At 69.2% G+C, this 55,210-nt stretch carries 55 protein-coding genes (1 of these 55 cut by a window edge); 30 read left to right on the top strand and 25 right to left on the bottom strand.

Annotated features, from left to right (window positions below):
* On the bottom strand, nucleotides 1–1,221 hold a 1,221-nt coding region (locus Vgi01_RS16805), incomplete at its 3' end, for a hypothetical protein (RefSeq protein ID WP_204291620.1).
* 108 nt (nucleotides 1,222–1,329) lie between these two features.
* Nucleotides 1,330–2,058: an IclR family transcriptional regulator gene (locus tag Vgi01_RS16800; RefSeq protein WP_102657163.1), complete on the bottom strand. Its 729-nt coding sequence runs from the start codon at nucleotides 2,056–2,058 to the stop codon at nucleotides 1,330–1,332.
* Nucleotides 2,059–2,186: 128 nt separating this feature from the next.
* Here Vgi01_RS16800 and mdlC point away from each other — a divergent pair, with 128 nt between their 5' ends.
* The 3 genes from mdlC to Vgi01_RS16785 all read left to right on the top strand — a co-directional run bounded on the left by mdlC (nucleotide 2,187) and on the right by Vgi01_RS16785 (nucleotide 5,310).
* Entirely contained in the window at nucleotides 2,187–3,776 is a 1,590-nt protein-coding gene (gene mdlC / locus Vgi01_RS16795) for a benzoylformate decarboxylase (RefSeq protein WP_204291619.1), read from the top strand.
* Nucleotides 3,777–3,795: 19 nt separating this feature from the next.
* Complete coding sequence (locus Vgi01_RS16790) at nucleotides 3,796–4,887, top strand: Glu/Leu/Phe/Val family dehydrogenase (RefSeq protein WP_204291618.1); 1,092 nt, start codon at nucleotides 3,796–3,798, stop codon at nucleotides 4,885–4,887.
* 198 nt (nucleotides 4,888–5,085) lie between these two features.
* Nucleotides 5,086–5,310 (top strand): hypothetical protein, encoded by a 225-nt coding sequence (locus Vgi01_RS16785; RefSeq protein WP_204291617.1) that lies wholly within the window; start codon nucleotides 5,086–5,088, stop codon nucleotides 5,308–5,310.
* Nucleotides 5,311–5,471: 161 nt separating this feature from the next.
* Here the strand turns inward: Vgi01_RS16785 and Vgi01_RS16780 are convergent, their stop codons facing one another.
* From Vgi01_RS16780 to Vgi01_RS16765, 4 genes are all read right to left on the bottom strand, one after another.
* Entirely contained in the window at nucleotides 5,472–7,541 is a 2,070-nt protein-coding gene (locus Vgi01_RS16780) for a 3-hydroxyacyl-CoA dehydrogenase NAD-binding domain-containing protein (RefSeq protein WP_204291616.1), read from the bottom strand.
* The gene (locus Vgi01_RS16775) at nucleotides 7,538–8,731 is read right to left on the bottom strand and encodes a thiolase family protein (protein ID WP_102657168.1); all 1,194 of its coding nucleotides are present in this window, start codon (nucleotides 8,729–8,731) and stop codon (nucleotides 7,538–7,540) included. The genes Vgi01_RS16780 and Vgi01_RS16775 overlap by 4 nt, the downstream gene beginning before the upstream one ends.
* A 193-nt stretch (nucleotides 8,732–8,924) precedes the next feature.
* Nucleotides 8,925–10,241, bottom strand: a complete 1,317-nt coding sequence (locus tag Vgi01_RS16770; RefSeq protein ID WP_102657169.1) for a ribonuclease D — start codon at nucleotides 10,239–10,241, stop codon at nucleotides 8,925–8,927.
* A gap of 84 nt (nucleotides 10,242–10,325) precedes the next feature.
* Complete coding sequence (locus Vgi01_RS16765; RefSeq protein ID WP_102657170.1) at nucleotides 10,326–10,898, bottom strand: DUF3000 domain-containing protein; 573 nt, start codon at nucleotides 10,896–10,898, stop codon at nucleotides 10,326–10,328.
* Between the two features lie 224 nt (nucleotides 10,899–11,122).
* Between Vgi01_RS16765 and hemE the strand changes: the two genes are divergently transcribed.
* From hemE to hemQ, 3 genes are read left to right on the top strand one after another with little or no spacing between them, the layout of a single operon-like run.
* Nucleotides 11,123–12,220: a uroporphyrinogen decarboxylase gene (gene hemE, locus Vgi01_RS16760; RefSeq protein WP_204291615.1), complete on the top strand. Its 1,098-nt coding sequence runs from the start codon at nucleotides 11,123–11,125 to the stop codon at nucleotides 12,218–12,220.
* A gap of 5 nt (nucleotides 12,221–12,225) precedes the next feature.
* A complete protein-coding gene (gene hemG / locus Vgi01_RS16755; RefSeq protein WP_204291614.1) occupies nucleotides 12,226–13,635 on the top strand; it encodes a protoporphyrinogen oxidase in 1,410 nt (469 codons plus the stop codon).
* Nucleotides 13,632–14,333, top strand: a complete 702-nt coding sequence (gene hemQ / locus Vgi01_RS16750) for a hydrogen peroxide-dependent heme synthase (protein WP_013732330.1) — start codon at nucleotides 13,632–13,634, stop codon at nucleotides 14,331–14,333. The genes hemG and hemQ overlap by 4 nt, the downstream gene beginning before the upstream one ends.
* A gap of 148 nt (nucleotides 14,334–14,481) precedes the next feature.
* Here hemQ and Vgi01_RS16745 read toward each other — a convergent pair whose 3' ends face one another.
* The 3 genes from Vgi01_RS16745 to Vgi01_RS16735 form a co-directional block, all read right to left on the bottom strand.
* Nucleotides 14,482–15,573: a lytic polysaccharide monooxygenase auxiliary activity family 9 protein gene (locus Vgi01_RS16745; protein ID WP_204291635.1), complete on the bottom strand. Its 1,092-nt coding sequence runs from the start codon at nucleotides 15,571–15,573 to the stop codon at nucleotides 14,482–14,484.
* Between the two features lie 162 nt (nucleotides 15,574–15,735).
* Nucleotides 15,736–16,176, bottom strand: coding sequence for a GNAT family N-acetyltransferase (locus tag Vgi01_RS16740; RefSeq protein WP_204291613.1), 441 nt, complete (start codon nucleotides 16,174–16,176; stop codon nucleotides 15,736–15,738).
* 122 nt (nucleotides 16,177–16,298) lie between these two features.
* Nucleotides 16,299–16,559, bottom strand: a complete 261-nt coding sequence (locus Vgi01_RS16735; RefSeq protein WP_013732333.1) for a metallothionein — start codon at nucleotides 16,557–16,559, stop codon at nucleotides 16,299–16,301.
* Between the two features lie 214 nt (nucleotides 16,560–16,773).
* Between Vgi01_RS16735 and Vgi01_RS16730 the strand changes: the two genes are divergently transcribed.
* The 3 genes from Vgi01_RS16730 to Vgi01_RS16720 all read left to right on the top strand — a co-directional run bounded on the left by Vgi01_RS16730 (nucleotide 16,774) and on the right by Vgi01_RS16720 (nucleotide 18,560).
* Nucleotides 16,774–17,049, top strand: a complete 276-nt coding sequence (locus Vgi01_RS16730) for an isoamylase early set domain-containing protein (protein WP_204291612.1) — start codon at nucleotides 16,774–16,776, stop codon at nucleotides 17,047–17,049.
* 99 nt (nucleotides 17,050–17,148) lie between these two features.
* On the top strand, nucleotides 17,149–17,892 hold the full coding sequence (locus Vgi01_RS16725) for a lytic polysaccharide monooxygenase (protein ID WP_126712218.1): 744 nt from the start codon (nucleotides 17,149–17,151) through the stop codon (nucleotides 17,890–17,892).
* Between the two features lie 56 nt (nucleotides 17,893–17,948).
* Nucleotides 17,949–18,560, top strand: coding sequence for a DUF305 domain-containing protein (locus Vgi01_RS16720; protein WP_204291611.1), 612 nt, complete (start codon nucleotides 17,949–17,951; stop codon nucleotides 18,558–18,560).
* 5 nt (nucleotides 18,561–18,565) lie between these two features.
* Here Vgi01_RS16720 and msrB read toward each other — a convergent pair whose 3' ends face one another.
* Nucleotides 18,566–18,976, bottom strand: coding sequence for a peptide-methionine (R)-S-oxide reductase MsrB (gene msrB, locus Vgi01_RS16715; protein ID WP_013732337.1), 411 nt, complete (start codon nucleotides 18,974–18,976; stop codon nucleotides 18,566–18,568).
* A gap of 47 nt (nucleotides 18,977–19,023) precedes the next feature.
* Between msrB and ligD the strand changes: the two genes are divergently transcribed.
* A complete protein-coding gene (gene ligD / locus Vgi01_RS16710) occupies nucleotides 19,024–20,049 on the top strand; it encodes a non-homologous end-joining DNA ligase (protein ID WP_204291610.1) in 1,026 nt (341 codons plus the stop codon).
* Between the two features lie 155 nt (nucleotides 20,050–20,204).
* Here the strand turns inward: ligD and Vgi01_RS16705 are convergent, their stop codons facing one another.
* The gene (locus Vgi01_RS16705) at nucleotides 20,205–20,399 is read right to left on the bottom strand and encodes a DUF397 domain-containing protein (RefSeq protein ID WP_102658034.1); all 195 of its coding nucleotides are present in this window, start codon (nucleotides 20,397–20,399) and stop codon (nucleotides 20,205–20,207) included.
* A complete protein-coding gene (locus Vgi01_RS16700) occupies nucleotides 20,392–21,270 on the bottom strand; it encodes a helix-turn-helix domain-containing protein (protein ID WP_204291609.1) in 879 nt (292 codons plus the stop codon). The genes Vgi01_RS16705 and Vgi01_RS16700 overlap by 8 nt, the downstream gene beginning before the upstream one ends.
* A 373-nt stretch (nucleotides 21,271–21,643) precedes the next feature.
* Between Vgi01_RS16700 and Vgi01_RS16695 the strand changes: the two genes are divergently transcribed.
* Nucleotides 21,644–21,925, top strand: a complete 282-nt coding sequence (locus Vgi01_RS16695) for a hypothetical protein (protein ID WP_102658032.1) — start codon at nucleotides 21,644–21,646, stop codon at nucleotides 21,923–21,925.
* On the opposite strand, the gene Vgi01_RS16690 is transcribed toward Vgi01_RS16695, so the two are convergent.
* Together Vgi01_RS16690 and Vgi01_RS16685 are read right to left on the bottom strand one after the other, a co-directional pair.
* Entirely contained in the window at nucleotides 21,915–22,367 is a 453-nt protein-coding gene (locus Vgi01_RS16690; RefSeq protein WP_102658031.1) for a GNAT family N-acetyltransferase, read from the bottom strand. The two genes, Vgi01_RS16695 and Vgi01_RS16690, sit on opposite strands and share 11 nt — an antisense overlap.
* A 98-nt stretch (nucleotides 22,368–22,465) precedes the next feature.
* Nucleotides 22,466–23,110: a C39 family peptidase gene (locus tag Vgi01_RS16685; protein ID WP_204291608.1), complete on the bottom strand. Its 645-nt coding sequence runs from the start codon at nucleotides 23,108–23,110 to the stop codon at nucleotides 22,466–22,468.
* 344 nt (nucleotides 23,111–23,454) lie between these two features.
* Between Vgi01_RS16685 and Vgi01_RS16680 the strand changes: the two genes are divergently transcribed.
* Nucleotides 23,455–25,086, top strand: coding sequence for a TolB family protein (locus Vgi01_RS16680; RefSeq protein WP_204291607.1), 1,632 nt, complete (start codon nucleotides 23,455–23,457; stop codon nucleotides 25,084–25,086).
* A 40-nt stretch (nucleotides 25,087–25,126) separates the two neighbouring features.
* Here Vgi01_RS16680 and Vgi01_RS16675 read toward each other — a convergent pair whose 3' ends face one another.
* Nucleotides 25,127–25,618, bottom strand: a complete 492-nt coding sequence (locus Vgi01_RS16675) for a hypothetical protein (protein WP_204291606.1) — start codon at nucleotides 25,616–25,618, stop codon at nucleotides 25,127–25,129.
* Nucleotides 25,619–25,713: 95 nt separating this feature from the next.
* Entirely contained in the window at nucleotides 25,714–26,364 is a 651-nt protein-coding gene (locus Vgi01_RS16670) for a DUF899 family protein (protein WP_239089015.1), read from the bottom strand.
* Between Vgi01_RS16670 and Vgi01_RS16665 the strand changes: the two genes are divergently transcribed.
* From Vgi01_RS16665 to Vgi01_RS16605, 13 genes are all read left to right on the top strand, one after another.
* Entirely contained in the window at nucleotides 26,324–27,109 is a 786-nt protein-coding gene (locus Vgi01_RS16665; RefSeq protein ID WP_239089010.1) for a winged helix-turn-helix transcriptional regulator, read from the top strand. The genes Vgi01_RS16670 and Vgi01_RS16665 overlap by 41 nt on opposite strands.
* On the top strand, nucleotides 27,081–27,377 hold the full coding sequence (locus Vgi01_RS16660) for a hypothetical protein (RefSeq protein ID WP_204291603.1): 297 nt from the start codon (nucleotides 27,081–27,083) through the stop codon (nucleotides 27,375–27,377). The genes Vgi01_RS16665 and Vgi01_RS16660 overlap by 29 nt, the downstream gene beginning before the upstream one ends.
* Before the next feature lie 58 nt (nucleotides 27,378–27,435).
* Nucleotides 27,436–28,581, top strand: a complete 1,146-nt coding sequence (locus tag Vgi01_RS16655; RefSeq protein ID WP_204291602.1) for a Clp protease N-terminal domain-containing protein — start codon at nucleotides 27,436–27,438, stop codon at nucleotides 28,579–28,581.
* Between the two features lie 143 nt (nucleotides 28,582–28,724).
* Nucleotides 28,725–29,153, top strand: coding sequence for an SUKH-3 domain-containing protein (locus Vgi01_RS16650; protein WP_204291601.1), 429 nt, complete (start codon nucleotides 28,725–28,727; stop codon nucleotides 29,151–29,153).
* Between the two features lie 132 nt (nucleotides 29,154–29,285).
* Entirely contained in the window at nucleotides 29,286–29,807 is a 522-nt protein-coding gene (locus Vgi01_RS16645; protein WP_204291600.1) for a hypothetical protein, read from the top strand.
* 194 nt (nucleotides 29,808–30,001) lie between these two features.
* Nucleotides 30,002–30,487: an SUKH-4 family immunity protein gene (locus Vgi01_RS16640; RefSeq protein WP_204291599.1), complete on the top strand. Its 486-nt coding sequence runs from the start codon at nucleotides 30,002–30,004 to the stop codon at nucleotides 30,485–30,487.
* A 525-nt stretch (nucleotides 30,488–31,012) separates the two neighbouring features.
* Nucleotides 31,013–31,744: a hypothetical protein gene (locus Vgi01_RS16635; protein ID WP_146017535.1), complete on the top strand. Its 732-nt coding sequence runs from the start codon at nucleotides 31,013–31,015 to the stop codon at nucleotides 31,742–31,744.
* A 300-nt stretch (nucleotides 31,745–32,044) separates the two neighbouring features.
* The gene (locus Vgi01_RS16630) at nucleotides 32,045–32,536 is read left to right on the top strand and encodes a hypothetical protein (protein WP_204291598.1); all 492 of its coding nucleotides are present in this window, start codon (nucleotides 32,045–32,047) and stop codon (nucleotides 32,534–32,536) included.
* 116 nt (nucleotides 32,537–32,652) lie between these two features.
* Nucleotides 32,653–33,720, top strand: coding sequence for a hypothetical protein (locus Vgi01_RS16625; protein ID WP_204291597.1), 1,068 nt, complete (start codon nucleotides 32,653–32,655; stop codon nucleotides 33,718–33,720).
* A gap of 48 nt (nucleotides 33,721–33,768) precedes the next feature.
* Nucleotides 33,769–34,404, top strand: coding sequence for a hypothetical protein (locus Vgi01_RS16620; protein ID WP_146017533.1), 636 nt, complete (start codon nucleotides 33,769–33,771; stop codon nucleotides 34,402–34,404).
* A complete protein-coding gene (locus Vgi01_RS16615) occupies nucleotides 34,388–34,903 on the top strand; it encodes a hypothetical protein (protein ID WP_146017532.1) in 516 nt (171 codons plus the stop codon). Before Vgi01_RS16620 ends, Vgi01_RS16615 begins: the two co-directional genes overlap by 17 nt.
* Before the next feature lie 201 nt (nucleotides 34,904–35,104).
* A complete protein-coding gene (locus Vgi01_RS16610; protein WP_204291596.1) occupies nucleotides 35,105–35,572 on the top strand; it encodes a hypothetical protein in 468 nt (155 codons plus the stop codon).
* A 137-nt stretch (nucleotides 35,573–35,709) separates the two neighbouring features.
* A complete protein-coding gene (locus Vgi01_RS16605; protein WP_239089009.1) occupies nucleotides 35,710–36,846 on the top strand; it encodes an ISAs1 family transposase in 1,137 nt (378 codons plus the stop codon).
* A gap of 264 nt (nucleotides 36,847–37,110) precedes the next feature.
* On the opposite strand, the gene Vgi01_RS16600 is transcribed toward Vgi01_RS16605, so the two are convergent.
* Both Vgi01_RS16600 and Vgi01_RS16595 read right to left on the bottom strand, forming a co-directional pair.
* Nucleotides 37,111–38,673, bottom strand: a complete 1,563-nt coding sequence (locus tag Vgi01_RS16600) for an alpha/beta hydrolase (protein ID WP_373306972.1) — start codon at nucleotides 38,671–38,673, stop codon at nucleotides 37,111–37,113.
* Nucleotides 38,674–38,727: 54 nt separating this feature from the next.
* Nucleotides 38,728–39,840, bottom strand: coding sequence for an ATP-dependent DNA ligase (locus Vgi01_RS16595; RefSeq protein WP_204291633.1), 1,113 nt, complete (start codon nucleotides 39,838–39,840; stop codon nucleotides 38,728–38,730).
* Nucleotides 39,841–39,975: 135 nt separating this feature from the next.
* On the opposite strand from Vgi01_RS16595, the gene Vgi01_RS16590 reads away from it, so the two are divergent.
* Nucleotides 39,976–40,188 (top strand): hypothetical protein, encoded by a 213-nt coding sequence (locus Vgi01_RS16590; RefSeq protein ID WP_204291594.1) that lies wholly within the window; start codon nucleotides 39,976–39,978, stop codon nucleotides 40,186–40,188.
* Nucleotides 40,189–40,240: 52 nt separating this feature from the next.
* Here Vgi01_RS16590 and Vgi01_RS16585 read toward each other — a convergent pair whose 3' ends face one another.
* Nucleotides 40,241–41,158, bottom strand: a complete 918-nt coding sequence (locus Vgi01_RS16585) for a DNA-3-methyladenine glycosylase family protein (RefSeq protein WP_204291593.1) — start codon at nucleotides 41,156–41,158, stop codon at nucleotides 40,241–40,243.
* Between the two features lie 519 nt (nucleotides 41,159–41,677).
* Between Vgi01_RS16585 and Vgi01_RS16580 the strand changes: the two genes are divergently transcribed.
* The 4 genes from Vgi01_RS16580 to Vgi01_RS16565 all read left to right on the top strand — a co-directional run bounded on the left by Vgi01_RS16580 (nucleotide 41,678) and on the right by Vgi01_RS16565 (nucleotide 49,202).
* Entirely contained in the window at nucleotides 41,678–43,486 is a 1,809-nt protein-coding gene (locus tag Vgi01_RS16580; RefSeq protein WP_204291592.1) for a stealth family protein, read from the top strand.
* A gap of 280 nt (nucleotides 43,487–43,766) precedes the next feature.
* Nucleotides 43,767–45,218, top strand: a complete 1,452-nt coding sequence (locus tag Vgi01_RS16575) for a stealth family protein (protein WP_204291591.1) — start codon at nucleotides 43,767–43,769, stop codon at nucleotides 45,216–45,218.
* On the top strand, nucleotides 45,215–47,413 hold the full coding sequence (locus Vgi01_RS16570; protein WP_204291590.1) for a glycosyltransferase family 4 protein: 2,199 nt from the start codon (nucleotides 45,215–45,217) through the stop codon (nucleotides 47,411–47,413). Before Vgi01_RS16575 ends, Vgi01_RS16570 begins: the two co-directional genes overlap by 4 nt.
* 22 nt (nucleotides 47,414–47,435) lie before the next feature.
* Nucleotides 47,436–49,202: a stealth family protein gene (locus tag Vgi01_RS16565; RefSeq protein ID WP_204291589.1), complete on the top strand. Its 1,767-nt coding sequence runs from the start codon at nucleotides 47,436–47,438 to the stop codon at nucleotides 49,200–49,202.
* Between the two features lie 61 nt (nucleotides 49,203–49,263).
* On the opposite strand, the gene Vgi01_RS16560 is transcribed toward Vgi01_RS16565, so the two are convergent.
* From Vgi01_RS16560 to Vgi01_RS16535, 6 genes are all read right to left on the bottom strand, one after another.
* Nucleotides 49,264–49,950, bottom strand: coding sequence for a COG4315 family predicted lipoprotein (locus Vgi01_RS16560; RefSeq protein WP_102658012.1), 687 nt, complete (start codon nucleotides 49,948–49,950; stop codon nucleotides 49,264–49,266).
* 199 nt (nucleotides 49,951–50,149) lie between these two features.
* Complete coding sequence (locus Vgi01_RS16555; protein WP_102658011.1) at nucleotides 50,150–50,926, bottom strand: anti-sigma factor; 777 nt, start codon at nucleotides 50,924–50,926, stop codon at nucleotides 50,150–50,152.
* On the bottom strand, nucleotides 50,923–51,615 hold the full coding sequence (locus Vgi01_RS16550) for a sigma-70 family RNA polymerase sigma factor (RefSeq protein ID WP_204291588.1): 693 nt from the start codon (nucleotides 51,613–51,615) through the stop codon (nucleotides 50,923–50,925). The genes Vgi01_RS16555 and Vgi01_RS16550 overlap by 4 nt, the downstream gene beginning before the upstream one ends.
* A gap of 83 nt (nucleotides 51,616–51,698) precedes the next feature.
* Entirely contained in the window at nucleotides 51,699–52,556 is an 858-nt protein-coding gene (locus Vgi01_RS16545) for a spermidine synthase (protein WP_204291587.1), read from the bottom strand.
* Nucleotides 52,556–53,509, bottom strand: coding sequence for a hypothetical protein (locus Vgi01_RS16540; protein ID WP_204291586.1), 954 nt, complete (start codon nucleotides 53,507–53,509; stop codon nucleotides 52,556–52,558). Before Vgi01_RS16540 ends, Vgi01_RS16545 begins: the two co-directional genes overlap by 1 nt.
* A 7-nt stretch (nucleotides 53,510–53,516) precedes the next feature.
* Nucleotides 53,517–55,210: the 3' portion of an AAA family ATPase gene (locus Vgi01_RS16535; protein WP_204291585.1), read on the bottom strand. It continues 781 nt past the right edge of the window; the window shows 1,694 of its 2,475 coding nt (coding positions 782–2,475); the start codon falls outside the window, past its right edge; it ends in the stop codon at nucleotides 53,517–53,519.

Here is a 55,210-nt window from a genome sequence, read left to right as displayed (position 1 = left end):
AGTGGCGGCACGTAGGACATAGCCGAGTCCAACTGTGATCCAGATCGCGATGGTTACTGGTGTTGTCTGCTCTGGTCGCACCGAGGCGGGACGGCGCCGCAGGTACTCATACGGTATAGCGATGCCGAAGACTGCAGCGATAAGGCAAGTCATCACCCACGGCATGCCGAGGGTGGCGCCGATCCCTAAGGCAATTGCAATACGTGTGAGAGCCGCGGCGGCTGACCATCGTACGTTGTGTCGCATAATCTTCTGGCTGGCGCCCATCGGCAATCGCTTCCGCGCCTTCTTCGCGGGATGGGCGGCGTCGTCGGCCAGTCCGATTATGTCGTTCCATTGATAACGCGCGGTATAGATCAGGAACTCCAGTGCGAACCAGACAGCCAACGCGTTCCACAGTCCACTCCAATCGAGCCGGATAGGTCCAGCCCAGAGGAGGGGTCCGGCGATTGCCGGCACGATGAGCCACTTGATCCAGTCTGCAGTTCTCGGCCATATCAGGTAGGACCAGAGCTTGCGTTCGTAATCGAGAGGAGGCTCGGGCCTACGAAAGTCCACGGTTCGTGCCGCGTATCTCGCTATATGCTTGAAGAAAAGTGAATTCCCGCCGACCGCGGTGACCATCACCTCGACGGTGAACAGGAGTGCGAAAAGGCCGTACGCGACAAGCATGATCAGCTGCCACGGCCGTTCGAGCTTGAGTGCGACATACAGGGCGAGTCCGCCGAAGACGACCACGACGCAGAAGTAGATCAGCAGGGAGAGTAGTCGATGGCCGAGTCGTCCGCGCCGCAAGCTGGTTATCTGGGTTGTCACGCCGATGAGGCTGGCAGGGCGCAACTGTGGGATCGCTATCAGCCGATCTGCCGCATACTGCTGCAGCTCCGTCTCTATCGCCCGCATGTAGTACGAGCGTATCGTTGCAGAGATGCCGATCATCTGCATGTACGCCAGCACGGCGAGGGTCGGCAGCGGGGTTGCGGCGAGCAACGCATCGTCTGCCTTGATGCAGTCCGCTTTCCCCGTGAACTGGCAGGTCTGGCTAATGACCGCCACAACGGCAGTGGCAAGGGCTACCGCTACACCGATCATCGCCGCCATGGTTGCGACATGGGTGCGTTCATCATCGCGCGCCATCTCATAATCGCTGATCAACACGGCGAGTCGAGCTTGGTCAGCAGGGTTATCGGTGGTGCCAACCGTCACGCGGGCCATGGTCATCAATGTGGCATACCGCAGCGTGTGGCGACACCTGTCGAAACGGTAGTAGACCAGCAGTCGTTCGGACCATTCCTGGAACGCGAGTTGAACCGGACGGGAACTCGGTAGTCACCGCCAGCCCTGCGTGAGGCGGGTGTTGGCGTGGAGGAGGTGCTGGGCGAGGAGGTCGGCGCGCCGCTCGTCGACCCGGTGTGCGGGGGCGGAGATGGTGAGTGCGGCCACGGCGCCCCGGGTGGGGTGGACGACGGCCACGCCGACGGCGTACACACCGTCGACGCATTCTTCGATGTTCGACGCGTAGCCGCGGGAGCGTACGGCGTCGAGTTCCTTGATCAGTTGGTCGGTCGTGGTGATCGTGGCGGCGGTCAGCGCGGCCAGGGTCCGCGGATGCAGCGCCCGGATGTCCTTCGGGCGCATCTGGGCGAGCAGGGCCTTGCCGCCGGCGGTGGTGTAGGCGGGTAGTCGGTCGCCGGTGCGGACGCCGACCCGGACGGTCTGCGTGCTCTCGACGCCGTCGAGGAAGACGACACAGGCACCCTGCAAGCCGATCAGGTTGACCGTCTCGCGGGTGGTCGCGGCCAGGTGTTCCATGTGGGGGCGGACGGCGGCGACGACGTCCCAGGGGGCCTGTCGGGTGGCGACCTCGTGTGCCGCAGGGCCGAGCCGGTACCGGCGGGAGTCGTCCTGGCGGGCGAAGTCGAACTCCTTGAGCGTGGACAGCAGCCGGTGCGCGGTGGACGGGGCGACCTGCAGGTGCCGGCCGAGGTCCGCCACGCTCACCGACTCCTGGGCGCCGAGATACAGCAGGGCTCGTAGCGCGTTGCCCACCGACTCCATGACCTGCCTCCCACTGCTCGCCGCCGACCCGCGCAGTATTCCGCACAGAGGAACCCTTCTCCCAGACCCTTCTGCGTGACGGAAGATCAAGGTCTACTGGTCGGGGGTCGACGGAGAGGAACTGTGCGGTGGCGAGCGTGCGTGACGTGACCTTCGAGCTGCTGCGGGCGCACGGCCTGACCACCATCTTCGGCAACCCCGGCTCGAACGAGCTGCCGTTCCTGGCCGGTATGCCGGACGACTTCCGGTACCTCCTCGGCCTGCACGAGGGCGTGGTGCTGGCCATGGCCGACGGGTATGCCCAGGCCCGCCGAGGCCCGGCGCTTGTCAACCTGCACGCGGCAGCGGGCAGCGGCAACGCGATGGGCCAACTGACGAACTCGGTCTACTCGCACAGCCCGCTTGTGGTCACCGCCGGGCAGCAGGTCCGCTCGACGGTCGGCCAGGAGGTGATGCTCGCCAACGTGGACGCCGCCGCGCTGCCCCGGCCGCTGGTGAAGTGGAGCAGCGAGCCGGCCGCCGCCGAGGACGTGCCCCGAACCATCAGCCAGGCGATCCACACCGCCACGCTGGCACCTCAGGGACCGGTGTACGTGTCGGTGCCGTACGACGACTGGCAGGCCCAGTCCTCCGTCGACGCGCGGCACCTGCTGTCCCGTACCACCGTGACCGCCGCGGCGCTGACCACCCGGCAGCTCACCGAGCTTGCCGCGGTGCTGGACCGCGCCGACCGGCCGGTGCTGATCCTCGGACCCGACGTCGACGCGACCGCCGCGAACGACCATGCCGTGGCGCTCGCCGAAGCCCTCGCCGCCCCGGCCTGGATCGCCCCGTCGGCGTCGCGCTGCCCGTTCCCCACCCGCCACCCCGCCTTCCGCGGCGTGCTGCCGGCCGGGGTCAAGGCGATCAGTGACCTGCTGACCGGACACGACCTCGTCCTGGTCGTCGGCGCACCGGTGTTCCGCTACCACCAGTACGACCCGGGAAGGTATCTGCCCGAGGGCACCCGACTGGTGCACCTGACCGTGGACCCGGACGAAGCCGCCCGCGCGCCGATGGGCGACGCGATCGTCTGCGATCTCGCCGACACCCTCACCCGGCTGGCCGCCGCCGTCACCCCCGGGCGGCGGGCCGCCCTCGTACCGTTGCCGCCCATTGCGACGCCGCGACCAGCCTCGGCGGGCCGGCTGCATCCTGAGGAGGTGTTCGCCGTGCTGCGGGACACCGCTCCGGCCGACACCGTCTGGGTCACCGAATCCACCTCGACCAGCGGTGCCTTCTGGGCGCAGGCGGACCTGCGCCGGCCCGGCAGCTACTACTTCCCCGCCTCCGGCGGCCTCGGCTTCGGGCTGCCCGCGGCCGTCGGGGTGCAGGTGGCCGACCCCGACCGGCAGGTCGTCGCCCTGGTCGGGGACGGGTCGGCCAACTACGGCATCACCGCGCTGTGGACCGCCGCCCGCTACCGCATCCCGGTCATCTTCGTCATCCTGCGCAACGGGACGTACGGCGCCCTGCGCTGGTTCGCAGGGGTGCTGGAGGCCGGGGAAACCCCGGGCCTGGACATCCCCGGCATCGACTTCACCGCGCTGGCCGCCGGTTACGGCGTCACCGGCGTCGCGGTCTCCAGCCGTACGGCACTCGTCGAGGCGGTCACCGACGCCCTCGCTGCCGGGGAACCCCGGCTCATCCAGGTCGACACCGACCTCACCACCCCCTGAACCGCTGAAAGGCAAGCCCATGTCCGCACCCCAGCCGTCCGCCCCGGTGCTCGGCCGTTTCCCCGACTTCCCGCACGAGCAGGTGATCTTCTGCCAGGACCCGGAGACCGGGCTGCGGGCGATCATCGCCATCCACGACAGCACCCTCGGCCCGGCCGTCGGCGGCACCCGGATGCACCCGTACGCCACCGAGGCCGACGCGTTGACCGACGTGCTGCGCCTGTCGCGGGGGATGACGTACAAGAACGCGGTCGCCGGCCTGCCCTGCGGCGGCGGCAAGGCGGTCATCATCGGCGACCCCGACACGATCAAGTCCGAGGCGTTGCTGGAGACCTACGGACGTTTCGTGCAGAGCCTCGGTGGCCGCTACGTCACCGCCGGCGACGTCGGGATCAGCGCCGCCGACCTCGATGTGATCGGCCGGTCCACCGACCACGTCCTCGGCCGCACCACAAACGCCGGAGGGTACGGCGACAGCGGCCCGATGACCGCGTATGGTGCCTTCCACGCCCTGCGGGCCGCCGCTGCCGTCCGATGGGGGACCGCCGACCTGGCCGGCCGTACCGTCGGGGTCGAAGGGCTCGGCAAGGTCGGCCACGAACTCGTCCGCCTCCTCGTCGAGGCCGGTGCCACGGTCACCGCCGCCGACATCTCCGCACACGCCCGCGAACGGGTCCGACGGGAACAGCCCGCGGTGCTTCTCGCCGAGCGGGTCATCGACGCGCCTGTCGACATCTACGCCCCGTGCGCGCTCGGTGCCACCCTCACCAGCGACTCGGTCCCGACGATCCGCGCGGCAGTGGTCTGCGGCGCCGCCAACAACCAACTCGCCACCCCCGAGGTCGAGCAGCAGCTCGCCGAGCGCGACATCCTCTGGGTGCCCGACTTCGTCGCCAGCGCCGGTGGGGTCACCACCGGATCGGCCGAGTACCGGCGGATTCCCCTGGAGGAGGTGCCCGCCCAGGTTGCGAAGATCTTCGACACGGTGACCGAGGTGCTCGACCTGGCCCGCCGGCAGGGCATCCTGCCCGGCACGGCAGCCGAAGACATCGCCCACACCCGCATCCAGCAGGCACGAACCGGCCTCAAGCACGGCTACCTACCCCGCTGACCGACCCCCTTTTGATCGACTCCGTTACGGCGTGATGGCGGTATCCGGCCAGGCGGGTCACCGCCGTTACGGCGTAACGTCGAGGCCGTCAGCCGTGCCCGACGTCGAGGCCGTCAGCCTGTGTGCGCCGTCAGCCCGCGTGCGACGGCTGGCCCGTCAGGCCTCCCGCGGGTGGGGCAGTTGACCATGGGAGGTCCGATGATCCCGACGCTGATCGTGTTCGGCCTGCTGTTCGGGCGCTGGTGGCGTTCGGCGCTCATCCTCGCTGCGGTGGGATGGCCGGTTCTGCTTGTCGCGAGCGGTGTGGAGGACGTCGGGCCGGGTCTGCTCGCCGCCGCCGGGCTGGCCGTGCTCAACACCGCCGTCGGCGTCCTGATCCATCAGGGCGTCCTGCTGGTCATCCGGAGACGACGAGCCTCCTGACCGTCACCGAGCGGACCACGGATCGCCGCCCCACCCGGCACCCGCACGGACACCATGCGGCGGCATCTGACTCAGACACCGGGCCGCGGGTGGCCGCCAAATGAGATCGCGGCGGCCGCCCCAGGGGCGACCACCGCGATCCGGTGTTCTCGGGGTGTGGGTCAGCCGGCCAGGCTGGCCACTCCGCGCGGCAGGAACCGCTGGCCGGTCACCCGCTCGCTGGTGCCGGTCCGGTCCAGGTACGGCGTGACGCCGCCCAGGTGGAACGGCCAGCCGGCGCCGAGGATCATGCACAGGTCGATGTCCTGCGCCTGCGCCACGACACCCTCGTCGAGCATCAGCCGGATCTCCTGCGCCAGCGCGTCCAACGCGTTCTGCCGCACCTGCTCCTCGGTGAGCGGCTGGTCGCCGACCACCAGCAGCTTCGCCACCTCGGCGTTGATCTCGTCGTCGACGACGATCGGCTGGCCGGAGTCGGCGATCCGCTTGAGGTTCTCGCTGATGCCGAAGCGCTCCGGGAAGGCGGCGTGCAGGGTGCCGCCCACGTGGTACGCCACGGCCGGGCCGACCAGCTGGAGCAGGGCCAGCGGACGCATCGGCAGACCCAACGGGTCCACCGCGCGGTTCGCCACCTCCAGCGGGGTGCCCGCGTCCACGGCGGCGAAGATCGCCCCGAGGAAGCGGGTGAGCAGCCGGTTCACCACGAACGCCGGGGCGTCCGCGACCAGCACCGAGGACTTCTTCAGCTGCTTGCCGACCGCGAAGGCGGTGGCCAGCGTGGCGTCGTCGGTGCGCTCACCGCGGACGATCTCCAGCAGCGGCAGTACGGCAACCGGGTTGAAGAAGTGGAAGCCCACCACCCGCTCCGGGCGCTCCAGCTCCGCCGCCATCGCCGTGATGGACAGCGACGAGGTGTTCGTCGCCAGCACCGCCTCCGGCTTGACGATCTTCTCCAGCTCGGCCCAGACCTGCTTCTTGACGTTCAGGTCCTCGAAGACCGCCTCGATGACGAAGTCCGCCTCGGCGAACGCCGCCTTGTCCACCGAGCCACTGACCAGGCCGTACAGCTTGGCGGCCGTGCCCTTGTCCATCCGGCCCTTGCTGACCTGCTTCTCGATCTGGGTGTGCACGTAGCCCACCCCCTTGTCGACCCGGGCCTGGTCCAGGTCGGTCATCACGACCGGCACCTGCAGGCGGCGGGCGAACAGCAACGCCAGCTGGCTGGCCATCAGGCCGGCGCCGACGATGCCCACCTTGGTCACCGGGCGGGCCAGGCCCTTGTCCGGTGCCCCGGCCGGGCGCTTGGCCCGCCGCTGCACCAGGTCGAAGGCGTACAGGCCGCTGCGCAGCTCCTCGGAGAAGATCAGGTCGGCGAGGGCCTCGTCCTCGGCGGCGGTGCCGGCGGCGAAGTCGGCGTCCTTCGCCGTCTCCAGCAGGTCCAACGCCTTGTACGCGGACGGGACAGCGCCGTGCAGCCGCTGGTCGAGGGTCTGCCGGGCGAAGTAGAGCACCCCGGCCCACATGTCCTTGTCGACCTCGGGCCGGGTCACGGTGACCTCGCCCCGGACGACTCCGGCGGCCCACTCCAGGGACCGCTCCACGAAGTCGGCCGGCTCCAGCAGCACGTCGGCGATGCCCAGCTCAGCGGCCTGCTTTGGCTTGAGCATCTTGTTCTGCATGAGCGGGTTCTGGATGATCACCTGGGTGGCCGCCGGGATGCCGATCAGGTTCGGCAGCAGCTGGGTACCGCCCCAGCCCGGGATCAGACCCAGGGAGACCTCCGGCAGCGCCAGGGCGGCGGCACCGGCCGACAGGGTCCGGTAGTGGCAGTGCAGGGCCAGTTCCAGTCCGCCGCCCATCGCCGCGCCGTTGACGAAGGCGAAGGTCGGGATCTGGCTGTCCTTGAGCCGGGCGAAGACCCGGTGGCCCAGCTGCCCGATGGCCAGCGCCTGTTCCCGGTCGGCCAGCAGCGGCAGGCTGGTGATGTCCGCGCCGACGCAGAAGATGTACGGCTTGCCGGTGACCGCGATGAACGCCGGCTCAGCGGCCAGGGCGGCGGTGATCGCCTCGTCCAGGCTGGACAGTCCGCCGGGGCCGAAGGTGTTCGGCTTGGTGTGGTCGAAGCCGTTGTCGAGGGTGATCAGGGCGGCCGGACGGTCCAGCCCCGGCACGTTCACCTGGCGCAGCAGGGCCCGGGTGACCACCTCGTTCGGTGCGGTCAGCGCGCTCACTTGTTGCCCTCCCAGTGCGGGTTCTCCCAGATCACGGTGCCGCCCATGCCGATGCCGATGCACATCGCGGTGAGGCCGTAGCGGACCTCGGGGTGCTCGGCGAACTGCCGGGCGAGCTGGGTCATCAGCCGTACGCCCGAGGAAGCCAGGGGGTGACCGATGGCGATCGCGCCGCCCCACTTGTTGACCCGCGGGTCGTCGTCGGCGATGCCGAAGTGGTCCAGGAAGGCGAGCACCTGTACGGCGAACGCCTCGTTCAGCTCGAACAGGCCGATGTCGTCGATGGTCAGCCCGGCGATGCGCAGGGCCTTCTCCGTCGACGGGATCGGGCCGACGCCCATCACCTCGGGCTCGACGCCGACGAAGCCGTACGACACCAGGCGCATGGCGACCGGCAGGCCCAGCTCGCGGGCGACGTCCTCGGCGACCAGCAGGCTGGCGGTGGCGCCGTCGTTCAGACCGGCGGCGTTGCCCGCGGTCACCTTGCCGTGCGGGCGGAACGGGGTCTTGAGGCTGCCCAGCTTCTCCAGCGAGGTGTCGCGGGGGGCCTCGTCGGCCGTGGCCAGACCCCAGCCGCCCTCCTCGTCCCGGATGGCCACCGACACCAGGTCGTCCTGGAGCTTGCCGTTGGCGTACGCCTTGGCGGTCTTCTGCTGCGAGGCGAGCGCGAAGGCGTCGGTGCGCTCCTTGGTGATGTGCGGCAGCCGGTCGTGCAGGTTCTCCGCGGTGGCGCCCATGACCAGCGCGGACGGGTCGACGAGCTTCTCGGCGACGATGCGCGGGTTGGGGTCGACGCCCTCGCCCATCGGGTGGCGGCCCATGTGCTCGACACCACCGGCGATCGCCACGTCGTACGCGCCCACGGCGATGGCGCTGGCGACGCTTGTCACGGCGGTCATCGCCCCGGCGCACATCCGGTCGATGGCGAAGCCGGGGACGCTCTTGGGTAGACCCGCCAGCAGGGCGGCGGTACGGCCGATGGTCAGTCCCTGGTCACCGATCTGGGTGGTGGCGGCGATGGCCACCTCCTCGACCCGCTCCGGGGGCAGCTGCGGGTTACGGCGTAGCAGTTCGCGAATGCATCGGATCACCAGGTCGTCGGCGCGGGTGTTGGCGTACATGCCACCCGCCTTGCCGAACGGGGTACGGACGCCGTCGACGAAGACGACATCCCGAACTTCACGGGGCACTGGAGCCTCCTAGCCGGCACTGGCATTTCCCCGAATGCTACCCGTCAGTAACAATCCTCGCCCCACCCCACCCTGTGGCCCAGCCCACACCCAGCCTCACCCCGCCCCTTCACCCTTGTTGATCAAGAGGTTTGCGTCTGCCGTACGGCGTGTCGCTGACGCAAACCTCTTGATCAACAAAGAGGTCGGGGGGTCAGGTGGGGAGGAGGGCTTCGGTGAGGGCGGGGAGGAGGAGGGTGATCTGCCATTCGCGGGCGTGGAGGGCGCGTAGGGCGTCGGCGACCGTGGCTTCGGTGATCTCCTCGGGGGGTTGCCAGGCGAGCCGGCGGACCGTGTCGGGGGAGATCAGGTTCTCCGGCGGCAGGTTGTGCTCGCCGGCCAGCCGCAGCACCACCTCGCGGGAGCGGGCCAGCCGGGCGGCGGCAGCCGGATCCCGTTCGGCCCAGCGGTGCGGCGGGGGCGGGCCCTCCACCGTCGGTGCCACCGGCAGATCCTCGTCCGGCAACTGCCGCGCGTCGTCCAGCGCCGCCAGCCAGGTCCGGGCCAGCCGGCGTACCGACCGGCCGCCGAAACCGGGCAGGGTGAGCAGCGTCTTCTCGTCCTTCGGGTCCAGTTCCGCCGCTGCCACGATGGCCGAGTCGGGCAGCACCCGGCCCGGCGCCGAGTCCCGGCGGGCGGCGATCTGGTCGCGGGCGTACCACAGGGACCGCACCCGCGCCTGCGCCCGTGCGCCGCGGACCCGGTGGATGCCGGAGGTACGGCGCCACGGCTCGGCGCGTACCCGGGGCGGGCGGGTGCCGGCCTGAACCAGCGCGGCGAACTCCTCCTCCGCCCACTGCGACTTGCCCTGCCGGGTCAGCTCCGCGTCGAGGGCGTCCCGCAGGTCGGTCAGCAGCTCCACGTCCAACGCCGCGTACGTCAGCCAGGACTCCGGCAGCGGCCGGCTGGACCAATCCGCCGCCGAGTGGTGCTTCTCCAGGCTGTAGCCGAGCAGCTGCTCGGTGAGCGCGGCCAGGCCCACCCGTTCGAAACCGGCGAGCCGGGCGGCCAGCTCGGTGTCGAACAACCGCCGCGGACGCAGCCCCAACTCGGCGAGGCAGGGCAGATCCTGGTTGGCCGCGTGCAACACCCACTCGGTGTCCGCGATCACGGCGTCGAGCGCACTCAGGTCGGGCAGCGGCAACGGGTCGATCAGCGCGGTACCGGCGCCGCTACGCCGCAACTGCACGAGGTACGCCCGTTGGCTGTAGCGGTAGCCCGAGGCGCGCTCGGCGTCCAGGGCCACCGGGCCGCTGCCGGCCGCGAATCGGGCCACCACCTCGGCAAGTTGCTCCGGGACGGTCACCGGCTCAGGGGTGCCCTCGCGAGGGGCGGTCAGCGGCACGGACTCGCCGCCGGTGGATTCGGTCCCCGCGTCCGACGGCTCCGGCCGCGCCGAGGGCGGGGTCTCGATGTCGTTTCCCGTACGGCTTGCGGCGGTCCGACGGCGCAGGGGTGGTTCGTCGGTCACCTGACAACCCTAGTGCGGAAGCGGAACACACCGCGCGCACCCGCCCCCGCCGCGTGTCGACCCGGCCGGTCCGCCGCCCGCGGCTCAGCCGGTGGCGGCGGCTCGGCGGTCGGGCAGGGCGGTGACGCCGGGCGGCGGCAGGCCGGCGGTGGAGGCGAGCAGGGTGCACCAGGCGTACAGGTGCGAGGCGAGGTCCCCGTCAGTCGGTGTCCACGAGGCGCGGATCTCGATGTCGGCGGTCGCGGGCGGACCGGCCAGATCCCCGAACCGGTTCGACATCGTCTGGGTGACCGTCCCGCCGATCGCCCGGTAACCCGCATCCTGGGCGTCGAGGGCATCGGTGAGCCAGGTCCAGGCGACCCCCGGCAGCAGCGGGTCGGCGGCCAGATCGCTCTCCAACTCGGCGGTGACGTAGGTGACCAGCCGCAGGGTGCCCTGCCAGGCCTCGTGTCCGACCGGGTCGTGCAACAGGATCAGCCGCCCGGTGGTCACCTCGTCGCCGTCGCGCAGCACTGAGGCGGAGAGCGCGAAGGCGTACGGTGCGAGTCGTTGCGGGGCGCCGATCTCCTCCAGGTCGATCTCCGGCCGGGGTGTCGCCGACCGGAGCCCGGCGACCGCGCGGGCGAAGGTGTCCGGAAGCGCGATCGGGGGGGCCATGTCCGCAGCCTAAGCCGCCACCCGCCGCCTCGCTGTGACGGCACGCCGAGGATCGACTCGCCGTTGATCACTTGTCGGCTCGCGCCGATCCGGTCCGCGTCGGCTGTTAACAGGGGACCCCTGCTCTACCGCAGGCGTTAACAAGGTGCCCTTCCTTTCATGTCACGTCACAAAGTGGGCGGTGGGGGAGGGAGACGGGTGCAGCGCGTGGCACGATGGCCGCGATGACCACCGACACCACGGGCGCCGCTGCCCGAGACGACGCTTCCCGCCCCGGCGGGCCCGCCGACTCGCCCTTCGTGCGGGCGTGTCGTCGTCAGCCCGTCCCGCACACCCCGGTCTGGTTCATGCGCCAGGCCGGCCGGTCGCTGCCGGAGTACCGCGAGATCAGGGCCAACGTGGCGATGCTGGAGTCCTGCCGCCGCCCCGACCTGGTCACCGAGATCACCCTCCAGCCGGTACGCCGGCACAAGGTGGACGCGGCGATCCTGTTCAGCGACATCGTGGTGCCGGTCGCCGCCGCCGGGGTCGACCTGGACATCGTGCCCGGCACCGGGCCGGTGGTGGCCGAGCCGGTGCGTACCGCCGCCGACGTGCAGCGGATCCGCCCGATCGGTCGCGACGACGTCCCGTACGTCGACGAGGCGGTCCGGATGCTGGTCAAGGAGTTGGGCGACACCCCGCTGATCGGCTTCGCCGGTGCGCCGTTCACCCTGGCCAGCTACCTGGTCGAGGGCGGGCCGTCGCGCAACCACGTCAAGACCAAGGCCCTGATGTACGGCGATCCCGAGCTGTGGCACGCCCTGGCCGGCCGGCTCGCCGAGGTGACCCTGGCGTTCCTGCGGGTGCAGATCGCCGCCGGGGTCAGCGCGGTGCAGCTCTTCGACTCCTGGGCGGGCGCGCTCTCCGAGGCCGACTACCGCCGGTTCGTGCTGCCGCACTCGACGACCGTGCTGTCCGGCCTGGCCGACGCGGGGATCCCCCGGATCCACTTCGGGGTGGGCACCGCCGAGCTGCTCGGCGCGATGGGTGAGGCCGGGGCCGACGTGGTCGGCGTGGACTGGCGTACCCCGCTGGACGTCGCGACCCGGCGGATCGGGCCCGACAAGGCGGTGCAGGGCAACCTCGACCCGTGCCTGCTGTTCGCCCCGTGGCCGGTCATCGAGGCCGAGGTGCGCCGCATCCTCGACGAGGGCCGCGCCGCCCCCGGGCACGTGTTCAACCTCGGACACGGGGTGCTGCCGGAGACCGACCCGGAGGTGCTCACCCGAGTGGTCGCACTGGTGCACGAACTGTCCGCCCGCCCCGCCGAGGGGGCCTGACCGCCATGGCGTCGCGGTGGCGGCTGGCGGTCGTCGGCGGCGGCATCGCCGGCCTGGCCGCCGCGGTCCGGTTGCGCGACCGCGCCCCGGAAGACACCGAGATCATCGTGTACGAGCAGTCCGGCGCGCTCGGCGGCAAGCTGCGTACCGGTGAACTGCTTGGCGGTCCGGTGGAGTTCGGTGCCGAATCGTTCCTGATGCGGGATCCGGCCGGCGGCGACTCGGCGGTGGTGACCCTGATCCGCCGCCTCGGACTGGCCGACCGGATCGTGCACCCCACCGTCGGGCAGGCGGCGCTCGCCGTCGACGGCCAGTTGCGGCCGATCCCCGGCGGCACGCTGATGGGCGTACCCGGGGATCTGGAGAAGGTGGCGACGGTGGCCCGGCCGACCCCGCAGGCCGACCACGACGACGGCGCGCCGATGCTCGGTGACAGCGACGACGTCTCCGTCGGCGCGCTGGTCCGCGCCCGGTTCGGCGACGAGGTGGTCGACCGGCTGGTCGACCCGATGCTCGGCGGCGTGTACGCGGGCCGGGCCGACGACCTGTCCCTGGCCACCACCATGCCCGCCCTGGCCCGCGCCGCCCGCACCCGGCACACGCTGCTCGACGCGGTCCGGGCCGCGCAGGCCGCCGCACCCCGCTACACCGGCCAACCGATCTTCGGCACCCTCGACGGCGGGCTGAGCACCCTGGTCGAGGCCGCTGCCACGGCCAGCGGGGCGACCATCCGCACCAACGCCGCGGTCCGTGAACTCACCCCGACCGGCACCGGCTGGCGACTGACCGTCGGGCCGACCCGCGACCCGGAGCACGTCGACGTCGACGCGGTGGTGCTGGCGGTGCCGGCCCGGCCGGCGGCCCGGCTGCTCACCGGCGTGGCCGACGCGGTGGCGGCGAAGATCGGCGGGCTGGACTACGCAAGCGTCGCGCTTGTCACCCTGGCCCTGCCCGAGCCGACGCTGCCGCAGCTGTCCGGCTTCCTGGTGCCCGGCACCGAAGGGCTGCTGATCAAGGCGTCCACGTTCTTCACCACCAAGTGGGGGCACCTGCGTCGCGACGACGGGGTGGCGCTGGTGCGCGCCTCGGTGGGCCGCTACGGCGACGAGGCCCAGCTCCAACGCTCCGACGAGGACCTGGCCGCCACCGTGCACCGGGAGTTGTCGGCGGTGCTCGGCACGCCGCTGCCCGCCCCGGTCGGCGGGCACGTGCAGCGCTGGGGTGGGGCGTTGCCGCAGTACACCCCCGGGCACCTCGATCGGATCGCCGCCGCGCGGACCATCCTGCGGGCGGCGCATCCGACGCTGACGTTGGCCGGTGCCGGCTACGACGGCGTGGGCATTCCGGTCTGCGTCCGCTCCGGCGAGACGGCGGCCGAGGAGATCATCACTGCATTGGGAGGATCGGCGAGATGACCGAGCAGAGCAACGCGGCCCGGCTGAAGGAACTCAACTCCACAATCCGCTACACCATGTGGTCGGTGTTCCGGGTCAGCGCCCCGCTGCCGTCGCTGCGCGACAACGTCACCGGCGAGGTCGAGTCGCTGATCGAGGAGTTGGCCGGCAAGGACGTGGTGGTCCGGGGCACGTACGACGTGGCCGGGCTGCGCGCCGACGCCGACCTGATGATCTGGTGGCACTCCTCGTCCAGCGACGCCCTCCAGGACGCCTACCTGCGGTTCCGGCGTACCACGCTGGGGCGGGCGATGACCCCGGTCTGGTCGCAGATGGCGCTGCACCGGCCGGCGGAGTTCAACAAGAGCCACATCCCGGCCTTCCTCGCCGGTGAGGAGGCCCGCGCCTACCTGTGCGTCTACCCGTTCGTCCGCTCGTACGACTGGTACCTGCTGCCCGACGCCGAGCGGCGGGAACTGCTCGCCGAGCACGGCCAGATGGCCCGGGGCTACCCGGACGTACGCGCCAACACGGTGGCCTCGTTCGCGCTCGGCGACTACGAGTGGATGCTCGCCTTCGAGGCCGACGAACTGCACCGGATCGTGGACCTGATGCGGGACCTGCGCGCCTCGCGGGCCCGGCTGCACGTCCGCGAGGAGGTGCCGTTCTACACCGGCCGCCGCCGCTCGATCGCCGACATCGTCACCGCCCTGGCGTGAAAGGAAGGGCACCTTGTTAACGCCTCGTGCATAGCAAGGGCCCCCTGTTAACACTCACCGGCGCCGACGGGCCGACGCGTCAGCGTCGGCCCGTCGGTCGGCCGGGCGGGGCCGCACCCGAGGGAGATGGGCGCGACCCCGCTCGGGATCAGGTGGTGGCCGTACAGGTCAGCGTGGGTGCGCTGGCACTGGAGCCGGAGGCCAGGAAGCCGAACGTGGTGCTGGCTCCGGAGCCGAGGCTGCCGTTGTAGCTGACGTTGGTGGCGGTCACCGTCGAGCCGCTGGAGCTGAGCGTGGCGTTCCATGCCTGGCTGACCTGCTGACCGTTGGCGTACGTCCAGGTCACCCGCCAGCTGCGGATGGCCGCGCTGCCCGCGGTCACAGTCACCTCACCCTGGAAGCCACCGGACCAGCTGTTGGTCACCTGGTACGTCGCCGAGCAGGCACCCGTCGCCGGCGGCGGGGTGGTGGGCGGCGGCGTGGACGGCGGAGGAGTGGTGGGCGGCGGGGTCGTGGGCGGGGGAGTGGTCGGCGGCGGCGTGGTGGGCGGCGGGTTGGTGCTGCCACCGAACTGCACGTCGCTGCAGTGGTAGTACGACTGGTCGAAGTGGCTGGCCTGCCAGATCGTGTAGATGATGTGCCGGCCGCTGCGGCCCGGCGCGTTCACCGGGATCTCGATGGAGACGCCGTCGACCTCACGCTGCCACTGGGAGGCCGGCGTGTTGCCGATCTGCCCGACGAGCTCCAGGTCCGACCAGGCCAGCGGCTTGGTCAGCGCGTCGAAGCCCTGCTTGGTGGCGTACACCCGGATGTAGTCGGCCCCGTGGCTGGCCTGGTCGAAGAACTTCAACCGGAAGCTGTTGGAGACCTGGGTGGTCCGCCAGGCGCCGATGGTGTCCAGGGCGTTGTAGCGCCCACCCTCGGCGCGGCCGCCCGAGCAGAGCTGGCCGTCCGGGATGGCGGCCTGGTGGTTGCCGCCGACGCCCTCACGGAACTGGCCGTTCCAGTTCCACATGGCCTGCGGGTTGGCCTGCCAGGCCTGCCAACACATCGGGTCCTCGGTGGCCATCCGAGGGTTCATGTGGTCGCCACCCCAGCGCTCCCAGCAGCTGTAGGCGCGGGCGCCGGGGTTGACGACCGAGCCGTGTGCTGAGGCGGAGTTGACCAAGGCGGTGGAGACGAGCAGGGTGGCGGCTGCCGCGGTGGCGAGCAGGCCGGCCAGCCTGGCGGGTTTGAGCATTTTGGACATGCGTGGAGCCCCCAGGGGGAGTCGTCGGATTGCGACATCGCCCGAACGCCCGGGAGTTGCCTCTCCCGCGCCGGTCCGCGTGGCACTGCGGTTATTGGCTCCGTGCGGAAGAATGGCACAAAACATCGCCATCCGTCAATCGCCGCGGTCGGATCAGGGGTCGCGGCGCATGGGGGTGTGCGGGATGCCGTCCTCGACGTACTCCGGGCCGCTGACCGTGAACCCGTGCCGGGCGTAGAAGTCGACCAGATGCGACTGCGCCTCCAGCACGCACGGCCGGTCGCCGATCTCGGCCAGGGCCGCGGTCAGCAGCCGCCCGGCATGACCGCCTCCGCGCGCCGACGGCGCCACCACCACCCGACCGATCCTGGCCACGCCGTCGGGGTCGGCCAGGATTCGCAGGTACGCCAGGACAGCGCCGTCGCGTGCCAGCCAGAGGTGTCGGGTGTCGGGTTCGACGTCGCGGCCGTCGAGTTCCGGGTACGCGCACTCCTGCTCGACGACGAACACGTCGACGCGCAGCCGTACCAGGTCGTGAAAGGTGCGGGCGTCCAGGTCGGCGAACCCGGCGACCCGCAGCTGCGTGCTCGGCATCGGCCCAGGCTAGGGCGTCACCGACCGGCCGCCGATCTCGGGTGGGTGTCAGCCGCGACGGGGAGCGTGCCTGGTCGAGCGGGGCGGGGCCGCGCCTGGTCGGGCGATGAGGGCGTGCACGGTCAGGCGGGGCGGGCGCCGACGGTGTCACGGATCTGGGCGCCCTGCTCGGCCTCCACCGCGCGGGCGCAGTGACCGCAGCAGAAGAACCGCCCGGAGACCTCCACCCCGTGCCCGATGATCTTCACCTGGCAGTGTTCACAGATCGGGGCCAACTTGTGTGCGGCGCACTCGAAGCTGTCGAAGGTGTGCACGTCGCCGCTGACGGTGCGTACCTCGAAGGCCAGCCAGTAGTCGTTTCCGCAGACCTCGCACGTCGCCACGACGCATCTCCCTCGATAGCCCGGTTGTTGCCCCCAGCGTGCGGCACCCGACCGGCCGGGTCGCCCGGATTCGGCGCCGATCGCCCGGACGGGGAGCCGATCGCCCGGACGGGGCGGCGTGTCGCTCGCCGCGGATCGGCCGTTGTACCTGGTGACCTGGCCGGCGGCGGCTCGGCCGCCGCCTTTCGGTGGAGTACGCGAACCGGGAGGAATGATGATCAAGCGGAACCGACTCTTCGGCAGTCAGACCCGGGTCACCTTCTGCCTTCCCCGAGACACCCCACCGGGGACGGTGAGCGTGGTCGGGTCCTTCAACGGTTGGCAGCCCGGTGAACACGTGCTGGTGGCCCGCCGGGACGGCACCCGGACGGTGACCGTACGGCTGGGGCCGGGACAGCACCGCTTCCGTTACCTGGCCACGGGTGGGCTGTGGTTCGACGACGAGTCTGCCGACCGAGTGGACGACCAGGGCGGCCTGCTGGTCCTCTGAGTGCTGCCACTTTTATTGACAACGGTCTTTACTGTTAACATTGTTTAAATTATGTTGGTGGCACCTCACCAGGCAACATGCCGCGAAGGAGCCGCCGCCATGCGTCGAAGAATCACTCTCCCGCTGGTCGCGACGGGTGCCATGGTCGCCACCCTGGCCGTCGCCGCCCCCGCCCAGGCCCACGGCTACGTCTCGTCACCGCCCAGCCGGCAGGCGCTCTGCGCCCAGAACCGGGTGCCCGACTGCGGGCAGATCCGCTGGGAGCCGCAGAGCGTGGAAGGCCCCAAGGGGCTGCGCACCTGCCACGCCAACATCTCCCACTTCGCCGTCCTCAACGACGACAACCGGGGCTGGCCCGCCACCTCGGTCGGCACCACTGTCACCTTCACCTGGGTGAACACCGCGATGCACGCCACCCGCGACTGGGAGTACTACATCGGCAACACCCGGGTCGCCGTGTTCAGCGGCGGCGGACGCCAGCCGGGCCCCACCGTCTCGCACAGCGTCAACCTGTCCGGCTACTCCGGCCGCCAGAAGCTGCTGGCCGTCTGGAACATCGCCGACACCGCCAACGCCTTCTACTCCTGCGTCGACCTGCAGATCGGCGGTGGCGGCAACCCGCCGCCGAGCCCGAGCCCGACCACCCCGCCGGCACCGTCGCCCACCCCGACCGTCGCCCCGACCAGCAACCCGCCGGCCGGTGGCACCTGGACCGCGGGCCGCGCGTACGCCGTCGGCGACCAGGTCACCTACGGCGGTCGGACGTACCGCTGCCGGCAGGCGCACACCGCGATCGCCGGTTGGGAGCCGCCGAACGTACCAGCGCTGTGGAGCCTGGTCTGAGCAGCGGGAGGTGCGGTTGGTCCCGGCCGCACCTCCCGCCGGCCCGCCTCCGGGCGGTGCTGGCCCTGACCGCCGTGCTGTTCGCCACCGGTTGCGGCGGTGGGCAGCACGGCGGTGGCGGCGCGCCGGCACCGCCGGCCGCGACCGCATCGGCGACCGGCCCGGCGGCGTCACCCGCTCTCGACGCACCGCGAGCCGCCGGATCCGGTACGCCGGCAGCCACCGGGATGGCCGGCATCGACCTGCTGTTCCTGTCGATGATGGCCGGGCACACCGAGCAGACCCTGCAGATCGCCCGGCTGGTCCACGACCGGCTCGCCGACCCCGACCTGCGGACCCTGATCGCCGCCATCGAGGTGACCGAGGCCGACGAACTGGCCACCGCACGCGGCTGGTTGGCGCAGGCCGGGCGCAGCGCCCGCGCCGACGAGCACGCCGGCCACGGCACCGGCCCGGACCAGTTGGCCCGGCTGCGCGACGCCCCGGCCGGCGAGGTGGACCGGGTGCTGGTCGAGGTGCTCGCTACCCACCAGAAGGGCGCCGCCGACCTGGCCCGCGCGCACCTGGCAGCCGGCACCGACGAGCGGGTACGCGACCTCGCCCGACGCATCGAGCAGTCCCGTACCGCCCAGGTCGCGATGCTGGCCGCCCACCCGGCAGCGGCCTGACCGGCTCAGGGGGTGCTGGGGTCCAGGCGGATGGAGAGCGAGTTCACGCAGTGCCGGGTGTCCTTCGGGGTGAAGCCCTCACCGCGGAAGACGTGCCCCAGGTGGCTGTCGCAGCGGGCGCAGCGGATCTCGGTGCGCCGCATGCCGAGGGAGTTGTCCTCGATCTCCTTGATCGCACCCGGGATGGCGTCGTCGAAGCTCGGCCACCCGCAGTGCGAGTCGAACTTGGTGTCACTCGGGTACAACTCCGCACCGCAGGCGCGGCAGCGGTACATGCCGGGGGTCTTGGTGTCGACGTACTCGCCGGTCCACGCCGGCTCCGTGCCGTGCTCGCGCAGCACCCGGAACTCCTCGGGGCTGAGCCGGACCCGCCACTCGTCCTCGGTGCGGGGCAGTTCGCTGTCGGGAAGACTCACCCGTCAACGGTACGTCGAACGTCGGACCCATCGCATATGGTCGCGAAATGGCAGGCACGAAGGCGGCGGCCGAGGAGATCGAGGTCGCGGGGCACACCGTACGGCTGTCCAGCCCGGACCGGGTGATCTTCCCGAAGCGCGGCTTCACCAAGGCCGACGTCTTCGGCTACTACCTGGGCGTCGGCGACGGCATCATGCGTGCCCTGCGGGAGCGGCCGACCACCCTGCAACGCTTCCCCGACGGCATCGAGGGGGAGATGTTCTTCCAGAAGCGGGTGCCCACCCGGGGCGTACCACCCTGGGTGCGCACCACCGAGATCACCTTCCCCAGCGGGCGCACCGCCGCGGAGCTCTGCCCGGCTGACCTGGCCCACGTGGCCTGGGCGGCGCAGATGGGCACCGTCGTGTTCCACCCGTGGCCGGTGCGCGCCGCCGAGCCCGATCGCCCCGACGAGCTGCGCGTCGACCTCGACCCGCAGCCCGGCACCGACTTCGCCCACGCGGCCACCGCCGCCGGCGAGCTGCGCGCCATCCTCGACGAGCTGGGCGTCCCCGGCTGGCCGAAGACCTCCGGCGGCCGAGGCGTGCACGTCTACCTGCGCATCCAGCCACGCTGGAGCTTCGTCGAGGTGCGCCGGGCCACCATCGCGCTGGCCCGGGAGCTGGCCCGCCGCCGCCCCGACCTGGTCACCACCGCCTGGTGGAAGGAGGAACGCGGCGAGAGGGTCTTTATCGACTACAACCAGATGGCTCGGGACCGCACCATCGCCTGCGCGTACTCGCTGCGGGCCAACGCCCGGGCGACCGTCTCCACCCCGGTCACCTGGGACGAGCTACCCGACGTCGACCCGGACGACTTCGACCTGCGTACCGTCCCGCCGCGGCTGGCCGAGCAGGGTGACCCGCATGCCGGCATCGACGACGCCGGGTGGGACATCACTCCGCTGCTGGAGTGGGCCGAGCGCGACGCCGCAGCCGGCGAGGGCGACCTGCCCTACCCACCGGACCACCCGAAGATGCCCGGCGAACCCAAGCGGGTCCAACCCTCCCGCGACCGCGACCGCCCCCGCTGACCGGCCCCGCCACCCTGTTCCCCGGGCGGGACGTTCAAGATCACGCTCGATTCGGGATCGAGTGGCTTCCAAGTTGCTTCGAGACCACTCGATCCGGGATCGAGCGCGATCTTGCGGAGTGCGGGTGACTCGGCGGCCCGGGTTGCAGCGAAGGGCTACGAGAGGCCGTCGGCCTTGATGGTCTCGACGAACGATCGCCACTGGGTGGGGCCGAAGAACAGCAGCGGCCCGGCGATGTCCTTGCTGTCCCGGACCCCCACGACACCATCAAGATCGTCGGCCACCTCGACACACTCGCCCTCGGCGCTCCGGCTGCTCTTGCGCCACCGGGCGTTGGTCAGGTCACTCATCGAAGGTCTCCTTGATAACCGTCCCGATCAGGTCTTCAGACTCGCGTACGCCCAACGAAAGGTCCAGAAGGGTGGACCACGCATCGGCGTACGCTGTCACCTCCGCCGGCTTGTCCAGGTAGAGACTCCCGGTAAGCGACTCGCTGTAGATCGTCGAGGGCTCGGCGGGCCGCGTGCCCCTTGCCGGGAAGTCCAGAATGATGAACGAGCCGGCGACGGATGCCGCGTGCGGTCCGCTGCCCAGCGGCAACACTCGGACCGAGATGTTCGACCGCTGTGCGATGTTCACCAGGTGCGCGAGTTGGCTGCGCCAGGCGTCCATGTCGGCGATGGGGCGACGGATCACGGCCTCGTCGATGATCGCCTCGAAGGCAGGTGCCTTGGGGTTGCGGCGAGCGAGCAGCTTCTGGCGCTCCATGCGTAGCGCGACCTTTTGCGCTATCTCGTCCTGACTCCGACCAGCCTTGGCGCTGAAGATGACCGTCGCATACTCCGCCGTCTGGAGCAGTCCAGGAACCAGCGTGGGCTCATACTGGCGCACCCGGTGAGCCGCTGCCTCCAACCCGACGTACAGCTCGAACCATGCGGGGATGGCGTCCCCGTAGGCGTGCCACCATCCCCGGCTCTTGCTCTCGCGGGCCAGGCTGACCATGACCTCGGTCAGTTCGGCGGAGGCACCGTAGTGCTGGCACATCAGCGTCACGTCATGAGTGCGTAGGGAGGTCTGTCCGCCCTCCAGTCGGTACATCTTGGCGCGCGACCATTCGAGCGCCTCGGCGGCAGCCTCCAGACTGATGCCGGCCTCCTCCCTGGCCTGACGCAGCAGCCTGCCGAGTTGTCGGCGGGGCACAGAAGATCCCACATCGCTCATGTCGCCTCGTCTCAACCTGGCACTAGGCGGTGTCTCATTTGGAACAGCATCGAGTCCCGAATGGCACGGCGTCAATCCGTTTCCACGAATCTCGTCGTGAGACGTTGCATTTTCTGCTGTCGCTGATCGATCGTGGCGGTCAGTGTCATATCGATGCGTGGTCGGAGGAGGTTCGGGTGGCTCGGTGGAAATGGTTTCAGCGCAAGGACGAACCGATCGACGTGGTGGAACATGGTTCCGATCGGGTTGGTGCCTACGGCGGTCAGCCCGCCTCGAACGCATCCACGGCGATCCAGGTCCAGCCTCGACGACGGCGGTTGGGGCTGTGGGGCTCCAGTCGCGCCGTACGGCGGTGCAACCGGGGTAGCCGCCGGTGAGCGGGGAGCAGGGGCTGTGGTCCGTCGAGGTGGCGGACCTGCCCGAGATCGAGGTGACCAGCCAGCCGGCACTGCTGGTCCTGGCAACCGAGGACGACGGGCCGATCGGGTGGGCCATGGTCTTTCCCGAAGGCGACTTCTGGCTGATCCGCAACTCCGCGCGGACCATGACCCACGGTTCGAGCCTTTCGGTCCTGACCAGCTTCTGGGCCAGCGTCTTCGACTGCGAGGTCGGGCGCCCCCAGCTGGCCGACCCGCCGACAGGCGTCAGAGGCTGAGCTTCATGCCCTCGTGGCTGGCCACGAAGCCGAGGCCCAGGTAGAAGCGGTGCGCGTCGTGGCGGCTCTTGTCGGTGGTGAGCTGCACCAGGCCGCAGCCACGCTGCCGTGCCTGATCGATCGCCCAGGTCATCATGAGTCGGCCGAGGCCCTGACCGCGCCGGTCCGAGCGGACCCGTACCGACTCGATCAGTTGCCGTTCGGCACCGTGCCGACCGAGCCCCGGGATGTAGGTGAGCTGCATGCAGCCGACCACCTCGCCGCCGGCCTCGGCGACGACGAGGTGGTTGCGCGGGTCGGCGGTGATGTCCGCGAACGCCTTCTCGTAGGTGGCGTCGACCTCGCCGACGTCCCGGGTGCGCCCCAGCATGTCGTCAGCGAGCAGGTCGAGTACGGCGGGCAGGTCGGCCCGGATCGCCGCACGGAAGATCACGTCGCTCATCCCGCGAGAATCCCACACCCGCGGCGACCGGTGTGTGGCAGACCGAAGGGCCGACCCCACCTGGGGGCCGGCCCTTCGGGTGTTCAGTTGTCGGATCGTCAGCTGGCGGCGCTGTAACCGCGGGTGGCGATCCAGTTGGCCAGGGTCTTGATGTCCATCTGGTAGGAGGCCTGGGCGGGGTTGGCGGAGTCGGCGATGGTCACGGTCTTGCCCTCGTCGTCGTAACCGGTGACGCTGACGTAGTGCCCGCCTTCGAAGCTGTGGGCGACGCCGTCGGTGTCGGTGGCGGTGCCGGCGATGTTGGCGACCACGGCACGGCCGTCATCGACGGTACGCACGACGTCCTCGCGCAGCTTGTCGGTCTGCTTCTCGGCGGCCTTGGCGTCACGGATCTCCACCGACTTGTAGACGTCCTTACCGGTCTCCTTGTTCAGCACCGGCGTGATGTCGTTGATGGAGTCGGTGCCGTTCTCGGTGGTGCCCATCCGCTCGGCCATGTCGTACACGTCGATGTTCTTGCCCTGCACGGACAGGGCGTTGCGGGCGGCGGCGGGGCCGCAGAAGTAGAAGTTGGGCTGGGCTTCGTAGCGCACGTCGAGCTGGCGCTCGTCGCTGGGCTTGCGGTCGGCCTGCACGCCAGCGGGGGCGGCGTGGGCGGCGACGGCGGGGCCGGCGATGCCACCGGCGGTGGCGGCGGCAGCGGCGAAGGTCAGGGCGGTCTTACGCAGGAGGGTGGTACGCATGATTGAGTCACACCTTCCGTTCGGGGGTACGCAGCAGGAATCAGCCCGGTTCGGGCGTGCCGTGCTGCGGGGGGAAAGAGGAACGCCCGGCGAGGTGCTCGGGCGTCCGAGGGATGTAACGATCCCGGGCGGCCCCACATTCCAGGGGTTCCGGGAGACCGCGTGGCGGGGGAGCCCTCGCGGTATGCCATGTACAACGACCCGTGGCCGGGCATCATTCCGCCGTCGACCGATCGGAGCCCCCCGCAAACGGCCATATACCGGGCGGCAGGTCGGTATCGGGCATGAACTCTCGGCGCCCCGCCCCGCAGCAGCGGCTTGCCGAAGGCGATCACAATGCCCGGATGACTGTTATCCGCCAGGCTGCGTCGATTGTGCTTGCACTGCTGGTGCTGACCACAGCCACGAGCTGCACCGAAACGGAACAGGACGATCTGCCCACCCGAGTGATGCAGGTGCCGGCCGAGGTGCGTGGGCTCGGTCCGGCGGTGCTTGCGGTTCCCCTGACCGACGACGCGACCGGGCTGCTCGCGCTGGAACGGTTCGGCGATGACCTCGCCGGCCTGACGCCCGCCCGGCGACACACCCAGGTCGCCCTCGGCGATGATCCCCGTTTCCCGACCGTCGCGCGAGGGCTCGGTGAGGATCGCCGTGACGCCGTACTCGTCGACGGCAGCCTGCGCGACGTCACGTTGCCCGATATCGGGTACGCCGACCGCACCTTCAGCGTCGATGCCACGCTGTCGATCACGACATCCCGTTGTCTCACCGTGACCGGCGACGGCAGGGTCGGGCTACCGGCGGCCGAGGCCTTCTGCGAGATCGCCGACCGGGGCGGGGTGATCTGGGAGGACCGGCAGGGCGGCCGGTACGGCGGGATCGACCTCTCGTCCGGGGCGGCGAGCCCGGCCGTCGAACTGCCGTCGAAGCCGATTGCCGCCACACCCGACGGCCGCTACCTCGCCGCGCTCACCAGCCAGGACCCTCGGCAACTCGTCATCGCGGACACCAGGACCGGCCAGTCCCGGCCCACCGTGACGGTCAGCGGGGCGGACCGCGGGGCGGACTTCCCCGGGGTCTTCACCAGCGGCGGGTTCGCCCTGCTCCGCCAGACCGTTCCCGGCACCCGCCGGATCAGCCTGGTCACCCCGAAGGGGAAGGTACGTGACCTGCTCTCCCCGGTCGGCGAGGTCGCCTTCGCCCCGGACGGGCGGCGCGCCATCGTGGTGGACACCCGCTCCGGCGAGGGCCGACTCTCCGTACTCGACCTGAAATCGGGCGCGGTCACGCCGGTGGTCGGCGACGGCACCGAGCAGCCCGACCGGCCGGCGGAGCTGCCGCCGGTGACCGGCACCGTCACCGCGACAGTTTCCGGCGACCACGCCCTGGTCGTCGAGCTGGAGGCCGATCCGGACACCGGCCAACGGATGCCCCGGCCCAGCCGCGCCTGGTCGGTACGACTCTCCACCGCGACCGCGACCTCCCACCCGAACACACCGGAGGCCTCGGAGGTGACGGTGTGGCGGCACGAATTCCCGCCTACCGGCGCAGCCGCGTTGTCGGCGCTGTGGTTCGAGCCGGGCAAGCAGACCCTCACCCTCAGCCCCGACGGTACGGTCACCAGCGCCCCGCCTGGAACCTTCCCGCGAGAGACCCTCGGTGACGGCGCGGTGCTGCACACCCTTCTCGCCGAGAGCGGACGCGAGCGGGTGGATCGGCTGCTGGTGACCGACAGCTCCGGCGGCAGGGTGGAGATTCCCACCGGTGCCGGCCACGACCAGCGGGTCGCCAACGTGATCCTCACACCGGACCAGGAGCACCTGCTGATCTCCCTGCGTCCGCTCAACCGCCGGACAGCGCCAGGAGATCTCGACGTCGTCATGATCGCTCGCCGGGACGGCACCGGCAAACCCGTCGTCGTCTACCAAGGGGCCTGGTTGGTCAGCCTCGGCATCGTTCCCACAAGCACCAGTTGACCTGATGGCGACCGGGAAGGTCGGAGGCTACGAGTACGACCTACGCGCTCTTGCCGACGCTACCGAACAACGCGATCGCCGCCACATCGTTGCATTCGGGCGGGACCAACGGATACAGGTCGGAGGGCTGTGCGACGGTCGGCAGTTCCTTGTATCCGCCGCCAGCGGAAATCCGGTCGCCCGCCGTCAACGCGCCAACCTTGGGCACCCGTACGCCGATTCTGCCGTCGGTGAGCAGCGTGACGCCCGGGGGCCAGACCACCACGTACGATTGCATCTCGGCGTCGCGCAGGACCAGGCATCCGCCGTTGCCGACCCCAAGTTCACCGCGCAACGCGGCGAGGAGGTGCACTTCGGTGGCCGCGACCAGCGTCTGGAAGCCTTCCCCTGTCAGGAGGCTGCCTCCCGCGCTGGTAGGGCTGGCGGGCCCTCGGACAGTCGACGTCTCGGCGGTCAGCGGACGCGAATGGTCCCCGGCGCAACCGGTCAGGGCCAGCAGCAGCGCGCAAGTGCACACGGCGATCCGAACCATGCGGCCAGTAGAACGGGCACAAACCGGTCAGGCAAGCTGCCGTGCCGTTCGTTTCCGCTGGTTGCCCTGGCAGCCCGGCCTGGTCGGCGTAGTCGTCAGTGGCAGTGGGGTGCGCTGGCGGGCTGGACCGCTATGGCCTGCGGGCGGGTCCACTGCGCGGTCGGTCGGCCGTCCCTGCGCCAGAAGCTGTACGGCGGACGCTGCGGCCAGCCCTCGGGAGAGTCCTCCCAATCCTCCTGGCGGCCGTAGACCGTCATGTCGAGCAGCTTGAGTGAGCCCATGATCGCCTCGACGCCACGGCTGGTCGTCTCGTAGGTGAGGAAGACCCGGTCGTCCTGACGGAGGTAGCAGGCAATGGCACCGCTGTCGGCGAAGGCCGGCTCGTCGACACCGTACGTCGAATACCACGGGTGGGTGTAGCCCATGAACTCCCGGAATGGAGCGATCTCCTCGTACGGCCCCTCGCAGAAGACGGCGAAGGTGATGCCGCACTCTTCGAGGTAGACCGGGTTCTGAAAGTCCCAGATGCTGAGGGTGCAGCCCTCGCATTGCCCCTCGAACGGCTTGCCGAGGTGCCACATGTGCTTGTAGACGACGAGTTGGTTACGGCCCTCGAAGATGTCGAGCAGCGAGGTCAGGCCCCGCTCGCCGATGAGTTCGACGGGCTGGATCTCGGTCATCGGCAGGCGGCGACGCGCAGCGGCAATGGCGTCACCCTCGCGGGTATGGGCCTTCTCGCGGGGCAGCAGATACGCCGAACTCGGTGACGCCTGCCGGGCGGCGAACGCGCTCGACCTGGTGGGCGACCGATGGACGCTCATCGTCGTACGCGAACTGATTCTCGGACCGAAACGTTTCTCGGACCTGGCGGACGCGGCCCGCGGCATCACCCCGGCGGTCCTCAGCGACCGACTCCGGTCGCTGCAGCAGGCCGGCATCGTCGAGCAGGTCATGCTCACCGAGCAACCCCACACCCGGGCGTACGCCGCCACCAGGTGGGGCCAGGGTCTGGAGACGGTCGTCGTGGCGTTGGGACAGTGGTACGCGACCGGCCCCGACCCCGACACCTGCGGTGGCATGACTCCCGACGCGATGGTCCTCGCCATGCGCACCATGGCGCCGCCCGTGCTCGCCGACCTGCCGCCGATCGCCCTTCACCTGTACGACGCCCGCCGGTCCGACCCACCGGTACACCGGTACCACCTGACCGCCGTCGACCGGACCCTCACCATCCAGGTCGGATTTGCCCGGCAGCCGGTGGCGACGGTGACCGCCGACTCGACAGTGTGGAGCGTCATCCTGTTCGGGAGCCTGCCGCTCGCCGACGCCGAACGCACCGGTGGCGTGCACGTCACCGGAGATCGTGACGTGATCGTGCGCGTCGTCGGGCTCTATCTCACCGGGCAGCGCCCGACGAGCGGGTATGGCAACCTCGGCATCGCGACGACGACAGGATGTGCCGATGAGCGCAGGGGAATACACGCCGGGTGAGCAGCTCGGGGATTCACTGCCGCCGGGTGCGAGGCGCAGGGTCCTCTATCGCCCGACGGTGTGGTGGCTTCGCCTGCTTCCCATCGCGCTGGTGCCGGCCATGGTCTTCCTTGCCGTCGGCGGCTGGATCGTGGTGCTCTGCTACGTGGCGGTGGGATTGCTGATCACCTTGCCGATGCGCCTTGCCGCCTACACCGAGTGGGGGCTCAGGCAATCGGACCTCGACGAGATGGTGTTGCGTGACGCGGTGAACGCTCGATTCTGGTGAGGGTCGATGCCGCTCGGGCCGCTGCGCGAGGATGTAGCACCGAGGAGCGGAGGTGGCCATGCCCATCAGGATCGGTGGCGGAGCCTACTCGGTGCTTCGTCGAGCCGGGCGTGAGGCGGCGCGGCTGAAGAAGACGAGCATCGGCGTCGACGACGTGCTCTTCGGCCTGCTGGGGCGCTACCCGCCGCTGCGAACGGTGATCCCGCTTCGGTCGCATCCGCAGCCGCAGGGTGGCGAGAAGTCGCCCGACCCCGCTGACGACGTCGAATTGTCGGTGGAGTCGACGCTTGAGGTTGTTCGGGCAATGCGGGAAGCGTACTGGCGGTCCTTTGGTTGGCCCGGTCCGGCGCGCGACCGGTTCGCCGAGGTGGTCGGCTGGGACGCGGCTGCGGTGGCGGTGGTCCGGCTCGCGGCTCATCTCGCGGTGCGGCGTCGAGCAGCGTACGTGGGCAGCCACCATCTGCTGGAGGCACTGTTGGAAGACCCGGGTCGGCGCGCCGACGAGTACCTTGCGCGCGACCGGATCGTGCCGGGTCAACTGGATGACGTGGTGGCTCAACTGTGGCCGAAGGGCGACCGGGAGCCGCCCCGGCCGGGGCTCGCCGGACCGTTAGGGGAGATCGGCGTCCTCGTCCGGGAAACTGGGAGGAAAACCGGTTACCTGAAGCGGGCCTTGGCCACCTGGGTGGTCCGGCTGTTCGCGGAAACCACACCGGCATTGAGTTGGTTGGAGTTGGAGGCGGTCGCCGAGACCGTCCGGCTTGGGCACGACCGCACCTCACCAGCGCATCTGATTATGGGGGCGCTCGTGTTCGAGGAGGAGATGCAGGCCGGGGAGATGCGGCCCGCCTCGCCGTCCGATGCCGCGAACGAGGTCCTGCTCGGCCGTTTCGGCGCAGTCCGGCAGGACGCCAGCCTGCGGGCAGCAGAAACGGTGTGCGGTTCGGAGATCGCAGGGCCGCGCCGGAAGCGGTCATGGCAGACCGAACGGAACAACCCGCCATGGACGGCGGCGGCTGCCCGGATCGCCGAGCGGGCCCGGGAACTGAGCACCCTCGGCGCACGGGTGCCGGCGGGAAACGCTCACCTGGTGTACGCCGCCGTCACCGACGCAGATCCCGGCGGCCGGCAGTTGCTCGCCGATCTGGGCGTCGATCCCTCAGCCGTCCGCGACCTGGCCGCCGACCGCCTCGGCCTGACATGACGTCGAAGCGAGCGTGCCGGTCCAACGACCCGCCGGCCCACCCTGGTGCGTACCGGAGTCGCAGGTATGCGCGCAGCGCGTTGACCGCGGCACCCTCTTCCCCTGTCGCGCCATGTCTACCTGATGACTGGAGGTATCCAACGGTGGGGTTTCCGGCTTGGCTGGACGGCGCCAGCCCGTGTGTGCGGGCAGAGTTGAGACGCTGCGGGTGGAATCCAGATCGAGGCATCGGTGTCGACCACTGGATCGAAGAGATCGTGCGGGACGGGTTCGTCTTGCATGACCTTGCCGTGTCGATGTGGAGGTCTCTCGGCGGGCTTGAGCTGGTCAACCTTGACCGCTCGAACAGCATCTTGATCGATCCGACCGACGTTCAGGGGTATCTGACGGCACCCTTCGATGAATGGCCGAAGCGTTATGGGCAGCGTTTCTGCCCTCTCGGTGAATGGAACGTGGTGGACAACGTGTTCATAGGGAGTGAGGGTCTGGTGCTGACCAGCTTGGGCTCGCTTTATCCGAAGGTTGTCGCCCGCAGCCCGGCCGAAGCGCTTCATGAATTTCTCTGCACGTAGGCCCAACGGCTGATTCTCCTTCTCCGGGATCACCATCCGTGGGCCCGTCTTCCGCAGGGGCCATCGAGCGACTCCCTATAGGCTTTGTGGGTGGTCGACGATTGGGCATCCGCTGCCAAGGAGTTGTCCGGCTTGTCTGCACGGCACCGGGTGGCATTTGTTGCCGCCACGGTGCAGCGCGGGGCGCCGGCCTTCACGGATCTGATCCGCCGCCGGCGGGCAGACCATGAGTTCTTCGCCGAGACCGTTGGGTTCCTCTGGGCCGTGGCGGCGGGCGCGGAGGCCACGGCGATTCCGGCCCGCCGCGCGCGGCTCAACAAGTTCAAGGAGATGCGGGCGAAACCGGAGGCCGACGACGAGCGGTTCTTCGCCGAGCAGGCGGTCTTCCTACTGGACTACGCGCTCGACACGGTCGAAGGCGATCGGGACGGGGCTACCAGCACGATCAAATGCGCCCTGCACATGATGGACGGCTTCGACCAGGACCTCGGCGAGGACGACAACTACGACCGAGAACTCGGCGTCCAGGAGCGAGTCCTGCAGGAGTTGCGCCTTTCGGCGATCCCCTCCGCCGACGAGGTGTCGGAGTTGCGCTGCCAGGCGCTACTCGACGCCGAGTTGACCCGGGCCGCAGTGCGGCGTGTGTTGCGTTGACGCGGTGACTGGCCTCTGCCTGCGGCACCGATGACAGGTGTCGGCGGGGCACCGGTGGCAGGGCTGGTGGGTTATGTTCGCTACCCGGTCCGTACCGTGCGGGAGGTCAGGCCGCTCGGCAGAGCCGGACGGGGCGACGAGGTAGGGACTACGTGGTGGGGCCATTTGAAGGCGCGTTGTCAGGACCGTCTCGGGTGTCGCTGGGGCAGGTGGCTCAGAGGCTTGCGAGCGAGCGGCTTGCTGGGACGCCACCGTTGATCCTTGCGCAGTTGCGTGCCTCCAGTCTCCCGGTTCCGGTCGATGGCATGTTTATCACCAACGAGGAACTTCTCCTCGACTTCCGGAATGCCAACGGCGCTGACTACCGTCTGCTGGGTCTCAGTGACTCGATCGGCGGAAGCCCGTACCTTCTTTCGGCCGCCGGGTCGGTGATGCTCCACGATGCGGAGGATAACCATCTGCGTTACGTCAATTCGTCGCTGGATGCCTTTCTGTTCTTCGTGAAGCGTTGGGACTCGTTCGTTTCCCTGGATGCCGTAGATGAGGACGCCGGGATGAGGCTTGGCCGTAAGCTCAAAAAGGAGTTGAGGAAACTCGACGGGAGCGCCTTCGTGGATGAAGACTCCTGGTGGGCATGCATATTTGAGGAAGTTGAATACGGCATTCTTGGGCCAGCTTGACCGGACAGTAGGTGGCAGAGGGGTGGGGACTGGTTGGTTAGAGAAGAGGTCTTGGCGTTCCGTCGAGTCGCGCCGCTGCCTTCAGAGGATGATGAATCCGAGGGGGCGGACGAGAGGCTGGAGGAGTGTCAACGGTTGCTGCTCGAGATTCAGGGTCCGGTCTCTGATGCCGAGGCTCAGATCCTCGCTGAATGTTTTGGAAAAGATAACTGTTTCGGGCTTTCCTGGACACTGCTTCACTTGGTGGAGACGGCACCCATGTGGGCAGTGAATTCGCCGCCAGCCGACGGTGCTAACCCATGGATTGAGTACCTGTGGATTCGATACCAGAACAGTTTGTCTGACCAAGGTTGCGACCAGTGCAATCGGGATGGATGAGCATCCCCCGGCCTGGTCGCCGGTGATGTTGATGGCCAGGATCGGTGGGTGCCGTTGGCGTGGCCGGTGGGGTAGGGGTCCCCTGGGGGCCGGGCGGGACCCCAGCTGATCACGGAAACAGCCGCTGGTTGATGATCTTTTTATCCAGTGAAGAACGTCGACGGGGAAGAGATGGGTTTTGACGCTGCCCTCGCTGTGATGCTGGCGTCGGTTCCATGGACGAATCTGGGCCGTGCGGAGAACTATGGAGTTCCTGACACGGTACCCAAGCGGATCACCGAACTGGTGCGCGGAGCCACGCCTGAGATTCGTGAGGAAGCTGCTGGAGGGCTGTACTGCGCTGCAGCGAATCAGGGTGTGTTGGGTGAGGTCTCGCCGTTCGTCGCGAACATCCTGGTGCGGGTCTTGCGGCAGGGGCTCTGTGTGGACCGGGAGTCGGTCTACTACGTAATCCAGGCCATCCAGGAGTGTCGGGCGTGGCGGGTCCGTGACGATGACGTCGGCGAACGGATTCTTGCGGAGTCAAGGTCGGAAATCGAGGCCGGCTGGGACGCCTACCTGGTCGACCTGCATCGCCTCGACCTGGCGAGGTCCCCGTCGCTGTTGCTGTTGTTGGAGGACTTCGCGGCGAAGCGTCTGGAGGTTCTGGTCCACCTGTGGGCGGAGGTCAATCGTGCGGACGGGGACACCAAGGCTCAAGTGATGGAGGCGTACGCCGGTGCGTTGGAACACGCGCTGCAGCACACAGCGGATCCCGGGGAATGCTTCTGCGGTGACGGTTTTTGGCTGACTACGGCAGTGGTGAACCAGGCCGCACCTGAGCTGGTAGAAGTCCGCCGACCGCCCTGGGCGCCTATAGCGGACCTGCGGCAGGGCTGAGGTGATCACCTTCCCGTGCCTACTGCCCGACTTCGCTGGTCCCCTTCGCCGTGGATCCGCACTCTCCCCAAGCGGTGAGAGTGGGGCAACGAGCCGGGCACGATACAGGGAGTAAGAAGTGAACTTGTCGGGCTACGAGGAGGAGCTTCCGGAAGACCTCGACTGGAATGCAATCGTATTCGACGGCGCGCGACTGGTTGGGCGTATCGGCTTCTGCCTGCGTACTTCCAGGGCCAGTGCATCGATGACGAGGAGCTGCTTTCCGCAGTGTGGGGCGTCGGCCCTGAAGTAATCCGAAGAATGCAGGACGTTCTTACTGATCCGGCAGCGTGGCCGGTATTTGAGGTCGGCCTCAAGGGCGACGCCAAGATGGCCGTGGTGTACCGGAACATGCAGGACGACTTCGCCGTCGACTATCTGCTCTGCCCCGCGCCCGGCGCGCACTGCGTCAATATCGCTACGATTGGCGGTGGAAGCCTGGGGCCGGGGTTGTCCTGGCCTGAGATTAATGGCATTGCCCGCCGGTTCCCTGACGCCGCCGAACGGGCAGGCGCTCTGCTCTTGCTGGCTCCAATTCTGGGCGATGTCGAAGCTCCGGCGCAGAATGCGGTGAACGTAGTCGCCGAGGCGATTCGAACAGTGGGGGGCGTCGGTCCGGTCGATGAACTTGCGGAGATAATAGTGTCGGACAATCTGGAATGGGATCCAGCTGAAGGCGTGCCACGGAAAGTGGCGTCGTCATCTGTGCTGAGGAGTCAAGTCGTCGGAATCCGGTCGGTGTCTGGCCGCTGATGCCTGCCGAGTTGCGGATGGTTTCAGAGTTGCTGGCCGTATAGCTACGAGGCTACCCTTTTTGGCGCTGGCTGGCGTGAAATAGCGAGAAAAGAACATTGCTGGGAGGACCTCGCGTGGAGATGGTCGACTACTCATCGTGGACAGTCGAGGCGATTATTGCGCCAGCTCTCAAGAGGGCGATGCATGAGGGGAGGACGTCTGTCGGATCAGTTGACCTGCTGCTTGAATACTGTCGAAGGATGGGGAGTGAATTACCCCTACTCGGGGCGGTCATAAGGGATGATCCGCTGTCAGGGGAGCGGGAGGTCGACAGAAGAAGTGAACCTGGAAATGTGCGTCCCCTTTCTGTTTATGCGGCACATGCCATCCTCCGCGAGGTTGCGCGCGAGGTGTTGGACTTCCGAGTTGGGCGGTCGGATGTCGTGATGCCGGCGTGGACGGCAGGGGTCGTGCAGGTCTTGGCTGATGCGCGATCAATGTCTGTAGACAAGGGCCTTCCGTGGGTTGGCGATCGCGAAGTGCTGATCGCGCTTCTCGTCAACGAGGGATCTGCCGCGAGTGCTCTTCTGGTGCGAAGTGGGACCGATCGTCACCAGCTGTTGGCGGAGGTTGAGCGGCTAAGCCCGTTCCGGGGAAAGCTGCCGTGGGCGCCGGCGGTGGATTCCTTGGAGGGTGCCGGAGTCCTGCGCATAAACATGGTGAGCCGCTTACTTATGTGGCCTGTGCGCGTAATTTCAAACAGGGTTGAGGGGCGTAGCTCTGGTCTGCTATCGACGCTGGAAGGGGAGTCCAGTCGGCAAGCTGTCCGCAGGGGTAGTGGTGACATTACGTTCGATCATGTCGTGTTCGCCGCAGTTTCGATTCGACAGCAGTTGGTGCTGAGTGATATACCTGAGCCCGAGGGGTTGCGCGGTTCTGGTTCAATTCTTGAACGATATGGTCTCTTATCTGTCGACCTGAACCTTCGCATCGTCGATCGTGGTCTGCCCCCGTCTTGGGCGGAGCCGCTTCTCGTTCCCACCCGTCCGCCGGCCTTTATGCCCGAGGTGGCGATGGCGCTTGAAAACCTGCGTCGCCTGGCTTCGCTGGATTACAGTTACCCTCAGATTCTGGAGTCGCTGTTTGCGATGCCTCAGGTGAGGTCCTCGATCGCAGCGCTTACCGCCCACCGCCGGCAGTGAGGGCAGGGCGTGTTCACTTGGTCGTGCTGATCGAGTATGATCAAAAAAATGCAGCGAGACTGGGCGAAGGCCGGAGTTGCCTTCAGGTGGTCAGGCGACCAGGATCCCAAGCGAATATTGGTTCACGACAACGATGTGATCATGTATGACGCTTGGCAATCGGAGCTTGGCGAGTGGTCCCTGGGTGAACTGCCCGCGCTGAGGCGGCGGAGTGTGAACTACTATGTCACCTCGACTGAAACAGTGTATGCCAAGGCCGCCTACCTCCGAGACATGCCGCTGTCTGATACGGAAGCCCAGGTGCATAGACCCGACCTTCCATTTTGCCTTGCTGCTTGCGAGGTTATGCAGTGGACTGACTCGCACCCATCTGCAGGAGAGTTCGAACGCAGTCGAGCGGAATGTTGCGGCGAGGTGCAGGATGAAACTGGCATGACGGAGGTGTATCTGAGTCCGTTTGGACCGAAGGGGGGCGATAAGCGCGGCGTTCGTGTGGCTGCCGAGGGAGGTGCGACGCTCACGGTTGGGGAGCTTCTCTGGAAGGCGATGGCAATCCAATTTCCGCTACTGGCGTCCCGGAATCCTGTACGTGGTGTCGGGCTGTACCGACTAGGCCTGCAGGGCGGGATTCCTTCCTACTATCTGTGGGGAAGCCGGTCGCGGCTGGATGATCATGTCGGCTGAAGGGTTCAATGAGTTCGCCGGACGAACTTATGGTGACCTGCGTTTAGCGCATTTCTCCGTGGTCAACAACGCCATTGAAAGGCGTCCCTATGTCGCTCTTGTCGAGCGTGTCGGTGAGTTCTGCAACGTCCTGGATGGCGAGCACAACTCATGGCACGATGACGTGGCACTATGCGTCCTGCTGTCGCATCAGGACACTGCGGCAACTGTCTGGCTGTCCTACGTTGCCCCGTATGCTGTCATTATCGCCGGGCCGATTAAGTCGCCGGCTAGGCTGCTTCGTGATCAAGACTTCGTCTATTCCGGCTCGACGGCGAAGGGGTGGCTTGCGCAGGTCAGGTCGGTGCTGGAGTCGGCGGGGCTGTGGGTCCTTCCACCGTGGCTGCTTCGCCAGGAGATGGATTTTTACTCGGTCAATGATGGTCAGGTGCAGCGGATGCCGATGTTTCGAGTCTTCTTCACCGATCTCGAGGACCACTTCCCGTTCGAAGAGGATTGACGCCGGACGACGGCGCATGCTGGTCGAGCGGGTGAAGTTTAGGAAGTGACGAGGAGGCAGCCGGTGCGGCGAAAGCCCGAGTCCGAGTTCGTCCTGGATTCCCCGGGAGGGCTCTCTGCGCGTGCCCAACGTTTCCTGGCAGCCGAGGCGGTCCGGGTCGTGGAGGATCCGGGCCCTTCGGACGCGGAGCTCAGGGAGCGGATGGCGGAACTTTACGGCACGGTCGATGAGGATTTCCTGGTCCTGCTGAGGTCCGTGCAGCGGCGGTATCTCGGTCTCAGCTACGACAGCGGCTATTTCGACGGGAGTCGGGTGACCTATTCGCCAACCTTCGATCCTGAACCGGGCGATACCGACCTGGAAATCCTGTACGCAGTCAGCATGGAGGCCAATGTCGGCGCATCACTGACTGACAAGGGGCAGGTGGAAGTCGGCTTCGACCAGTGGGGGTTGATGGAGTTTGACAGTCTTGACAATGTGATCGAGAGTGACGCACTGTTTGCCCTCAGTAAAAGATTCCAGGTCAGCGAGGTGTCTTTCCGGAACCTGGCGGCGGATGCGGTGCGGAGTTCGCTTGCGGCCGACTCTGAGCTTGGTCTCACTGAGGTGCCGGAGGCCGGTGGCAGGTACTCCAGGGCCTCGGCAAAGTCGCGGGGGTGCCCGGCTTGATGTGGTTGGTGTAGACGCGCCCTGGCTGGTGGCAGCAGGGCGGGCATGACCGGTTCAGATGATCATCGAGGTTCCTACGCCTTGTCGATCATCCGAAGTGAGTCATGCCCGCGCTGCCATCATCGCTGATCTCGTCCGTGTCCGACGCACCGGCTGTCACCGTGCCCGAAGCCGCTGCTGGGCTGCCTGCCGCGTTGACGAATCTGCCGGATCCTCGCGCCCGTCGCGGTGTCCGGCACCGGTTAACCGTGGTGGTGACCGCAGCGGTCTGTGCCGTGGTGGCTGGCTACCGCTCCTACACCGCGATCGCCGAGTGGATCGCTGACGTCCCCACTGCGACCGTCGTCGCGTTAGGTATTGCCCCGGACCGGCGCCCATCGGAGGCGATGATCCGCCGGCTGTTGCAGGCCCTGGACCCGGACCTGCTCACCGCGGCTGTCAGCGGATGGTTGTCCACCCGGACCATGTCGGCCTCGCCAGCCCCACGACGGGCGATCGCCGTGGACGGCAAAACCCTGCGAGGCTCCCGCACCTGCGACACGGCCGCCCAGCATGTCCTCGCGGCCTGCGACCAAGCCAGCGGTGTGGTCCTGGCCAGCATCGACGTGGACGGCAAGACCAACGAGATCACCCGATTCGCGCCGCTGCTCGACCAGATCAGCGATCTGCGCGGCACCGTGATCACCGCCGACGCAATGCACTGCCAACGCGAACACGTCGCCTACCTCGCCGAACGCGGCGCCCACTGGATCCTGACCGTCAAGGCCAACCAGCCCAACCTGCACGCCCAACTCGCCGGCCTGCCCTGGCGGGCCGTCCCGGACGCCGCCCGTGACACCGACCGCGGACACGGCCGCCGCGAGATCCGCACCTGCAAGATCCTCACCGTCTCCACCGGAATCGACTTCCCGCATGCCGCCCAGGCCCTGCAGATCCGCCGCCGCAGACGCCGCCTCGACCAGCCGAAACGGTTCACCACCGAAACCGTCTACGCGATCACCGACCTCCGCGTCCACCAGGCCGGGCCAGCACAACTCGCGAGCTGGGTCCGCGGTCACTGGTCGATCGAAAACAAGGTCCACTGGGTGCGCGACGTCACCTACGACGAGGACCGTTCCCAGATCCGCACCGGCACCGGACCCCAAGTCATGGCCGCCCTCCGCAACGCCGCCATCGGCGCACTCCGCACCGCCGGCGTCACCAACATCGCCGCCGCCAACCGGCATCACGCCCGCGACAGCACCCGCCCGCTGGCCCTACTCGGCATCATCTGACGACTTTGCCGGGGCCCTGGCAGGTACTCCCACTGGTTTGTCGGCGACAACGCTGCAGTGTTCTATCACTCGTTGTGGTACGAGCTCAAATTTACCGATGCGCCCCTTATCACCCTGTGGGGCGCCGACGCATCGGTGGTTGCCAAGTTGGAACAACTCCTCAGCTGAGAACGCCTCCGTACCTCGCGGCCACCACCCATCCGGTGGCCTGGCGTGAGGGGTGGTGACCCAAGCCGCCCCGAGCCGGCGGAGGTCGGGCTGCGGCTAGCGGGCCGGGCAGCGTGTGCCTTCGGCGGGGACGGTGAGGTCGATCAGGTAGGCGTCGACGGCCTGGGTGATGCAGGCGGTCTGCGGGTATGCCGTGTGACCCTCGCCTTCCCAGGTGAGGACGCGCCCCACCCCGAGCATCTCGGCCAGCGCCGGGGTCTGCTCGTACGGTGTGGCCGGGTCGCCGGTGGTGCCGACGATCAGGATCGGTGGGGCGCCGTCGGCGCGGCCGGTGGGGTAGGGGTCGCTGCCGCCGGGCCATTCGGTGCAGGAGATCAGGCCGGTGGCCAGCGCCGGGCCGAACAGCGGGTACTGCGTGCGCCACTGGGACTGCAGTTGGCGGATGCGGTCCAGGTTGGGCCGTTCCTCCTCGTCAGCGCAGTTGATCGCCGTGTTGGCGTCGAAAAGGTTTGTGTAGTGGCCCTTGTCGTCGCGGTCGGCGTAGCTGTCGGCGAGGCGGAACACGCCCTGCGGGTTGCCGCCCTCCAGTTGGTCGATGGCGCGGGCCAACTCCTGCCAGCCGCTCTCGGTGTAGAGCGAGGAGATGACCGCGTAGAAGACCCAGCCGGCGGTGGCTTCCCGGCCGTCGGCGGAACGGGCTGGTGACACCCGGGCCTTGTCGATGGCGGAGATGACGGCGGCGCGGGCGTCGGGGGCGATCGGGCAGCGGGCGGCGTTGGCCGCGCACCACCTGTGGAAGTTGTCGAAGGCCCGCTCGAAGCCCTTGGCCTGGCTCTCCGATCCTTCGATCAGGCCCTGTCGGGGGTCGATCGCGCCGTCGAGCACCAGCGCCCGCACCCGGGAGGGGAACAGCTGGGCGTACGTGGCACCGAGCAGGGTGCCGTAGGAGTAGCCCAGGTAGGTGAGCTTGTCGTCGCCGACCGCCGCGCGGATCGCGTCCATGTCCCGGGCGGCCTGCTCGGTGCCGTACAGCGGGAGTTGGTCGCCGTATTTGTCGCCGCAGCCCTGGCCGATGCGGTTGGCCAGCGCCACGAGGTCGTCGAAGGACTCCTGGTTCTGCGGGTCGGGGTCGGAGCCGAAGACGGCGTCGAGGTCGGCGTCGGAGATGCACTCCACCGGGCTGGACCGGGCCACCCCGCGGGGGTCGAAGCCGACGATGTCGAAGCGTTCCATGATGCGGTCGGGCAGGCCGCCGTACTGCTCGCCGAAGGAGAGGTAGACGGCGGTGTCCACGCCCGAACCGCCGGGACCACCGGGGTTGACCAGCAGGGAGCCGATGCGGTCGCGTTGCTTGTCGGAGCGGGCCCGGATCAGGGCGATCTCGAATGTCTCGCCGGCGCCGGGACCCGTTGTCGCGCCACTGCCGCCGGCCCAGTCGCGGGGGACCTGGATGCGGGTGCATTCGTACCGGATGCCGGGTGCGCCCCGCCCGACCACCTCGTCGGCCACCTCGGGGCATGCCTGCCAGGTCGGTGTCGTGCCCGGCGGGGCAGCCTCGCCCTCGACGTCGCTGCGCGGCGCGAGCGCCGGCAGCGTGCATCCGGCGGCGACCACTACGGCGGACACCAGGCCGGCGAGGGTCAGCCGTCGGCGGCGGATCGGATCGGTAGTACGGGTCACGAGCGAGCCTCCGTGATCGGTGCGATCGTCAGGCTACGCGGAGCCGGTGCCGGACCCGACCGTCACCGTCGGATCGCCGCGCAGGACCTGGTCCACGTCGAAGCGGACCGGCCGGTCCAACTGGTCGTACCGGCAGGAGAGTGGGTCACGGTCGGGCCGCCAGCGGACGAACCGGGCGGTGTGCCGGAACCGGTCACCCTCCATCGCGTCGTACGCCACCTCGACCACCAGCTCCGGGCGTAGCGGCTCCCATTCCAGGTTCTTGGTGCCGGTCCATCGGCTGACCCCGCCCGGGATGCGTTGGCCGCGCTCGTGGTCGCCGTGCACCCACGGGTGATCGTCTGCGACCTCGCGGTAGGGGGCCAGCTCCTCCAGCAGCTCGGCCCTGCGGGCCATGGTGAACGAGGCGCTCACCCCGATGTGGTGCAGCACCTGCGCGTCGTCGTAGAGGCCGAGCAGCAGTGAACCGACCACCGGGCCGGACTTGTGCCAGCGGAACCCGGCGACCACCACGTCCGCGGTGCGGGCGTGCTTGACCTTGAACATGAGCCGCTTGCCCGGCTCGTAGGGCAGGTCGGCGGGTTTGGCGATCAGCCCGTCCAGCCCGGCGCCCTCGAACACGTCGAACCAGCGGCGGGCGGTCTCGGTGTCGGTGGTGATCTGGGTGACGTGCACCGGTGGGCGGACCTTTGCCAGGGCCTGCTCCAGGCGCGCGCGTCGGGTCGGGTAGGGCACGTCGAGCAGGCTCTCGCCGTCGAGGGCGAGCAGGTCGAAGGCGACGAAGTCGGCGGGCGTGGTCTCGGCGAGCAGCTTCACCCGGGAGGCGGCCGGGTGGATGCGCTGGGCCAGCAGCTCGAAGTCGAGCCGGGGCGCCGCGTCCGGGCTGTCGCGGCGGATCACGATCAGCTCACCGTCGACCGCGCAGCGCGCCGGCAACTGCCGCCGGGCCTGCTCGACCACCTCGGGGAAGTAGCGGGTCATCAGCTTGCCGCCCCGGCTGGCAAGCTCCACCTCGTCGCCGTCGCGGAAGATGATGCAGCGGAAACCGTCCCACTTGGGCTCGTAGGTCATGCCCGGCCCGGTGGGGATCGACGCGACGCTGCGGGCGAGCATCGGCTCCACCGGCGGGTTGATCGGCAGGTCCACGGCGACAGTCAACCAGACCCCACCGACAACGGTGAGGCAGATCACGGCTGGTCGGTGGGTGGCGTGTCCGTCGCTGAGTCGTCACCACTCGCCTGGGAAATTCGCATAACCGCAGGTCAGAGCTACTTTCGCGGGGTGTCGGAGTGGGTGTGCGGGTGCTGCGGACGGTGGCGGGTCAGTGTCGAGCTGATCCGGGGCCGGCACGTCTACCGGCTGGTCCACCGCTATCCCCGCCGCTTCGGCGGCGGCGACAACGTGCTCGGCGAGGTGGCCACGGTGGCCGAGTTGGCGGCGCTGTTGCGCCGGTGGAGCCCGGTGGATCTTGCCGACCTGCGCGAGGCCGCGTGATGCCCTGTCGGTCGCCCGGTCAGCAGTGCCTGAAGACCAGCAGGAACGCAGGTCAGTAGCGGGCGAAGGAGCGGATCGGCATCCGCGGGCCGAACCGCGGCGCATGGATGCCGGCGGCTTCCAGCAGCCGACAGACCCGGCCCCGATGCCCCCGGAACGGCTCCAGCAACTCCAGCATCCGGGCGTCGTCGGCGCGTGCCTCGCCGGCCAGGGCCCAGGCCACCGTGTTCGGTACGTGGTAGTCGCCGACGCTTACCGCGTCCGCGTCCCCGTACGCCACCCGGACGACCTCGGCGGCCGTCCACGGACCGATCCCGTTGATCGCCAACAGTGCGCGGGTGGCCGTTGACGAGTCCGTGCTGCGTTCGAGCCGGTCCGCGACGGCGGCGGCGCGGCGCAGTGTCTCGGCGCGGCGCTGCTCCACGCCGAACGGATGGAAGACCCAGTAGGGGGCGGCTGCCACGGCTGCCGGCTCGGGAGGCAGCAGCAGCGACACCGGTCCCGGCGCCGGCTCGGCGAAGTGGCGGACGGTGGCCGCGTACGCCCGGTATGCCTCCTTGCCGGTGACCTTCTGTTCGAAGACGGCCCGGAGCACCCGGGGGAAGATCAGCCCGGTGGCGGGCAGCCGCAAGCCGGCGTGCTGGGCCGCGAGTCGGGCCACCACCGGATGTGACCGGGCCAGGTCGGCGAAGCCGGTGAGGTCGTCGCGCAGCCCGGCGATCGCGTCGGCGTGCTCGACCATCCAGCCGGCACCGGGCCCGTACCCGTCGGCGCGCAGTTCGCCGCCGCTGCTCTGCAGGGCCAGGGTGGCGGGTCCGATCGGCGTACGAGCGGCCCACCAGAGGGTGTCGCCGGTGATCCGTGCGCAGGGATCGTACGGGCTGAAGGTGAGTGGCCGGATCGATGCGACCAGCCGGTAGTCGGGTGGCGGGCGCAGCGTCCGGCTCGCGGTGGGCGCGGTCCCGGTCACGACCCCACTGTGCCACCTCAGTGGGCGCCTGAGCACTGCGGGGCCAGGCACGTTTCGGGTCCACGGACGGTGTCGAGAAACCGTACGTTCACGGTTAGGCCACCTGAACGGCCAGGATTCTTCGGTCAAATACCGGCATATGCAAACGTAACTGGCGTCACAATCCGACACGACGGTAATGGCAAGGTTTGATCACTATCTCGTTAGCCAACCGCACTGTTATGGTCCGACCTGCGCGGTGACCGTCCGGCCTGCAACGACGCCGGTACATGGCCCGGCGACGGCAGTCGGTCATACGACAGGGTCGCACCGCGCACCACGGGGACTTGCGCAGGAGGTAACGGGAATGACTGCCGCAGCGGTTGTTCAACCAGGGCGGCCGATGGCCGTCGGCTCGCCGCACGGGCGTCAGCACTGACGTGGTCGCCGAAAGGTGACCTCTCGGATCCCGACGATCTGATGATTGCGCTGCGCGTCTATCGCCTGTTACCGCCGGCTGTCCGGCGTCACCTGCTCCGGTTGCTTCCCGAGCATCAGCGGCTCGCCATGGTGCGTACCCTCACCCGCCCTCGCGGCGGGGAGACCGTGCACCCTGTCGGTGCCCGGGTGACCATTTCCGACGACGGGGTCCGCACCGAGGCCGAGGTCGTCGCGGCGGCCACGCCGCTTCAGATGTGGCACCGCAACCTGACCGCCGTCACCTCCAGCCTGGAGTCCGCCGGCATCGAATACCACTGCGTACGCAACGACGACTACCTGCGGAGCACGGTGGCGGTCCTCGACGACAAGCGTGACGCGCTACGGCGGCTGGTCCGCACCGCACCCGAGTTGTCGGGCGCACACGTCCGGATCGTCGAGGCGCGACCCGAGCGCCACCAGCCGGACCGGGCACCGACCGAGGTGATCCAGGTGTGGTTCCCGGTGACCGACGCCCGGGCGGGCGTGGTGCTGGGCGCGCAGTTCGCCTGCGAGATCGAGCTGTGGACCCGGGCCGGCGACGTGGTCCGGGCACCCCGGCACAACGCGGTGATCGACGAGGCTCCGGCCCGCGCCGAACCGGTACGGGTCGCCGCCGCGTTGCTCAGCCACTTCGTACCCGAGGCCGACGACCACACCTACGGCACCCGTCGTGACCTGGCCGTACGCGCACCGGACCGGGTGGGCTTCCCGATCGACGCGGTCTACACCTGGGTCGACGGGTCGGACCCGGAATGGCGCGAACGCAAGCAGGCGGCGATGGGGACGCCCGGCGGTCCGCTGCACGCGATAGCCGCCAACACCTCGCGCTACCACAACCGGGACGAGCTGCGGTACTCGATGCGTTCGCTGCACAGCTTCGCGCCCTGGCTGAGGAAGATCTTCGTGGTCACCGACAGCCAGTTGCCGAGCTGGCTCGACCCGACCCACCCGATGATCACCGTCGTCTCGCACGCCGAGCTGTTCGCCGACATCGGTGGCCTGTCGTCGTTCAACTCGCACGCCATCGAGTCCCGACTGCACCGCATCGAGGGCCTGGCCGAGCACTTCCTCTACCTCAACGACGACGTCTTCCTGGGCCGGCCGCTGCTGCCGACGCACTTCTTCCACGCCAACGGGATCGCGAAGTTCTTCCTCTCCCCGGCACAGTTCGGGCTCGGCGAGGCGAGACCCAGCGACCCGCCGGTCAACGCCGCCGGGAAGAACAACCGCCGGCACATCCAGCGCCAGTTCGGCGTGACCATCACGCAGAAGATGAAGCACACCCCGTTCGCCCTGCGGCGCAGCATCATGCACCAGATCGAGGCGATGCTGCCGGCGGACGTGCTCGCCACGGCCCGGCACCGGTTCCGCCACCATGCGGACCTGTCGATCCCGTCGTCGTTGCACCAGTACTGGGCCTATCTGACCGCACAGGCCGTCCCGGGGCACATCGAGTACGAGTACACCGATCTCGGCCACCCGTCGACGCCCGCGCGCCTGGCCGAGCTGCTGGCCCACCGCAATCGCGACGTGTTCTGCCTCAACGACACCGACTCGGATCCGCGCGCGTTCGAGGAGCAGGAGCGGATGCTTGCCGACTTCCTGCCCCGCTACCTGCCGTTCCCCGCACCGTTCGAGCTGCCCGACGACGAGGTGGCCGAGCGCCGCAAATTGGGTGCCAGCGCCCTCTGGCGACATTCCCGCGATGTCGACCGGCACGACAGGAAGGTGGACGAGCAGACGACGCCGTCGCTGCACATCGCCAGGCAGGTGGATGCGGCGACCATCCCGGCCCTGCGGGTCGGCCCTGCGTTGGATGCGCCCACCTTGCCGCGGTTTCAGAGGGGAGCCGGCCGACGCGGTGAGTAGCGCGGTACGACGCCGGGGGCCAGTTCCATGACCGCTCGGGAAAAGAGGTAGATGGGTGACATCCGGGTTGGGTTCGATCGCCGCTCACACTGTCGTCGGTCACGTTGATGAAGGAAGTACCGTGAACCTCACGTCCCCCGCCTCCCCGCCGCCGGCAACGGTTCCGGTCCCGTCAGGCAGCGCAGGTGTTCGCGAGGTGCTGGTGGACGGACAGCGTCGGCGTGCACATGTGCATGCCGACCTCACCCCCATGCTCGCCCGTCAAGCCAACATCGCTGCAGTGACCGCGGCACTCGACGCGCACGGCGTCGACCACTTTCTGGTCCGGGGCATGGACGACCGGACCCCGGTGGTCGGCGTCAGCCAGGAAGACCGGGCCGCCGCCCTCGGCGCCTTGGAGAAGCTCGGTACGACCGCAGGCTGCTACGTCAGCCAGGTACTGCCGAAGCCACCCGTCACCGCCGTGCTGCGCGATGCCGACGACCCAGCCGTCTGGGCCGGGCTGCATGCGGCTCAGGCATTCAAGCTGACCTGGTTCCGGGTGGACCCGACGATGAAGCTGGTGCTCGGCGTCGCGTACGGGTGCGAAATCGAGTTCTGGCGGTCGGATCGGGCGGCCGACGTGTTGCGTGCGCCGCGGCGCAACCGGATGATGCCTGCGGTCTCGATGGCGGGGTTGCCGGTGGAGGTTGGCGAGCATCGCTTCACCCGACTCGCCGCTGCGACAAACCGCGGCCCGCGCCTGCGTACCCGGCCGGAGTTCGACCACTCGCTGCCGGACGACATCGAGTTCCCGATCGACGTGGTCTACACCTGGGTGGATGGCGCGGACCCCGAATGGCAGCGCCGCCGAGCCGAGATCAAGGGGGAGGCGTTCCACGCCGAGGCCGCGAGCGACTCGCGTTACATCAATCGGGACGAGCTGAAGTACTCCCTCCGATCACTGCACCTCAACGCGCCCTGGGTCCGCAACATCTACATCGTGACCGACCGGCAGTGCCCGTCCTGGCTCGATCTGAGTGCGGGCAACATTTTCGTGGTCGACCACAAAGAGATCTTCAGCGACCGCAGCGCCCTGCCGACGTTCAACTCGGTCGCCATCGAGACTCAGCTGCACAACATCGACGGCCTCGCCGAGCACTTCCTCTATCTCAACGACGACATGTTCTTCGGCCGTCCGTTGGCGCCCCAGACCTTCTTTCTGGCGAACGGCAGCAGCAAGTTCTTCCTGTCCCAGAACCGCGTCCCGATCGGCCCGATCACCAACCTCGACACCCCGATCGACGCCATGATCAAGAACAATCGACGGCTCATCGAGGAACGGTTCGGCCGGACCTTGACCCAAGGTAGCCAGCATGTGCCCTACCCGCTGCGGCGGAGCATTCTGGCGGAGATCGAGCGGGAGTTTCCGGAGGAGCATGCGCGCACTGCGCACAGCCGGTTCCGCAGCGCCACCGACATCATCATCACCTACTCCCTCTACCACTACTACGCGTTCATGACCGGGCGTGCGCTGCCCGGTCAGGTGAACTACGGGTACGTGCAGTTGGCGGTGCCGGATCTCGTCGCCCGTCTGAAGCGGGCCGAGGCCCGGCGGGACTGGGACACCTTCTGCATCAACGACGCCTTCTCCACGTACGCCCAACTCCAGCAGCAGATGGCCGTCCTGGAGCCGTTCCTGGAGGCGTACTTCCCGGTGCCCAGTCCTTACGAGTCGGCGAGCCAGCGGTGAAGTTCTCCTTCCTGGTCCACAACTTCTACGGTGTGGGCGGTACGAACCGCGCGGTGCTCAACCTGGCAACCGGGCTGCTCGACGCTGGCCACAGTGTCGAGGTCGCGTCGGTCTTCCGGCGACTAGACCGAACGATGTTCGACGGCGACGAGCGCATCACCCTGGTACCGCTTGTCGACACCAGGCCGCGGCGAGGAGACCGCACCGACCCGCGACTGCGGGAACCCTCGACGTTGATTCCGGCACACGAGGAGTTCTATCAGCAGTACAGCCAGCTAACCGACGAGCGAATGCTGCGTTACCTGCGGCACACCGACGCCGATGTGGTCGTGGGCACCCGGCCAGGGCTCAACCTTGTCATCGCCCGACACGCTCCGGAACATGTGGTGCGCATCGCGCAGGAACACATGACGCAGGATCTGATCCACGAGGCGGTGAAGGCCGACATCAGCCGCTCCTATTCACGGATCGACCTGGCGTACACGGTGTCGAGAGCGGACGCGGACGCCTTCCGAATCGGCAACCCGGTGCCGGGAACCGAGATCAAAGCGTTGCCGAACAGCGTGCCAGCGAGTGCGATTCCGCAGGCGGACAGGCGGAGCAGGATCGTCGTGGCGGCCGGACGACTCGATCCGATCAAGCGGTACGACCGACTGATCGTGGCGTTCGCCCGCGCGGTCAAGGACTGCCCCGGTTGGACGCTGCGGATCTACGGAGACGGCGATCAACGTCCGGGGCTGGCCAGACTCATCCGCGAGCTGGGCCTGTACGGCCGGGTACTGCTGATGGGCCGGCGGGAGGACATGGCGGCGGAGTGGGTGAAGGGTGCCGTCGCCGCCGTTTCCTCCGAGCGTGAGTCCTTCGGCATGACGATCGTCGAGGCCATGAGACTGGGCCTGCCGGTCGTCAGCAGCGACTGCCCGGTCGGGCCCCGCGAGATCATCTCGCACGGCGAGGATGGTCTCCTGGTGCCGACTGATGACTTCGACGCGTACGCCGAGGCGCTGCGGACGGTGATGCGCGACGACGATCTGCGGATCCGCATGGGCCGGATGGCGGTGACGAACTCCGCCCGCTTTGATCCCGCCCACCTCGCCGCACAGTTCGCCCGGGACTGCGCGCAGGTACTTGAGGTCCGCAGGGGCGAAGTGTCGCGGCCGAGGCGGTTGGGACGCAGGGCGCTGACGACGGAGCTGACTCTTCGGGAGGCGGGTCTGGCGCGGGCAATCGCTGACCCGGTGCTGCGGGGAATCGCCGGCAACGAACTCGCCCGACGGGCGAGCATGGGCGCTCTCGGACGACTGACCCGGATCCGCCCTGCGCGAAGTACCAGTACTCGGCTGCAATCGGCAATCAAGCGCCGGATCTCGGCTCCTGGGGACGCCCCGGTCGCCGACTGCGTTGTGTCGCCGGATCTAGGGCTGCGGATCTCCGTGGGCCTGGCGACCTATGGCGAGGACGCTGCCGTGGTGCTCAGCAATCGCGACACCCGTGACGTGGTTCGCGCGCCCCTCCTGCCGTCGCACGACGGGGCGAGGGCGGTCGCCACGCTCGATGCCGGTGCCCTGTCCGAGGGCCGATGGAACGTCTATCTGACGGACGGAGGCAAGGTCAGGCGCCGGTTGCGTCCCCAGCGGATGGACAGCCGGGTCCTGTCCGCCGCGTCAAGCGGCCCAGGCGAACACGCGGGCATGTTGGCACACGTCCCATACCAGACGGCTGACGGATTTATGGCGATACGAAGCTGGGTACGGGCCGTACACGCCGAGGTGCGCTCGCTCGCCCTCGATGGTGAGGCGGTCACCGTCGACTTCACCTGGCACGGACCGGGTGCCCCGGTCGGCGCAGTGCTGCGCCGACGAGGTGACCTGGCGGAGTCGCTGAGCGTGCCGACCTGGCCGGCAAGCGATGGAAAGTTGACGATGGCGGTGCCGCTGTCGGCGCTGGCCAACCTGCGGTTGCATCGGTACGAGGACTGGGACGTCTTTCTCCGGTGCGGTCAGAGCGAGGTTCGGATGGGCCGCTTCGCCGACGACGTGGTCGACAAGAAGCGCGCATACAACTACCCGGAGATTCACCTCGACCAGATGCTCCCGCTGGATCTGGTCGAGGAGGATCCAGCTCCGCTGTTGCGGGTCCGCCCCTACTACACGATCGACAGCGAACTGTCGTTCGCAATCATCGATCGACCATGAGCCCGCAGAGGAGCAGGTAATCGTGACCGAGCCGGGGCGAGGCCCGTCGGAGATTCCCAGAGCTGTCGCCGAACCCTCCGGGTTCGTTGACGTCTATCGGCGGGTGCTGAGCCCGCAGGCCCGGCGGGCCATCGCGACGAAGGTGAGCCCGAGGGCCCGGCACCAGCTCAAGCAGTGGGTTGCCCGTGCGTCGGGCGACACCCGGTTGACGAGTCGCCGGATCGAAAGGCTCGCCCGCCAACAGTCAGAGCTGCTGGCCGGCGGTGATCGGGCGGCAGTCACCGCCGACCGGGAGCCCCGGATCGCCCTGGTGGCCGCGGAAGTCACACCACTGCTGGCCCGGACCGAGAACCTGAGGGCGGTGACGACGGCGCTCGACGAGGCTGGCGTCGAGTTCTTCCGGGTCCGTGGCACCTCCGAGCGGTCATCGGTGGTGGCGGTTGACGCCGCGGACCGGGATCGGGTCTACGCCGCCCTCTCGGCCGCCTGCGCTCGGGCTCCCGGCTACGTCACGCAGGTGAGGACCGGCGGCGAGTCGCCTCCGGCAGCGGGGTTCGAGCCGAAGGTCTGGAAGCGCCTCGCGGAAGCTTCGGTGCTCCGGCTGACCTGGTACTGGACGGACCCCCGACACCGGCTGGTGCTGGGGCAGGCGTATGGGTGCGAGGTGGAGTTCTGGGCTCACCAGGGGGCCACTCTGGTCGCCCCGCGTCCGAACCTGGTGGCCGAGGAGGTCGTCGCGGCAGAGCCGTCAGTCGTCGCGTCCGAGTCGCTGTTCACCAGACTGATGCCCGCGACCACCACCGCGACCGCGCGGACCAAGCCGCCCTTCGCCGGACGACGCCCTGACGACGTCACGTTCCCGATCGACGTGGTCTACACCTGGGTCGACGGCACCGACCCCGACTGGCTTCGACGTCGGGCTGCGGTGGCGGGAGTGCCGTACCACGGTGAGGCGGCGAACGCGGCGCGCTTCCTCAGCCGTGACGAGCTGCGCTACTCGCTGCGCTCGCTGCACCTGTACGCGCCCTGGGTGCGCGACGTCTACGTGGTGACCGACGATCAGGTGCCGCCCTGGCTGGAGGAGACCGCACCCGGTATCCGGGTGGTCAGTCATCGGGAAATCTTTGCCGACACGTCGACGCTGCCCACCTACAACTCGCATGCCATCGAGAGCCAACTGCACCACATCGACGGGCTTTCCGAGCACTTTCTCTACTTCAACGACGACGTTTTCCTCGGCAGTGAGGTGCTGCCCTCGGACTTTTTCCTGGCCAACGGCATCTCCCGGTTCTTCCCGTCACCCGCCCTGGTCCCGCCGGGCGCGGCGACCGCCGAGGACATCCCCTCTTCGGCGGCGGGAAAGAACAACCGGGCCCTGATCGCGGCACGGTTCGGGACAGTGCTGACGCAGAAGATGAAGCACATGCCGCATGCGTTGCGGCGCAGTGTGCTGTACGAGATCGAGGAGACCTTTTCCACCGCCCACCGTCAGACAGCCGGCAGCCGGTTCCGCAGCATGACGGATATCTCGATCGCCTCGTCACTGCACCACTACTATGCGTTCCACACTGGGCGGGCCGTGCCGGGGAACCTGCGATACAGCATCGCGGAGTTGTCCCATCCGGACACTCCCGGTCGGCTCGCGCACCTGTTGGCCCGGCGGGACCGGCACGTCTTCTGCCTGAACGACGCGTTCTCGACGGAGGAGGATCTGGCCGACCAGCTCAAGGTCGTCATCCCCTTCCTGGACACCTACTTCCCGGTGGCCAGCCCCTGGGAGCGGGCCTGACAGACGACGATGGCCGGCCGCGCCCCCGACGGGCTGCGGCCGGCCATCCGACTGAACAGGGTCAGTAGTCGTAGTCCGAGTCGGAACTGTCGGACTTGGTCTTCGAGGGCGGCTCGACCGCCTTCGGGGTGCCCTTGGGCAGGCACTCCAGGTTCTTGCTGCCGTCGGGGTTGACCACGAACCAGGTGCCGCCGACGCCCTGGCCCTTCCACTGGCCCGGCTTCTTGTCACCGATGTAGGTGTAGAGCGGCCAGCCGTCCAGGGTGATCTGGCGGGTGCCGTCGGGGCGGGTGATGGTGCCGACCGCGTCGTCGGAGACGCCCTTGAGCTTCGGGTTGCCGTCGGTCAGCGCCGGCGGCCACACCTCGGCGCACTGGCCCTCGCAGTTGGTGGCGGGCGGGTCGTTGCTGTCGCGGTCGAAGCGGTACAGCAGGAAGCCGTCCTGGTTGACGACCGCGCTGCCCATCCGGGGGAACTTCTTGCCGGTCAGGCTCTCGGTCAACTCGGCACCGTCGGGCAGTGGGGCGTCGGCTTCAGGCTCCGCTCCGGGCGACGCCGAGGCACCCGGTTCGGCGCTGGCCTCGGGATCCGCGCTGCTCTCCGGGTCCGGGGTGGACGTGGAGTCGGCCGCGGCGACAGCGACCGGTTCCGCCACGCCGGGGTCTGCTCCGTTGTAGCCCGCGGGCGCGCAGGCCGTAAGTGCGACCATGGCGCTCGCGACAACGACGGTGCGCTTCATCTTTGCCACGTGCCCTCCTCATACTTGACAAGTCACCGGGAAGTACGGGAAACGAGGCTGTCAAGGTTGAAAGCAGAAGGGTGGCTCATTTCACACCCGGATGATTGAACCGGAATCGACAGCTGTCCGTGTGTGGGCGTACCTCAACCCGGCGCAGACGAGCAAGGGCCCGCCTCGACCGAGGCGGGCCCCTGCTGCGCTGTGGTGATCAGTTGGCAGGCACCGTCACCAACGGCTTGCCCGCACCCTTGCCGTCGACCTCCTGCACCTCGAAGTGCTTCACCGCGTCCAACTTCGACGAGGTGGCGGCGGCCAGGCTCAGCTTCTGCGGATTGCTGTTGGTGCCGTAGCCGCCCTGCGGCACCGACCAGGTGGAGATGACCTCGGTGCTGGCATCCTCGCGCACCACCACCAGCCGGCACTCGCGAGGACCGGGCAGCCGACCCAGCGTGAAGGCGATGTTGGTGCCGAAGTCCTTCGAGGCGAGGAAGAACGTCGCCGTGACCCCGGTGGTCGGGTCGGTGACGTTTACCTGCCTACCCTCCTGCTCGGTACCGCCGACTCCCGGACCAACCGGGTCACCCGAGCCGGTGTTCGGCACCTGCACCGGCCCGCTGGTCGGCCCGGCGACCTGCGGCGCGGTGCCGCTGTCGGCCAGGTTGCTGAACACCACCCCGGTGATCCCGCCGAAGACCACCACCGCGGCGGCGGTCGCGAGGATCTGCCGGAACCGTGCCCGGCGGCGGTGCGTACGCATCGCCACCAACGTCCGGTCCAGCAGGACCGGATTCGTGTGGGTCTGCTCCAGCGCCGTCACCGACTCCGCGTCGATGTCGGAGAGCAGCCCGACCACCGGCACCATCGACTCCAACTCGGCGGCGCACGCCCAGCAGGTTGCGAGGTGTTCCTCGAACCGTTCCATGTCCTGTTCGTCCAGCACGCCGAGCGCGTACGCGGCGACGTCCATGTGGTCAACCCGGCTCATTCCGTCACCCCCCTCTCCTGCAAGGCTGTGCGCAGCGCGCGCAGCGCGTAGTAGACCCGTGACTTGGCGGTGCCCAGCGGCAGCCCAAGTTCCTCGGCCGCCTCTGGCACCGTACGTCCTCGGAAGTAGGTCGCGACCAGGATCTCCCGGTGCGACTGGCTCAACGTTCGTAGTGCGTCGGCGACCGTCATCGAACGCAGCACCCGGTCGGTGTTGTCCGACTCGGCGAACGCGGTCAGGTCCCGGTCGTACGTCTCGGCCGGCCGGGCCTGTTCACTGCGGTGCTCGTCGATGGCGATGCGCCGGGCCACCGTCACCAGCCAGGGGCGCAACGACCCCTGCCCCTGGGTGCCCAGCCGGTGGGCGTTGCGCCAGGCCCGCAGCAGCGTCTCCTGGACGATGTCCTCCGCCCGCTGCCGGTCACCGCCGGTCAGCCGCATCACGAACATCAGCAACGGACCGGCGTGCTCCGCGTACAGGGTGCGGATCAACTGGTCGGAGTGGGCGGCCTCGGTGGTCGTCGCCTGATGGCGGCCAGGGGCGGGGCGCGGCGTCACCGGGCTATTCTGGCGATCCGCCGCACGCGAGTCGACCCCGTTGGTGGTCGTGGTCGGCCGCGACTGGGACCGGGCAGACATCCAGTCCGCCCGCACCCGCTCGCCGTGCCAACCGGCCGCCAGTGTGTGCATGCAGACCTCCGTTGTCCATGGACAGAAAGCCGTCCCCCCACGGGCATGGCTGCCGATGGATACGCACGGCCCTGCCGAACAGATCAACGTCGGACGGAAAAAATTCCCGACGGCGGTGGCGTGGAGTCGGTGGCCTGCTCGTCGTAAACCACGGGAGCACCCCCGACGAAGTGGTCGAGGTCGGCTCCGGCGAGGACCCGGCCGGGGAACCAGTCACCGGCGGCCCGCCGGGTCAACTCCGCCACCGGTGGCTCCTGCCGGCCGGCGACCAGCACCAGGTTGCCGTAGCGGCGGCCGCGCAGCACCGCGGCGTCGGCGACCAGGCAGCCCCGAGGCAGCACGGTACGAACGGTGGCGACCTGCCCCCGGGCGTACCGCAGCGGCGGGCCGTCGGCGAGATTGGCCAGGTACCAGCCGCCCGGCCGCAGCACCCGGGCCACCTCGGCGGCGTACTGGACCGAGGTCAGTCGGGCCGGTGTGCGGGCACCGGCGAACACGTCGGCGACCACCACGTCGTAGCTGCCGTCCCGGGTGCTGGTCAATGCCGCGCGGGCATCGTCGACCCGCACCTTCAGACGTGCGTCGGCCCGCCACGGCAGGGCCCGCCGGACCAGGTCGACCAGGGCGGCGTCCACTTCGACCACCCGCTGGGCGGAGCCGGGTCGGGTGGCGGCGACGTACCGGGGCAGCGTCAACGCGCCACCGCCCAGGTGCAGCACCCGCAACGGGGTGCCGGCGGGCGCGATCAGGTCGAAGGCGGCGGCCAGCCGCCGGACGTACTCGAACTCCAGGTGGGTCGGGTCGTTCAAGTCCACATGCGACTGTGGTGCGCCGTCCAGCATGAGCGTCCACGAGCCGGGGCGGTCCGGATCCGGGGCCAGCTCGGCGAGCCCGGTGTCGACCTGTTCGGTGACCCGCTCGGTGTCGCGGCGGCGGCCCATCAGCGGTTGGTCCGGGCGGCGGCGGTCAGCGCACGGTGCAGCAGGCGGGCATCACCCAACCGGGACCGCAGCAGCCGCTCCAGGCCGGCGATCGGCACCAGATTCTGTGGAGCCCGGGGATCCTTGTACGGGCTGGAGGCGAACCGGGGCAACGTGACAAGCGACAGATCCGCCAGCCGTACCGCCTCGGTGATCTCCAGGTCGGCGGAGCATTCGATCCGGACGATGCCGGCCCACGGCGCCCCGGCGGCCACCGGCAGCCGCAGATACCACGACCAGCCACCCCAGGCGGTGCCGAGCCGGAACACCGGCGACCGGTGACCCGGCGCCAGCCCGGTGACCACGGCGGTGAGCCGGGCGTCGAGATACTGGCTGTGCTGGGTCTTGATGTAGCCGAGGGTGCGCGGCAGTTGCCGCCGGTTGCGTAACGGCCCGTCCACCACCAGCAGGTCGTCATCGGTACGGGCGGCGTCGGAGACCTCCACCTCCAGCGCGGTCAGCGGCCCCTGCACGGCGGCCGGCAACTTCGCCAACTCGCCGGTGCCGCTGACCCGGTGCACCGGATAGCGGACGTTGCCGGCCACCACCTCGCCCGCCGACGGGCTGGCGGTGAACAAGCCCCGGCCCACCCTGGCCCCGGCCAGGTGCGCCGCCCCACGCTCCAGATCGCAGCGCACCACCCCGGCGGCGTACGACGCGGCCAGGCCGGGGAAGGAGGTGCCGTCCTCCTCGGCCGTCCAGACGCTGGCGTCGATCCGGCGTACCCCGTCGACGAGCAGCACCACGTCCGGGGCCCGCACCCCCGGGCGGGGGCCGATGGCCCGCCAGTCCACCGCGGGCAACTCGGCGTCGGCGTCGACCTGGGCGCTGCTCGGCGCGGCCGGCCCCGCCGCCGACGCCTCGAACGAGGCCCCGTAGGCGGGATCCCAACTGTCGACGAAGAACCGCGTCATGGGAGCCTCACCGGCCGGTGCGTTCGACGCGGGCCGAGCGGGCGTCCTTGCGTACCTCGAAGCGGACCGGAATCCGCTCGGCCAGCGCCGGCACGTGGGTGACCACACCGACCATCCGGTCGCCCCGGGCGGCCAGGTTCTCCAGGGTGGCCGCGACGGTGTCGAGGGTGGCCGCGTCGAGAGTGCCGAAGCCCTCGTCGAGCACGATCGACTCCAGGCTGGCGGCCGTGGTGGAGAGCCCGGCCAACTGCTCGGACAACGCCAACGCCAACGCCAGCGACGCCTGGAACGTCTCACCGCCCGACAGTGTCCGCACGCCGCGCCGCAGACCGGCGTCGTGGTGATCGACGACGAAGAACTCGCCCTTGTCGTGGATCAGGTCGTACTGGCCGCCGGACAGCTCCCGCAGGATCCCCGACGCCCCGTCGACAAGCAGGTCCAGGGCTTCGGCCAGCAGCCACCGCTCGAAGTTGTTGGCCCGCAGGTGCCCGGCCAACGCCCGGGCGACCTGGGCCTGCCGCTCGTGCTCGGCGCGCTGCTCACGCAGCTCGGCGGCCTGCTCACGGCGCTCGACCAGCCGACGCAGCTCGGCCTCGGCCCGCTCCACCGCGACCGTGGCGGCGCGTACCGGATCGTCGGGGGCCGGCAACCCGGCGTCGGCGAAGATGCCGTCGATGCGGGCGGCCACCGCGCGGGTCGCCGTCTCCGCGTCGGCCACCGACGCGGCCAGGCCGTCCCGCTGCGACCGGCGCTGTCGCGCCTGCTCCTGCGCCCACTTCGCCAGGGTGGCCCAGGCGGCGGCCAGGTCGTCCCGGTCCGCGGCCGGCGGACCGAAGCGGGCCAACCCGTCGCGGGTGCCGTCGAAGTGCCGCCACGCCGTACGCAGCCGCTCCTGCGCGGCATCCACCGTGCCCCGCGCCCGCCGGGCGGCGTCCCGACCGGCCCGTACCGCCGTGGCCGCCTCGTCCAGCGCCGCCCGCAGCCGGGTGTGTTCGTCGAGTCGCTCGCGCAGCGTCTGCGCGCTCGCCGCGTCGGCGAGCCGTTCGTCCAGTGCGGACAGTCGGGCCTGTATCCCGTCGTGTTCGGCGCGGGTGCGCACCAGCACCCGGTCCAGGTCCCGTGCCGCCGCGTCGCGTTCGACCACCAGCCGTTTCGCGGCCTCGCTGGCCGCCCGCGCCGACTTGCCGGCGGCCACCGCGCGGGCCACCGCCGACCCGGCCGGCATCGCCGGCACCCGGGCCACCACCTGCTCGCACACCGGGCAGGCGTCCCCGTCGCTCAGGTGCGCCCGCAGCGCCGCCGCCTGGTCGGCGGTCTTCGCCTCCTCGTGGGCCTGGAACGCCGCCGCCAGCTCCGCCTCGGCCCGCTCGGCCGCCGCGGTCGCCTGCGCCAGCGCCGCCACGGCCGCGTCGTGTTCGGCGCCGGCGGCCTGCACCGCCGCGCGCAGTGCCACGGCCTGACCGGCCAACTGCTCCCGCTCGGCGTAGGACCGCAGCTGCAACCGCAGGGTGCTCTCGTCGCCGAGGGCGGTCAGTTCGCCGCGCAGCTTCTCCTCGCGCTCCTCGGCCAGCGACACCGCGTCGACCGCGGCGTCGGCCGCCGCCCGGGCAGATGCCACCGCCTGCGTCAGCTCGGCCGTGCCGTCCGGTGCCCGGACCGCGTCCAGCACGGCCAACTCGGCGTCGAGGGCGGCCAGCGCCT

It is taken from the genome of Micromonospora gifhornensis, from assembly GCF_016863515.1.
Classification (GTDB): domain Bacteria; phylum Actinomycetota; class Actinomycetes; order Mycobacteriales; family Micromonosporaceae; genus Micromonospora; species Micromonospora gifhornensis.
Note: the sequence above shows the minus strand (reverse complement) of the source record. Positions and strands in the feature narration are given on the sequence as shown.

What these genes read in the sequence shown, in the direction of transcription:
- Vgi01_RS16800 (WP_102657163.1), bottom strand. Translation starts at nt 2,058, where the DNA reads ATGGAGTCGGTGGGCAACGCGCTACGAGCCCTGCTGTATCTCGGCGCC.
- Vgi01_RS16790 (WP_204291618.1), top strand. Translation starts at nt 3,796, where the DNA reads ATGTCCGCACCCCAGCCGTCCGCCCCGGTGCTCGGCCGTTTCCCCGAC.
- Vgi01_RS16785 (WP_204291617.1), top strand. Translation starts at nt 5,086, where the DNA reads ATGATCCCGACGCTGATCGTGTTCGGCCTGCTGTTCGGGCGCTGGTGG.
- Vgi01_RS16765 (WP_102657170.1), bottom strand. Translation starts at nt 10,898, where the DNA reads ATGGCCCCCCCGATCGCGCTTCCGGACACCTTCGCCCGCGCGGTCGCC.
- hemE (WP_204291615.1), top strand. Translation starts at nt 11,123, where the DNA reads ATGACCACCGACACCACGGGCGCCGCTGCCCGAGACGACGCTTCCCGC.
- hemG (WP_204291614.1), top strand. Translation starts at nt 12,226, where the DNA reads ATGGCGTCGCGGTGGCGGCTGGCGGTCGTCGGCGGCGGCATCGCCGGC.
- hemQ (WP_013732330.1), top strand. Translation starts at nt 13,632, where the DNA reads ATGACCGAGCAGAGCAACGCGGCCCGGCTGAAGGAACTCAACTCCACA.
- Vgi01_RS16745 (WP_204291635.1), bottom strand. Translation starts at nt 15,573, where the DNA reads ATGCTCAAACCCGCCAGGCTGGCCGGCCTGCTCGCCACCGCGGCAGCC.
- Vgi01_RS16740 (WP_204291613.1), bottom strand. Translation starts at nt 16,176, where the DNA reads ATGCCGAGCACGCAGCTGCGGGTCGCCGGGTTCGCCGACCTGGACGCC.
- Vgi01_RS16730 (WP_204291612.1), top strand. Translation starts at nt 16,774, where the DNA reads ATGATCAAGCGGAACCGACTCTTCGGCAGTCAGACCCGGGTCACCTTC.
- Vgi01_RS16725 (WP_126712218.1), top strand. Translation starts at nt 17,149, where the DNA reads ATGCGTCGAAGAATCACTCTCCCGCTGGTCGCGACGGGTGCCATGGTC.
- ligD (WP_204291610.1), top strand. Translation starts at nt 19,024, where the DNA reads ATGGCAGGCACGAAGGCGGCGGCCGAGGAGATCGAGGTCGCGGGGCAC.
- Vgi01_RS16705 (WP_102658034.1), bottom strand. Translation starts at nt 20,399, where the DNA reads ATGAGTGACCTGACCAACGCCCGGTGGCGCAAGAGCAGCCGGAGCGCC.
- Vgi01_RS16700 (WP_204291609.1), bottom strand. Translation starts at nt 21,270, where the DNA reads ATGAGCGATGTGGGATCTTCTGTGCCCCGCCGACAACTCGGCAGGCTG.
- Vgi01_RS16690 (WP_102658031.1), bottom strand. Translation starts at nt 22,367, where the DNA reads ATGAGCGACGTGATCTTCCGTGCGGCGATCCGGGCCGACCTGCCCGCC.
- Vgi01_RS16685 (WP_204291608.1), bottom strand. Translation starts at nt 23,110, where the DNA reads ATGCGTACCACCCTCCTGCGTAAGACCGCCCTGACCTTCGCCGCTGCC.
- Vgi01_RS16680 (WP_204291607.1), top strand. Translation starts at nt 23,455, where the DNA reads ATGACTGTTATCCGCCAGGCTGCGTCGATTGTGCTTGCACTGCTGGTG.
- Vgi01_RS16675 (WP_204291606.1), bottom strand. Translation starts at nt 25,618, where the DNA reads ATGGTTCGGATCGCCGTGTGCACTTGCGCGCTGCTGCTGGCCCTGACC.
- Vgi01_RS16665 (WP_239089010.1), top strand. Translation starts at nt 26,324, where the DNA reads ATGGCGTCACCCTCGCGGGTATGGGCCTTCTCGCGGGGCAGCAGATAC.
- Vgi01_RS16660 (WP_204291603.1), top strand. Translation starts at nt 27,081, where the DNA reads ATGAGCGCAGGGGAATACACGCCGGGTGAGCAGCTCGGGGATTCACTG.
- Vgi01_RS16655 (WP_204291602.1), top strand. Translation starts at nt 27,436, where the DNA reads ATGCCCATCAGGATCGGTGGCGGAGCCTACTCGGTGCTTCGTCGAGCC.
- Vgi01_RS16630 (WP_204291598.1), top strand. Translation starts at nt 32,045, where the DNA reads ATGCAGGACGTTCTTACTGATCCGGCAGCGTGGCCGGTATTTGAGGTC.
- Vgi01_RS16620 (WP_146017533.1), top strand. Translation starts at nt 33,769, where the DNA reads ATGCAGCGAGACTGGGCGAAGGCCGGAGTTGCCTTCAGGTGGTCAGGC.
- Vgi01_RS16615 (WP_146017532.1), top strand. Translation starts at nt 34,388, where the DNA reads ATGATCATGTCGGCTGAAGGGTTCAATGAGTTCGCCGGACGAACTTAT.
- Vgi01_RS16610 (WP_204291596.1), top strand. Translation starts at nt 35,105, where the DNA reads ATGGCGGAACTTTACGGCACGGTCGATGAGGATTTCCTGGTCCTGCTG.
- Vgi01_RS16555 (WP_102658011.1), bottom strand. Translation starts at nt 50,926, where the DNA reads ATGAGCCGGGTTGACCACATGGACGTCGCCGCGTACGCGCTCGGCGTG.
- Vgi01_RS16550 (WP_204291588.1), bottom strand. Translation starts at nt 51,615, where the DNA reads ATGCACACACTGGCGGCCGGTTGGCACGGCGAGCGGGTGCGGGCGGAC.
- Vgi01_RS16545 (WP_204291587.1), bottom strand. Translation starts at nt 52,556, where the DNA reads ATGGGCCGCCGCCGCGACACCGAGCGGGTCACCGAACAGGTCGACACC.
- Vgi01_RS16540 (WP_204291586.1), bottom strand. Translation starts at nt 53,509, where the DNA reads ATGACGCGGTTCTTCGTCGACAGTTGGGATCCCGCCTACGGGGCCTCG.